Source organism: Thermonema sp. (assembly GCF_026003375.1).
GTDB classification, from domain to species: domain Bacteria; phylum Bacteroidota; class Bacteroidia; order Cytophagales; family Thermonemataceae; genus Thermonema; species Thermonema rossianum.
The window spans coordinates 17,501-75,171 of record NZ_BPHD01000003.1 but is presented as its reverse complement, the minus strand read 5'-3'; the positions used below and the strand labels follow the sequence as shown (position 1 = coordinate 75,171).

At 48.8% G+C, this 57,671-nt stretch carries 48 protein-coding genes and 1 pseudogene (2 of these 49 running past the window's edge); 24 read left to right on the top strand and 25 right to left on the bottom strand.

Annotated elements, in window-relative coordinates; genetic code table 11:
* Positions 1-55, top strand: partial view of a hypothetical protein gene (locus QVE43_RS09875; RefSeq protein WP_288006683.1) — the 3' portion only. The gene continues 767 nt to the left of window position 1, outside the view; only the last 55 of its 822 coding nucleotides appear in the window; its start codon lies off the left edge, out of view; it ends in the stop codon at positions 53-55.
* 4 nt (positions 56-59) lie between these two features.
* Here the strand turns inward: QVE43_RS09875 and QVE43_RS09870 are convergent, their stop codons facing one another.
* Together QVE43_RS09870 and QVE43_RS09865 are read right to left on the bottom strand one after the other, a co-directional pair.
* The gene (locus QVE43_RS09870; RefSeq protein WP_288006680.1) at positions 60-1,022 is read right to left on the bottom strand and encodes a hypothetical protein; all 963 of its coding nucleotides are present in this window, start codon (positions 1,020-1,022) and stop codon (positions 60-62) included.
* On the bottom strand, positions 1,015-1,539 hold the full coding sequence (locus tag QVE43_RS09865) for a heavy-metal-associated domain-containing protein (RefSeq protein WP_288006678.1): 525 nt from the start codon (positions 1,537-1,539) through the stop codon (positions 1,015-1,017). Before QVE43_RS09865 ends, QVE43_RS09870 begins: the two co-directional genes overlap by 8 nt.
* A 51-nt stretch (positions 1,540-1,590) precedes the next feature.
* Between QVE43_RS09865 and QVE43_RS09860 the strand changes: the two genes are divergently transcribed.
* Positions 1,591-2,427 (top strand): hypothetical protein, encoded by an 837-nt coding sequence (locus tag QVE43_RS09860; RefSeq protein WP_288006675.1) that lies wholly within the window; start codon positions 1,591-1,593, stop codon positions 2,425-2,427.
* A 57-nt stretch (positions 2,428-2,484) separates the two neighbouring features.
* Here QVE43_RS09860 and QVE43_RS09855 read toward each other — a convergent pair whose 3' ends face one another.
* Genes QVE43_RS09855 through tpiA form a run of 3 tightly spaced genes read right to left on the bottom strand, consistent with a single transcriptional unit; the run spans position 2,485 to position 9,492 of the window.
* A complete protein-coding gene (locus QVE43_RS09855; RefSeq protein WP_288006672.1) occupies positions 2,485-7,860 on the bottom strand; it encodes a hypothetical protein in 5,376 nt (1,791 codons plus the stop codon).
* A 17-nt stretch (positions 7,861-7,877) separates the two neighbouring features.
* A complete protein-coding gene (prmA, locus tag QVE43_RS09850; RefSeq protein WP_288006670.1) occupies positions 7,878-8,711 on the bottom strand; it encodes a 50S ribosomal protein L11 methyltransferase in 834 nt (277 codons plus the stop codon).
* 10 nt (positions 8,712-8,721) lie between these two features.
* On the bottom strand, positions 8,722-9,492 hold the full coding sequence (tpiA, locus tag QVE43_RS09845) for a triose-phosphate isomerase (RefSeq protein WP_288006668.1): 771 nt from the start codon (positions 9,490-9,492) through the stop codon (positions 8,722-8,724).
* 115 nt (positions 9,493-9,607) lie between these two features.
* Here tpiA and QVE43_RS09840 point away from each other — a divergent pair, with 115 nt between their 5' ends.
* The gene (locus QVE43_RS09840; RefSeq protein ID WP_288006665.1) at positions 9,608-12,145 is read left to right on the top strand and encodes a PAS domain-containing protein; all 2,538 of its coding nucleotides are present in this window, start codon (positions 9,608-9,610) and stop codon (positions 12,143-12,145) included.
* Between the two features lie 86 nt (positions 12,146-12,231).
* Positions 12,232-12,903 carry a low molecular weight phosphatase family protein gene (locus QVE43_RS09835; protein ID WP_288006662.1) on the top strand — a complete coding sequence of 224 codons (672 nt, stop codon included), beginning with the start codon at positions 12,232-12,234 and terminating at the stop codon, positions 12,901-12,903.
* Between the two features lie 3 nt (positions 12,904-12,906).
* Here the strand turns inward: QVE43_RS09835 and QVE43_RS09830 are convergent, their stop codons facing one another.
* From QVE43_RS09830 to QVE43_RS09810, 5 genes are all read right to left on the bottom strand, one after another.
* A complete protein-coding gene (locus QVE43_RS09830; RefSeq protein ID WP_288006659.1) occupies positions 12,907-14,025 on the bottom strand; it encodes a VWA domain-containing protein in 1,119 nt (372 codons plus the stop codon).
* 56 nt (positions 14,026-14,081) lie between these two features.
* Positions 14,082-15,731, bottom strand: a complete 1,650-nt coding sequence (gene lnt, locus QVE43_RS09825; RefSeq protein ID WP_288006657.1) for an apolipoprotein N-acyltransferase — start codon at positions 15,729-15,731, stop codon at positions 14,082-14,084.
* Between the two features lie 74 nt (positions 15,732-15,805).
* Positions 15,806-17,857 carry a pitrilysin family protein gene (locus QVE43_RS09820; RefSeq protein ID WP_288006654.1) on the bottom strand — a complete coding sequence of 684 codons (2,052 nt, stop codon included), beginning with the start codon at positions 17,855-17,857 and terminating at the stop codon, positions 15,806-15,808.
* Between the two features lie 8 nt (positions 17,858-17,865).
* Complete coding sequence (locus QVE43_RS09815) at positions 17,866-19,200, bottom strand: pitrilysin family protein (protein WP_288006652.1); 1,335 nt, start codon at positions 19,198-19,200, stop codon at positions 17,866-17,868.
* A 140-nt stretch (positions 19,201-19,340) separates the two neighbouring features.
* Positions 19,341-20,318 (bottom strand): ribonucleoside-diphosphate reductase small subunit, encoded by a 978-nt coding sequence (locus QVE43_RS09810; RefSeq protein WP_288006650.1) that lies wholly within the window; start codon positions 20,316-20,318, stop codon positions 19,341-19,343.
* Between the two features lie 117 nt (positions 20,319-20,435).
* Here QVE43_RS09810 and QVE43_RS09805 point away from each other — a divergent pair, with 117 nt between their 5' ends.
* Together QVE43_RS09805 and kynU are read left to right on the top strand one after the other, a co-directional pair.
* Positions 20,436-21,575 carry a hypothetical protein gene (locus tag QVE43_RS09805; protein ID WP_288006647.1) on the top strand — a complete coding sequence of 380 codons (1,140 nt, stop codon included), beginning with the start codon at positions 20,436-20,438 and terminating at the stop codon, positions 21,573-21,575.
* A gap of 31 nt (positions 21,576-21,606) precedes the next feature.
* The gene (gene kynU, locus QVE43_RS09800) at positions 21,607-22,881 is read left to right on the top strand and encodes a kynureninase (RefSeq protein WP_288006645.1); all 1,275 of its coding nucleotides are present in this window, start codon (positions 21,607-21,609) and stop codon (positions 22,879-22,881) included.
* Here kynU and QVE43_RS09795 read toward each other — a convergent pair.
* Positions 22,878-23,147, bottom strand: a complete 270-nt coding sequence (locus tag QVE43_RS09795) for a hypothetical protein (protein WP_288006643.1) — start codon at positions 23,145-23,147, stop codon at positions 22,878-22,880. The two genes, kynU and QVE43_RS09795, sit on opposite strands and share 4 nt — an antisense overlap.
* Before the next feature lie 283 nt (positions 23,148-23,430).
* Positions 23,431-23,739 (bottom strand): GIY-YIG nuclease family protein, encoded by a 309-nt coding sequence (locus tag QVE43_RS09790; RefSeq protein WP_038031065.1) that lies wholly within the window; start codon positions 23,737-23,739, stop codon positions 23,431-23,433.
* Between the two features lie 424 nt (positions 23,740-24,163).
* Here QVE43_RS09790 and QVE43_RS09785 point away from each other — a divergent pair, with 424 nt between their 5' ends.
* The 4 genes from QVE43_RS09785 to QVE43_RS09770 all read left to right on the top strand — a co-directional run bounded on the left by QVE43_RS09785 (position 24,164) and on the right by QVE43_RS09770 (position 29,107).
* Positions 24,164-25,561: a LutB/LldF family L-lactate oxidation iron-sulfur protein gene (locus QVE43_RS09785; protein ID WP_288006638.1), complete on the top strand. Its 1,398-nt coding sequence runs from the start codon at positions 24,164-24,166 to the stop codon at positions 25,559-25,561.
* Complete coding sequence (locus QVE43_RS09780) at positions 25,558-27,591, top strand: BatA domain-containing protein (RefSeq protein ID WP_288006635.1); 2,034 nt, start codon at positions 25,558-25,560, stop codon at positions 27,589-27,591. The genes QVE43_RS09785 and QVE43_RS09780 overlap by 4 nt, the downstream gene beginning before the upstream one ends.
* Entirely contained in the window at positions 27,582-28,832 is a 1,251-nt protein-coding gene (locus tag QVE43_RS09775; protein ID WP_288006632.1) for a peroxiredoxin, read from the top strand. Before QVE43_RS09780 ends, QVE43_RS09775 begins: the two co-directional genes overlap by 10 nt.
* A gap of 95 nt (positions 28,833-28,927) precedes the next feature.
* Positions 28,928-29,107, top strand: coding sequence for a hypothetical protein (locus tag QVE43_RS09770; protein ID WP_288006629.1), 180 nt, complete (start codon positions 28,928-28,930; stop codon positions 29,105-29,107).
* 70 nt (positions 29,108-29,177) lie between these two features.
* Here QVE43_RS09770 and frr read toward each other — a convergent pair whose 3' ends face one another.
* Positions 29,178-29,741 carry a ribosome recycling factor gene (gene frr / locus QVE43_RS09765; RefSeq protein ID WP_038031077.1) on the bottom strand — a complete coding sequence of 188 codons (564 nt, stop codon included), beginning with the start codon at positions 29,739-29,741 and terminating at the stop codon, positions 29,178-29,180.
* A gap of 33 nt (positions 29,742-29,774) precedes the next feature.
* On the bottom strand, positions 29,775-30,491 hold the full coding sequence (gene pyrH / locus QVE43_RS09760; protein WP_038031079.1) for a UMP kinase: 717 nt from the start codon (positions 30,489-30,491) through the stop codon (positions 29,775-29,777).
* Positions 30,492-30,642: 151 nt separating this feature from the next.
* Here pyrH and QVE43_RS09755 point away from each other — a divergent pair, with 151 nt between their 5' ends.
* The 3 genes from QVE43_RS09755 (at position 30,643) to QVE43_RS12555 (ending at position 32,667) form a co-directional block, all read left to right on the top strand.
* Positions 30,643-31,626, top strand: a complete 984-nt coding sequence (locus tag QVE43_RS09755; RefSeq protein ID WP_288006627.1) for a type IX secretion system membrane protein PorP/SprF — start codon at positions 30,643-30,645, stop codon at positions 31,624-31,626.
* Positions 31,627-31,693: 67 nt separating this feature from the next.
* Positions 31,694-32,335 (top strand): hydroxymethylbilane synthase, encoded by a 642-nt coding sequence (gene hemC, locus QVE43_RS09750; RefSeq protein ID WP_308445317.1) that lies wholly within the window; start codon positions 31,694-31,696, stop codon positions 32,333-32,335.
* Positions 32,336-32,415: 80 nt separating this feature from the next.
* Complete coding sequence (locus QVE43_RS12555; RefSeq protein WP_308445316.1) at positions 32,416-32,667, top strand: hypothetical protein; 252 nt, start codon at positions 32,416-32,418, stop codon at positions 32,665-32,667.
* A 63-nt stretch (positions 32,668-32,730) separates the two neighbouring features.
* Here QVE43_RS12555 and QVE43_RS09745 read toward each other — a convergent pair whose 3' ends face one another.
* Complete coding sequence (locus tag QVE43_RS09745) at positions 32,731-35,124, bottom strand: outer membrane beta-barrel protein (protein ID WP_288006624.1); 2,394 nt, start codon at positions 35,122-35,124, stop codon at positions 32,731-32,733.
* A gap of 100 nt (positions 35,125-35,224) precedes the next feature.
* Positions 35,225-35,386, bottom strand: coding sequence for a hypothetical protein (locus tag QVE43_RS09740; protein WP_288006621.1), 162 nt, complete (start codon positions 35,384-35,386; stop codon positions 35,225-35,227).
* 227 nt (positions 35,387-35,613) lie between these two features.
* Here QVE43_RS09740 and QVE43_RS09735 point away from each other — a divergent pair, with 227 nt between their 5' ends.
* A complete protein-coding gene (locus QVE43_RS09735; RefSeq protein ID WP_288006618.1) occupies positions 35,614-35,757 on the top strand; it encodes a hypothetical protein in 144 nt (47 codons plus the stop codon).
* A gap of 124 nt (positions 35,758-35,881) precedes the next feature.
* On the opposite strand, the gene QVE43_RS09730 is transcribed toward QVE43_RS09735, so the two are convergent.
* A complete protein-coding gene (locus QVE43_RS09730) occupies positions 35,882-38,251 on the bottom strand; it encodes an outer membrane beta-barrel protein (protein ID WP_288007644.1) in 2,370 nt (789 codons plus the stop codon).
* A 299-nt stretch (positions 38,252-38,550) separates the two neighbouring features.
* Complete coding sequence (locus tag QVE43_RS09725) at positions 38,551-39,009, bottom strand: peroxiredoxin (RefSeq protein WP_288006615.1); 459 nt, start codon at positions 39,007-39,009, stop codon at positions 38,551-38,553.
* Positions 39,010-39,151: 142 nt separating this feature from the next.
* Between QVE43_RS09725 and QVE43_RS09720 the strand changes: the two are divergent.
* Positions 39,152-39,966 (top strand): annotated as a pseudogene (locus QVE43_RS09720) (enoyl-ACP reductase).
* Between the two features lie 435 nt (positions 39,967-40,401).
* Positions 40,402-41,214, top strand: coding sequence for a hypothetical protein (locus QVE43_RS09715; protein WP_288006612.1), 813 nt, complete (start codon positions 40,402-40,404; stop codon positions 41,212-41,214).
* On the opposite strand, the gene QVE43_RS09710 is transcribed toward QVE43_RS09715, so the two are convergent.
* Together QVE43_RS09710 and QVE43_RS09705 are read right to left on the bottom strand one after the other, a co-directional pair.
* A complete protein-coding gene (locus tag QVE43_RS09710) occupies positions 41,177-43,345 on the bottom strand; it encodes a cation-translocating P-type ATPase (RefSeq protein WP_288006610.1) in 2,169 nt (722 codons plus the stop codon). The genes QVE43_RS09715 and QVE43_RS09710 overlap by 38 nt on opposite strands.
* 5 nt (positions 43,346-43,350) lie before the next feature.
* Positions 43,351-43,566, bottom strand: coding sequence for a heavy-metal-associated domain-containing protein (locus QVE43_RS09705; RefSeq protein WP_288006595.1), 216 nt, complete (start codon positions 43,564-43,566; stop codon positions 43,351-43,353).
* A 91-nt stretch (positions 43,567-43,657) separates the two neighbouring features.
* Between QVE43_RS09705 and QVE43_RS09700 the strand changes: the two genes are divergently transcribed.
* A complete protein-coding gene (locus QVE43_RS09700; RefSeq protein WP_288006607.1) occupies positions 43,658-44,719 on the top strand; it encodes a glycosyltransferase in 1,062 nt (353 codons plus the stop codon).
* Here QVE43_RS09700 and QVE43_RS09695 read toward each other — a convergent pair.
* The gene (locus tag QVE43_RS09695; RefSeq protein WP_288006604.1) at positions 44,662-45,108 is read right to left on the bottom strand and encodes a peroxiredoxin; all 447 of its coding nucleotides are present in this window, start codon (positions 45,106-45,108) and stop codon (positions 44,662-44,664) included. The two genes, QVE43_RS09700 and QVE43_RS09695, sit on opposite strands and share 58 nt — an antisense overlap.
* A 141-nt stretch (positions 45,109-45,249) precedes the next feature.
* Here QVE43_RS09695 and QVE43_RS09690 point away from each other — a divergent pair, with 141 nt between their 5' ends.
* Complete coding sequence (locus QVE43_RS09690; RefSeq protein WP_288006602.1) at positions 45,250-46,062, top strand: enoyl-ACP reductase; 813 nt, start codon at positions 45,250-45,252, stop codon at positions 46,060-46,062.
* 435 nt (positions 46,063-46,497) lie between these two features.
* Positions 46,498-47,310, top strand: coding sequence for a hypothetical protein (locus QVE43_RS09685; RefSeq protein WP_288006600.1), 813 nt, complete (start codon positions 46,498-46,500; stop codon positions 47,308-47,310).
* Here QVE43_RS09685 and QVE43_RS09680 read toward each other — a convergent pair.
* Positions 47,273-49,441 carry a cation-translocating P-type ATPase gene (locus tag QVE43_RS09680; RefSeq protein ID WP_288006597.1) on the bottom strand — a complete coding sequence of 723 codons (2,169 nt, stop codon included), beginning with the start codon at positions 49,439-49,441 and terminating at the stop codon, positions 47,273-47,275. The genes QVE43_RS09685 and QVE43_RS09680 overlap by 38 nt on opposite strands.
* A gap of 5 nt (positions 49,442-49,446) precedes the next feature.
* Positions 49,447-49,662, bottom strand: a complete 216-nt coding sequence (locus QVE43_RS09675) for a heavy-metal-associated domain-containing protein (protein ID WP_288006595.1) — start codon at positions 49,660-49,662, stop codon at positions 49,447-49,449.
* 91 nt (positions 49,663-49,753) lie between these two features.
* Between QVE43_RS09675 and QVE43_RS09670 the strand changes: the two genes are divergently transcribed.
* From QVE43_RS09670 to QVE43_RS09655, 4 genes are all read left to right on the top strand, one after another.
* Complete coding sequence (locus QVE43_RS09670) at positions 49,754-50,767, top strand: glycosyltransferase (RefSeq protein ID WP_288006593.1); 1,014 nt, start codon at positions 49,754-49,756, stop codon at positions 50,765-50,767.
* Between the two features lie 82 nt (positions 50,768-50,849).
* Positions 50,850-51,281, top strand: a complete 432-nt coding sequence (locus QVE43_RS09665; RefSeq protein ID WP_288006590.1) for a very short patch repair endonuclease — start codon at positions 50,850-50,852, stop codon at positions 51,279-51,281.
* Positions 51,253-52,506, top strand: coding sequence for a DNA cytosine methyltransferase (locus QVE43_RS09660; RefSeq protein WP_288006587.1), 1,254 nt, complete (start codon positions 51,253-51,255; stop codon positions 52,504-52,506). The genes QVE43_RS09665 and QVE43_RS09660 overlap by 29 nt, the downstream gene beginning before the upstream one ends.
* Entirely contained in the window at positions 52,499-53,119 is a 621-nt protein-coding gene (locus tag QVE43_RS09655; RefSeq protein WP_288006584.1) for a hypothetical protein, read from the top strand. The genes QVE43_RS09660 and QVE43_RS09655 overlap by 8 nt, the downstream gene beginning before the upstream one ends.
* A gap of 656 nt (positions 53,120-53,775) precedes the next feature.
* Here QVE43_RS09655 and QVE43_RS09650 read toward each other — a convergent pair.
* Complete coding sequence (locus QVE43_RS09650) at positions 53,776-56,649, bottom strand: ankyrin repeat domain-containing protein (RefSeq protein ID WP_288006579.1); 2,874 nt, start codon at positions 56,647-56,649, stop codon at positions 53,776-53,778.
* A gap of 390 nt (positions 56,650-57,039) precedes the next feature.
* Positions 57,040-57,360: a hypothetical protein gene (locus tag QVE43_RS09645; protein ID WP_288006577.1), complete on the bottom strand. Its 321-nt coding sequence runs from the start codon at positions 57,358-57,360 to the stop codon at positions 57,040-57,042.
* A 96-nt stretch (positions 57,361-57,456) separates the two neighbouring features.
* On the opposite strand from QVE43_RS09645, the gene QVE43_RS09640 reads away from it, so the two are divergent.
* A protein-coding gene (locus QVE43_RS09640) for a GH3 auxin-responsive promoter family protein (protein WP_038031117.1) crosses the window boundary here: on the top strand, positions 57,457-57,671 show its 5' end (the start). The gene runs 1,291 nt beyond the window's last position; 215 of the gene's 1,506 nt are visible here — the first part of the coding sequence; its start codon is at positions 57,457-57,459; its stop codon lies beyond the right edge, outside the window.

The following is a 57,671-nucleotide window of genomic DNA, read 5'->3' as shown; positions in this document are numbered from 1 at the left end:
AATTGCATATGCTTTCTTCCTTGAAGTCAAACGACGGGCAGCGCAAGCCGTCTGATGGGTCAAGGGAAGAAATAATGCTGTAGCTGAATCTGTACTACCGGATAGTTATGAATATAGGAGCGTCTGAACAAAGGCGCTCCTATTGCTATTTCCACGCGGGTATTAGAGCGAATGATCTTTTGCATACCAACATAGAGCTCCCAGTAGTGCTGCCCGGTATGCAGCTCACTGCTTGCCGGTACCGGCTCCCCATCTTGAATAATTTTTACATCGGGGTACTGCTTACCCATCATTTCCACATACAGGTTGGTATTGGTTTGGTTGTAGTCTCTGTACACCCTCGGATACAAAAGATAACCCAATGAAAGGTTATACTTCCATGCAGTTCCATATTCCATGCGTGTAGGCAGGTTACCGCTCTGCCCTTCATAAGGCTGTGGCACAATCACGCCCAAGGTGTAGGAAAGCGCCCAGCGTTTATGCAGTTTGGTAATCACCAGACCGGTGCCCCAACCGCCCGTATCATCATATAAGTTGGCTTCTGCCTCTTCGTGTGGATTGTTGGCAGTAGAATATTCAGCATAAACAGCTGCACGGAAGTGGTCGTTGCGCTCGTCTTGTTTTAAAAAAAGATACTTGGTGTAGAAGTGGGTGCCCACATAACGGTAAGGATATGGTATCACTTGCTGCGGGTTATTAGAGAAAAATACGGTTTGAGTGCCTATGTGGTAATGGTTCACCAAATCGGGCGGCAGGTCACGGCTATGATGATTGGAAAAAGCCGGTTGCACCCAAATCATCCATCGCCCCGAGAGCCCGTAAGCCAAACGCAAGGCATGCATCAGCCGGAAGCGGTCGGTGCTGTTGGGCTGCTCGTTGGGGTAGTGCATATGAATGAGACGCACAGCCAAAGCCCCTTTCGGAATGTTGCTTGCCGGCTCATTGAGTATATACAGCTCTTGCGCCCGCCCCCCCAAAGAGAACAAGCAGAGGATTCCCCACCAGCAAATATATTTACTCATCTGCCGGCTCATCATAAGGCGTTTTACTTACATACCAAATATTGGAGAGGCACTCCGCACAAGCCTGTGCAGGCAAAGAATGGCGGCGAACCCATTGTTTATAAGCCCGTTTTGACAGGATCGTTCTTCCTGCCACGTACACCCTGAGAAGAGGCGTGTCGTTTTCTTCTCCCGGCAACCACAGCAAACACCCACCCGCCAGGCGCGTGCACGAAGCAATGGCAACAGGCGATACAAAAAGCAAAGCCACCGAACGCACCGAAAAGCCGGCTTCTTCCACGGCACGTTTCAGTAAAGGCAACTGAAGTTTTTCGTTTGTTTCCACGTAGGCTATGGTTGCCTGCAAATCGACACGCACAGCCTCAACACCCGGCTGCTTGCGCAATGCTATTTCCACGCTACGCATGCACTGCGAGCAGGTGAGTCCGTCGATACCCAACTCTACCACATACTCCTGGGCGTAAACGCTTATGGACAGTAGCCATAAGCCCAACAAACAAATTTGATTTTTTAGCATAGAATCCTTTGCTTTGTCTGTAAAGTACAAAGCCTTTAACCGTTCACCCTTATGATACAACGAGCATCTATTTTCTTTGTTTTCCTGCTAAGTTATACATCTTTTACATATGCGCAAGTCAACGAATCCTTGGCCTTTGAGCAGGCCAAACTGCGTATGCTATGCGAAGCCATTCGTTTCAACTATCAGTATCAGGGGCAAGCTGCTTATGTAAAGACGCTGGACTGCAGAAGCCTGAAAGCCTTGGGGAAAAGCATTCCTTCGCGTTTCAAAAGCTCTACCCGCCTGTATAAAACCTATGCCGCGCGCACTTATAGCCAGTTGCCTGACCTCGAAAGCCGTCTTGAAAAGTTACAAAAAGACCTGATAGCAGAACTCGAAGGCATAGGGCAAGTGGCGCATGGTAACAATAACAAAAAGCTGCAAGAATGGAATAGTGCTCTACTCCGGCTGAATCGCGAATTTGAAAACATACGCACAAGCGCCATACGCCAATATTTATCACCGGAGAGCGAAATAGATATGTCTTCCCAAAAAGAAGAAACTTCCGGTGAAGTAACTTCTCTTCAACAGATAGAGGTTCCTGCCCCTGTTGAAAGCTATTCACCTCTGCAGAAAGAAGAGGTCCCCCATGGGCATCATGGTTTATGGATTATCGCTATCCTTTCTGCATTCGTTGCATTGGCAGCTGCCGGCACCGCCTATGTGATTCATGTACGTAGCAAGTCAGAAATCGCCGCGCTTCGCGAAATGCTTTACGAGCGTTATAACTTGCTGGATCGACGGTTTGACCTTTTTTACAAGCAGCTGTCAGGCCAAGAGCAACAAAAGTCTCCGGAAGCCCCTTCCCGCGATGAGCATGACACTCCCCCGCCCACAGATAGCTGAATTATTGAATAATCATAAAACGAAGAAGCCGCCTTTAAAGGCGGCTTCTTCGTTCTCTTAAAAACCTTCTTGTTCCTCTTCCTCTTCTTGTGGTGTTTCTTCCTGCGGTACAGGCTTGGGTGCCCCCAAATACTTCGCCTTAAAGTCTTCCACGAACAGGCGGGCACTTCCCGGCTCCAGCAACTCAAAGCCATAATCTCCCTCCCGCTTGGGTTGTTTGCCCCGGGCAAATTGATTATTAAACTCATCGACAGACGATACAGCCCTCAGCACATGGTTTTGCATGGTAAAATAAAACCATATTTCATCATTGACCTCCAAATAACAATGCCATACTTCGCCGGCTTCTGTTTTCTGTATTTCCATGTACCCGGTATAAGCAGCATTGATATCCTGCGCATAAGCATTGGACACGCCAATGGGCCCTACACTGTAAAATGCCCGTTCTTCGGGTGACCAACGCAAATCAACCCGCGAAAGCACCAAAGCAGCCGATGACAGTTGTTTGTCGGCAGTTACCAAGGGGATGGACATCTGCTCCTCGCTTGCCTTTAACTGCGCTTCTATATATGCTTGGGTTGGCTTATCGCCTATAATCTCTACCAGTTTCCATTTGAGCTCTACGGGGTCCGGCTCTGCCACCCTTGCGTTTTCTGGCTTGTTGAGTGCCATCAAGTTACCCATGATTGAAAAGGCAGAGCGTGGCGCGGGAATGTCCAACAAAAAGAAGGCATTGAATTTATATTCATCGCTTTTTAAGTCTACTTCCGCGGTAGCCGCCTGCTTCACATAAGGCATAAAAGTTTCGCCCAGCAATCGAATATTGCCATCCAAAATGATTTTGGCAGTTTCGTCGTCAAAGACCAAACGGTTGCCTTTCAGCTGCTCGCCGGCTACTTTGCGCGGCGGGGCTATCTTAAATTCGTTCAAAGCAGCCGTATAAACCAATTCGCCGGAAGCCAAAAAGAGTTCTTCATCTGTAAACTTGCGTTTATTTTCCAAGAAGGTAGCATATAGTACCCCATCTACCGGGTCATAGAACAAACCGGAAGTCAACACATCGGCTCCCACGCTCAACTTTTCGGGTACTTGAATGACCACTTCGCCCGAATCGCTCTTGAACGGTATCCATGCGTCCAGGTCTTTACGGCTTTGCAGATCCAGCCTGATGAAACCGTCGAATTGTAAGCCCGGCTTAGGTGCCACCATGGTCACATTCCCTTTAAACTGAATGCGTGGCGCCATGAAGAATTGTTCTATTTCTTTGACTTCCCCGGTAGAACGTGTATAAACTACCTCTTCCCACTTGGAGCGCCGCTTGGTAGTATCGCCAACTATATCGCGTACCAGCTCAAAATCATTGAAGTGCAAAACAAAGGTATCACCGGCAATATTCACATAGCGATAATCTGCCCGCCCTTCAAAGGCAAGCCGATGCTCTATCTTTATCTTTCCGTTAACAAAATGATGGTATTGGCGCAAGGTATCCACAATCACTTGTGCATTTTGCAACTCTTGCACATCAGCGCCACGTAAAACTGTGATTTCGCCTTTATCGGGAATCACCTTTGCATCGGCGGTAATAATATAAGGCACGCCGGTCAGGTCCAGGCGTGGCTCCTCTATGTTTCGTATATCGTAAACGCCCCCGGTTGCATGAAAGCGTAAATCTTTATTTGCTTCTGCTACATCCATGTCTGCATACTTGGTCGAATAAAAGACCGAGTTGCTGTCGCCCTGCATGCGTATTTCTTGTTTGTTGAGGTCCCAAACGGCCTCGGCTATCGAAGTCCGGAATTGAGCATAAGGAAAGCCTATAAACGGAAAGGCCGGGTTGGCTTGCATAATGTCAGGAACCGGCGATATTTTGCAAACTCCTCCGGCCAAGTCGAAGTCCACATTCACACCATTGCCTTGCAAAATGGGCGGATGCGTATAGAAGAAAACATCATCGATGGCAAAAGGATCGGTTTGATGAGAGTTCACCCTAAACTCCGACTCTTTTGCCCACAGGTGCTTAGACTCAATGCGTATTTGAGGGGAAAGTACCCAAAAATCCTTGCGTGCTAAAATACCATCTGCCCAGAAGGCATTGGGCGTAATGGCAATTTTACCGTCTTTGAATGCAGCGGGGTTGTTTTCTTCAAAGATGGTAACCGGTGCATTGGGGCGGGTAAACAACAGCATACTGTCCACCGCCACCGTGTCTTCTATTCCTGTGATATTGGTTACCCAGCGTAAGCGCAGCTTGTCGCCATAAGCACGAGGGTAGTCCGTTCCCTCAAATATGGCTTGACGTGTATCGAAGCTGGCTTCATAAGCGGTAAGTGAGTCGGAAGTAATGATAAACTGTGGCGAACGCACCGTTGTAGTCAGATGCTTAATTTCATTGTTTCCCAACGCCACCAACTTGGTTTTGTACATTACCAGAGAATCTGTTTTAAGAGTTCCTGCTGTATGGTAGAGCTTATAGGGTCCGGACGGATAGTGCACAAAACCCAAAGAATACTTGGAGTCGAAGCCGTCATAATCGGGGTCAAAAATAGGCTGCAGCTCTTCTTCCAAGGGCTTGAAGAAGTTGGAATAAAACGTACCCTTAAACTGTGGCAACTTGGCGGTCAGGCTGTCTATGAAAATACCGGGTATTTTAAAATGCACTTTCTGACGATGATACCCCCCCCGTTGACGATACAGCTGGTCGAAGTAGATGGTCCCACCTTCTTTAATGCTTAGCTTGGGGTAAGCTTCATAAGTCTCATCGGAAACGCCCGGAATGGGTCCAAATTTCAAGCCTGACTTATTGTTGGCATAGTTGATTTGCAGTTCACCGGCACCCCAACGAATCTCTTCCCCCAGCCATATTTTCACATTGGGGTTTTCCACGTCGGGTATGGAGAAAAGCATGGTGTCTATTTCGCCCATTGTCAAGCGAAATTCTTCATAGGGTAAGACGAAATTTTTACCGATAAAGCGGAAGTTACCCACTGTCACTTCGCCTTCCTCAAGCATGATGACCCGGTTGCCAAAAATTTTAATCTCTTTATACTTCGGAATCACCGATACATTCAGTTTTTTACTCAGGTCGAAGCGCTCAATACCCCGGATGGTAATGCCCCCCCCTTCCGCATCGATGGTTGCATTGGGCATGGGCGGCCCGGGAAACCGTTTGCTCAATACGTAGAAGCCTTCCACCTCGTCCAAGTAAAAGTTTGCTTCATTGTAGTCGTAGCGGCGCAACTCATAAAACAACTTGTACACATAGTCACGCTTAAAGTTTGGAATGTTCATGGTATCTTCCACAACAATGGCCGTGTCGGGAATGCCTGCCAGTGAGTCGGGGCGGCTCTGCAAGCGCCATTTAGTGAAATATACATCTAAGCCCTCCAGCTTGGCCAAGTACATTTTTTCTTTAGGGAATTTAAAACGAATGGTATCATATGCCATGGAGTCGCGGCGTGCATCGCGTGGCGAAAGCGAGGTTATCAGCATGTCGTCGAAGTCATGGTAAATATATTTACGCATCCCTTCGGGCAGCTCTCGCGCATATTCTTCGAGCGAACGTACCGGTTTGCCGGCGGTTGTGTCTTTGCGCACCAGGTGATAAATACGCTTCATCACTTGCTTATATTGCTCCGAAGCGTAATTGTGCGTGGTGCGGTTTAATATTTTCACCGTACCGGTTACTTCATTGTATATTACAAAGCCCTTACGCTCCATCTGACGCACCATGCCCACAATGGTTTTGTAATCCTTGTGGGTAATTTCCAAAAGCGCATCCAGGTAGATTTCGCCCTCGCCCAATTCGTTGTAGTATCCGTATCGCTCCAAGGCAGCCTGCAAAACACGCACGGGATGAAAAGGCTGCAATCCTTGCAGACCGACAAAGTTTTCCTCATCGAAGTAGCTGAACGATTCGAAGGTGGCCGGTATCCGGTCTTTAGCTCCTACAACATAAAAATCCATGCTGTTGGATTCTATGTCATAAGTAGCCACATCGGCAGAGATATAGATTTTGTGGTAATTATCGATAAAGGGCATATCCACATTGCTCTTCTCTCTAATAAACTTGATGATATGCCGCTTGCCGCCATCTTCTGTTGCTTCAATATCATAGTTCATTGCTACATTGAGATGAAAGAGCGAGTCGCCGGCAGCCATATAGAAAGAGAAAGAAGCGGCGGGAGATGACAACTTATTTTTAACCAGCAGAAACTCACGTGCCTGTATTTGCAGGTATTTTCTTCCGTTATGTGTTACCTGCAAACGGGCGGTATTTTTATTCCGGGCAAAACCAAACAAATACTTACCTCGCAACCCCACGCCCCCTTCATAAACAAAATACTTACCCAAGCCTTCAAGGCGTATGTTTTCATCGTAAGAAGTAAACAAAGGATAACGGGCTTGGTCTTCTTTGGCGCGCTGCTGACTCACAAACTCGAAGCGCCCTTTTAGAGGCTTGGGCAACATGCCTTCATAATAAAGCGTGGTGTTTTCTGCCCGGAAACGCACCTCTTTGACCGGATGCGCCCAGTAACCGAACTCCAAGCGCACCGGCAAGCGTTGAGTAGCCCGCACCGAGTCGGCCAGGGTTCTTGCCGACAGGTTGTTCCAGTCAAAAATCCCCCCTTTGGCTATCAAAGCATCTTTTTCAAAGCTAAACACCCCTTGTACAGCAGTGAAAGCCACCGAGTCATAGGGGGTCATATAAACTACATCTACTTTGGGAAATACAATCAAGGCACCGGCAGGAATGGCTTGCGCCGCATCTTCAGGTGCGGTCTGAGGCTCTTCTTGCTGCCGGGTATCCTCTTCCCATGTCCCATTGTCTATGTTTTCTTCACCGTTCAGGGCAAAATCATCTTCCGGGGCAGCCGGCGGCGCCTCAGGCACCAGCTTATCTATCCATGGATAATTGGCCGGTGCTTTCTTCTCCACCCATACAAAATCGTAAGTAGGTGCAAAAGCATAGAGCCGGTTAAAATTGGATGAATACAACAAAGAATCGGCCACTACGCTATGCAGCCGCTCCAAATAGAGGCTCATGGCTTTGGAAGGGTATTCCTGAAATGCCCGCTTGGTTGTCTGCAGGAGGTTTTGCAGGCGGTTGTTGTCCCACCCCTGCTCTTTAGCGAGCGTAATCACTTCCAACCACTGCTTCCACTCGACCGCCGGCCGCAGACGCTTCTCCAAAATCACTTGCGAAACAGCGATGATATCGGCCTGCTGCGCGGGCGAATAAGCACCGACCCGCCATTGCTCTGCAAAGCGAGTGGCAACAGCCGTTGCCTGAGTATTGCCGGTCGCAAGCATGCTTTTTTCTACCTGTGCAATAAACTCATCGGCTTGGGTAGAGAGCTGTTGCGCCCACACCGCAACCGTAGAGAGAAAGACGAGCATGCAGCACCGGGCTACCTTCCAAAGCATACGACTCATATTTATATCTTTTTTGTTTAGGCTTCCTGTTTTTTTATGAAGTGGGCACTGACCCATTCATTTTTTTGCTTCATTGCGACAAAGACCAAGCCATTTGCTTCGGCTGCCTGTCGAATGAGCGGCATATCATCTGCCAGAAAACCACTCAACAGCAAATCACCCCCCATCACCAAATGACGTGCATAATCCGGCATTTCGTCCAAAAGCACATTGCGGTTGATATTGGCCAGTATCAAGTCATAGGGCGATGCCTCCAACTTCACACTTCTGACAGTACCCTGTTGTACGAAAATTCTCTCGCACCGGTTAAGATACACATTTTCAAGGGCATTTTCTACTGCCCAATCATCAATATCGTAGGCATCTATGCGTTGCGCCCCTCTTTTTTCTGCCATAATGGACAAGATGGCCGTGCCACAACCGGCATCCAAAACCTTTTTTCCCTCCTGTGGCAGCTCCAGTTGCCACGCAAGCATCAGGCCGGTGGTAGGGTGATGCCCCGTACCGAAAGCCATCTTGGGCGTAATGACAATTTCATATTCTGCTTGCGGGACCGCTTCGTGAAAGCTGGCACGAATAAAACAGCGCCCTTCCACCCATACGGGCTCATAGCTGCGCTCCCACACTTCGTTCCAATTGACATTGGGCAGCTCCGCAATGGTATATTCCACCCCTTCGAAAGGCTGCAGCGCTTCCTGTAAACGCTCCGGTGACCAATTTTTCAAGGGAATGTAAGCCTTTAGCTGCTGCTCCTCTTCTACAAATCCCTCGTAGTCAATAAAAGAAAGCGCCGCCACCAGCTGCTCGTGCCATTCGGCGGGCGCTTTCAAATTCACTTCTATATATTCCATACCTTGCCTTTTATTGACGCGCTTTTACGATATCTACAAAACTACGGGCGTTGAGTGAAGCACCTCCAATCAGTCCGCCGTCTATATCAGCTTGTGCAAACAATTCAGCGGCATTTTCCGGCTTGCAGCTCCCACCATATAAGATGCTCACTTCATGTGCCAAAGCATCGCCATAACGCCCGGCAATGAGCCGGCGGATATGCGCATGCACCTCTTGTGCCTGCTCCGGCGTAGCGGTTTTGCCCGTTCCTATTGCCCACACCGGCTCATAAGCAATCACAATGCGTTTCCATGGCTCCGCATCTAAGGCGAAGAGGCTCTCCCGCAATTGGGTTTCTACATACTCAAGATAAGTGCCCGCTTCGCGAATAGCCAAAGGCTCGCCACAGCAAAAAATAAGCTGCATGCCGTGTTCCAATACCCGGTGTGCCTTTTTTGCCAACAGGTCATGTCCTTCGGCATGGTACTCGCGGCGCTCGCTGTGCCCTACTATCACATAGTCCACGCCCACAGATTGCAACATGGCTGCCGACACTTCGCCGGTATATGCCCCCTTTTCATGCGCCGAGCAGTCTTGTGCTCCCAAGTAGATATGTTTTTCACGCAGTGAACCAATAAGTTTGTGCACCGGGTATAAGTGGGTGAAAGGCGGAATCAGTACGACATGTACCTCGCCGTTGGTTTCGTCTTCTACCATGTGAATCACTTCCGATGCCAAAGCTTGCCCTTCGGCAAGTGTGGTATTCATTTTCCAGTTTCCGGCTACTATTTTTTTTCTCATGATTTGTGTATTTTCATTTGAAGTTATTTGCTGCATCTTCAAGAGAACAGGTGCATAATACTCAATTCACAAAAATGCTTATTTTTGAGTAAATACAAACAAGTAGCCCTTACACATGGAAAAAATACTACGTAACATATTAAAATGGCTGGGCGGTCTGTTCAGAGTAAACTCCATCCGGGGACGTGTCATTTTGGGTGGTGTTACTGCCGTGCTCGTTTTGTTATTGTTCAGCGCGCTGCTTATTTGGCGCCTCAATGTGATTCTTGACAAGAGCAACGCCCTGAGTCGCCTTTATCATCCAACCAACCAATACGCTTTGCAATTAGGACAAGGAGTAGATGGTTTGATGAGTCGCTTGCAAGCGCTGGTCTATCCTTCCTCCATCAGCATCCCCAACCAAGAGAATCAAGAACTGCGCAATTACCTGGAAAAGCAGGTACAGGCTTCCTTTGCCCGGTTGCAAACTTTGATAGAAAAGCAAAACTCGCCGGAACTGGATGCCATCCTCGAAACACTGAGCAACCAAATAGAGCACTTCAATCAACTGGCAGAAGATGCCATCGAACTCAACCAAGAGCAAAACCGGCAGTATTTGTACAATAGCCAAGCCCTCAATGCGCTGCAAAGCGAGCAACGCTCCGAAGACATACGCATACAGTCGGTGCGTGCAACTACTGTCTTTAACCCCAAGCTGGCTTTTTTGGTCAACGGCTCACTGCGTGACGTACAAAGCTCTATCAATATTTCTTTGGAAAAGCTTATACGCGCCAATAGCCGCGCCATCAAAGAACTAGATGAAGGATTACAGAAAGAAAGCACCCAATTCAACTGGGTAGAAGTGCTGGCAGTATTGGCCACCCTTCTTTTGGTGCTGCTGGTAATGACGACCGTCATCCGTCTCATTGACCGTGACCTGGTGCGCATTCAGGCTCAAGCCAAGCAACTGAGTGTGGGGAATATTCCCAAAGCCACTTATACCCGCAGCCAAGAGCTCAACCCCATTGCCACACACCTCAATACCTTGGCCAGACGCCTCAAGCAACTCAAGGAATATGCCTTGCAGGTAGCAAAAGGAAAATACGACGAATACGAAGAGCTGTTTCCGAAAGAAAGCGAGCTGGGCGAAGCGCTTTACCAAATGCAACAAGGCTTGCAGTCCATATCCAAGCAGGAAGCACTCCGTGCCTGGCGCAACGAGGGTATCGCCTTGTTTTCGAATATCCTGCGTGAAACCAACGACCTGGAAAAGCTGGGCAATCAGCTCATCAAAAACCTGGTGCAACGCCTGCAAGCCAACCAAGGCGGCTTATTTATTGCCACGGGCGAAGAAGTGGGCAAAGAAGATAAGCTGGTGCTTATTGGTTGCTATGCCTATGACAAGCAAAAATACCTAACCAAAGAGGTTAAAATAGGCGAAGGTCTGCTGGGGCGTGTATGGAAAGAAGCCAAGTCGATTTACATTACCAACATTCCGCCCAAATACCTTGAAATACGCTCCGGTTTGGGTGGTGCAAGCCCCAAGTATTTATTCATTGCTCCCATGAAGGTAGGCAATAAAGTAGAAGGGGTCATAGAGATAGCTTCTTTTCATGAAATTCCGCAAGAATATCGCGACTTTGTGGAAGAGTTAGGCGAAAGTATAGCAACCACCTTTGCCAACATCAAAGCAGCCCAACGTACTCAGAAGCTTTTGCAGGAGCTGCGCGAAGCCAACGAACTCATGCGCGAACGTGACGAAGAAATGCGCCAAAACTTGGAAGAGCTGCAAGCCACACAAGAAGAGATGGAGCGCGCCCAACGCGAAATTGCAGCCAAAGAAGGCAACCTCAAAGCTTTGTTGAACAACACCTCCGACGCTATCATGGCTTTGGATACGCACTATCGCATTACGTTTATCAACAATGTGATGAAGCGCCTTTATGAATCTTTTGGCATCTATTTGGACGAAGGGCGTATTTTGGAAGACCCGCTTCCCGGGCTTAGCTGGAAAGAAACCCAACGCGAGGTGAAGCGCGCCTTGCAAGGGGAGCGCGTAACGCTCTTTACCGAACAAACCATGCGTGGGGAGTTGTATTACTACGAAATACACCTTAATCCCATTTATAACGAGCGACAGCGCATTTATGGCATCTCTGTTTTCATTACGGATATCACCCAACAGCGAAAAGCCGAATTGGCGTTGCGCACCAAAGAAGCCAACCTCAACTCTTTGATTAACAACACCGAAGACTCGATTGTAGCCGTAGATAAAGATTTCAAAATATTGGTATTTAACGAAGAGTTCAAACGCCGGCGCCAAGGTATTCCCGTGAAAGAAGGCGATGACTTCCTTCCTTTCATCCCCGCCGACCGGCGCGAAGAGTGGCGTTTATGGCTGGAGCGCGCCTTCCGTGGCGAACGCTTCCAAAAAATCATCAAGCGCGAAACCGAAAAACGTGTCATCTACCGGGAATATTCCTTCAACCCCATTTTAAACGAAGAGGGCGAAGTGATAGGGGCGTCTGTCTTTTCGAAAGATATCACCGAATCCAAGATGGCAGAAGCAGAGAACCAGCGCATCATACAGCAGCTGTTTGAGCAGCGCGCCCAGCTAAAATCACGTATCGAAGAGCTTGAAAAGCAACTGGCAGAACTGCAAAGTTCATCATAAACCATTCCCTTTTCATAAATTTACAAAAAGATAATGCCGGTTTTTTTTATCATTATTGCCGGCATTGTTTTTTTGTCAAAAAAAAGATGATGCAGCTCTTGATTCTCTCTTTACTCCACTTGATTATGAACACTTTATACCCTGCCCTCGAGCAATATCTTCAAAAAAGAAGCAGCGAATTCAATCAAATCAGCCACGAACGCAAAGAGCAGTTGCGCACTTTTGCAGAGCATATCCGGCAACTGCATCATAAACAGGGCGAAGTGCCCATCACTTTTATTTGCACCCACAATTCGCGACGTAGTCACTTCGCCCAAGTATGGATGACCGTTGCTGCTTATAATGCAGGGCTTGACTACATACGGTGCTACTCCGGTGGTACCGAGGCGACCGCCTGCAACCCACGCACCATTGCAGCCCTGCAGCGTGCCGGTTTTCAGGTAAGTACACGCCGGGACGGCGACAATCCGCATTACCAAATCCGCTTTGCCTCTGATGCCCCTGCCGTCATAGCCTATTCCAAAGTATATGACGCTGCCGAAAACCCACAAGAAAGGTTTATTGCCGTAATGACCTGCTCGCAAGCCGATGAAGCATGCCCGGCAGTGCGCGGGGCTGCCGCACGTGTGGCGCTTCCTTACGAAGACCCCAAAAAAGCCGACGGAACACCACAAGAAGCAAGCACCTATGATGCGCGTTGTGCACAGATAGCCCGTGAAATGCTTTATGTGGTTTCTTTACTCGCACCGGCGAAATAAAAATTACCGGCGCCCTCCGCGCATATAGCGGCGGCGGTTGCGTTGGTAGTCTTCAAACAAATAGTCGCCCAGCCCCTGCAATGAGCTGTAATAGGCACGCCCCCCATTCACTTGGGTGAATTTGCGCACAAACTCCTGCAAGTAAGGGTCGGTGGCTATCATGAAAGTGGTGATGGGAATGCCCAAACGACGACACTGCTTGGCTAAGTTCAAAGTCTTATTCAATATTTTCCGGTCTAAACCAAAGCTATTTTTATAGTAACGGATGCCCTCTTTAATACAAGTGGGCTTGCCGTCCGTTATCATAAATATTTGCTTATTGGGGGTTTTTCTGCGTCGAAGCAGGTCCATGGCCAACTCCAAACCGGCCACCGTATTGGTATGAAAAGGACCTACCTGCAAGTAAGGCAGGTCTTTAATGGAGATTTGCCATGCATCGTTGCCAAAGGCAATGATATCCAAAGTGTCTTTTGGGTACTTCCGCATAATCAGCTCTGCCAATGCCATGGCTACTTTTTTGGCAGGTGTAATGCGATCTTCGCCATAAAGAATCATGGAGTGCGAAACATCAATCATCAATACGGTAGAGGTCTGCACCTGCTGCTCCTGTTCTCTGACTTCCAAATCTTCCTGTGTCAATAGGAAGTCATCTATGCCATGGTGCACATATGCATTACGCAACGACTCGGTCATAGCCAGCTGCTGCAAATCATCACCAAACTCATAGGGTCGCAATTCCGGCAACATTTCCCCCGAGTTGCTGCCGTCATGGGCTGTCCGGTGGTTGCCGGCTTTGCCTCTTTTCAACTTGCCAAAAATTTCTTCGAGCGCCTGCTGCCGGATGGTGCGCTCGCTTTTTGGGGTGATGATGAGCTTTTCTTGCCGTTGTTCTTCTTTAATGTATCCCTTTTTCTTGAGGTCTTCAATAAAATCACCTATGCCATAGCGGTCATCGGTGAGCCCATATTTTCGGTCAAGGTTATTCAGCCAAGCCAGTGCTTCCGCCACATCGCCGCCGGTAATGTTGATCAATTCCAGGAAAATTTTCAGCAGCTGCTCAAAACCGGCTTTAGAGGTTTGTTTTGACTTTTTTGAATAGTGAGAGAATAAAAAGTGGCTCATGGTCAGTACTTTATTTTAAGAACAGGGAGGCAAGCCTTTTGGTTTGCTTGCAAAAACTACTTTTTTATCAAGCCTGACAAACGCCAATGCCGCACCCACAGCGATAGCCACAAAGCAGCCAAAACAAACAAAGCCAAACGCCCTAAGTAATCACCGTAGCGACTGTAAAAAGTCAGCTCGTTATTCAATATCAAGGTATCGCGGATGGAGACAGGCACCCAATAAGGGGTGGACTGAAGCACCTCACCCTTCGTATTGATAAAGGCAGAAATACCTGTGTTGGCGCAGCGTGCCACTGCCCGCCTGTGTTCTATTGCCCGCAGACAGGCATAGCGCATATGCTGTTTGTAACCGGGGGTGTCGCCCCACCAACCGTCGTTAGTAATGATACACAGCAGGTTGCCCCCCTTCTGTACATATTCGCCCACGTATTCGCCAAACACCGACTCGAAGCATATGATAGGTGCATAGCGCGCATTGCCATCTGTGAATACTGTGCGCTCTGCTTGCTTGCCATAACCGCCGGAAGTGCCCCCCAAATCTATCACTAAATTGGAAAGCCACTGAAAAGCAGCCGGATAGGGCATGGCTTCTACCATGGGCACCAGCTTGGACTTATGATAAAAAGCCAGTGTATCTTGTTTTAAAAACATGGCTGTATTAAACACATCGTAGTACCCCAACCCCTCTTGATAACGTGCTGAGGCAGGTGGTAGCTCATTTTTGTAAAAGCGAGCCGTGGTCAGTCCTGTAATCAATGCGGCTTGGGGGTAGGCGCTCATAAAGTTTTTGATTTGACGAATGACCGCATAGTTATGAATGTTTTCCTCCCACAGGGCATCGTCGATGGCGGTCTCAGGCCACAAAATCAGGCGGGTATTGGGGGTTATCTGCTGTTTCGACAACTCCATGAAACGCCGGATTTGTTCAGCAAAGGGAATAAAGTTGGGGCTGTCGGGAAACTTCTCTTGATAAGGATCAATGTTGGGCTGCATCACCACTACCTCTACCGTTTCGCCTTTTGTTTCATGGCGTGCTGCCAGCCAGTAAGAAACACCTATGGGCAACAAGATGAGCAAGGCGGTATAGAAAGCATAGACACGGCGGTTGTGTGCAAGCCGGCTTGTGAAAATACGCATAGCTACCAGGTTGGTCAACAGTACCCACAAAGTGCCCCCCAAAACGCCTGTAAATTCATACCACTGCACCCAAGCCGGCACTAAGGCAAAGGCATTGCCCAGCTGCAGCCAAGACCAACTGAGCTCCCAGTTCAAATGCAGGTATTCGAAAGTGAGCCATGCCAGCACAAAAGTGAGCTGCATGCGTGCCGGGTCTGCTTTGCGTGCTATAGACATGGCCACCACTACCGGCAAACACATCAGCAGTGCATTGGCCAGCCATGCCCCCACCGCACCGCCGGCACTGGCGTTCCATATCCACCAGGTGGTTGCTATATTCCAAAGAGCAAAAGCAAGATAGGTGGCTGCCAGTAACCGCTTGCCGCCAAGCAGCTTCATGCGATAAGCATGCAACAGGCGCAGAAGCGGCACGAACGCAAAAAAGATGCTTATATGCAAATAAGGAACATACCATGCAACAGAAAACAGAAGAGCCGCCAAAGCTGCATAGCCATAAACATAGAGCGCGGGCAGTACGGTAGCTTCATGTTGTTTCATCGACGACCGGGAAGTTACAGTTGAATCCATAGATTTTTACTTTGCCTTAAAAATATAAAAGCCGCTGATATGTAGCGGCTTTTATCACTCTTTTCTTATTCCCTTTAAGGAATAGACTCTATCGTCACATCCGGGTTGATTTGATAGCTGATAGTAGCTTCTGTGGTTTGTCCCATTAAAGAAAGCTCTGCTTTCACAGGCAACTGAAAACCTTCCACTTCGGCATATTCCAAATACTTCGCAGTAGTACCGTCAGCATCTATCGTCTGCAGCAGCAGTCCGCTTTCTTTGTCATAGTAACGCTTTTCTTTGACACCTTCCGGCGATTCGTAGGTGATTTCCAAAACCACCTTTCCATCCATTGTCTTAGCATCGGTCAGGGTAGCTTTGTAGCCCAGCTTCTGGTAATCACGCTCTAAAAGCACATAAGTGCCGGCTTTGGCACGCTTATATACCTCATCTTCGGGGTTATCTATTACTCGTTCGCCTTGCGGGGTCTTGTTTAGTACTTTTTTACCATCGAAACGAATAAGCTGCAAGCCAAAAGGTGTTTTCACTTTTGTTTCAAAGCCTTGTGCGGTGCGTACGGTTACAGTCTCTATTTGCAAGCCTTGAATGGTAAAGCTCACACTTTGCTGCAGGCTGCGTATATCGCTAATATTACGGGTACCGGCAATGGCACGTAAGTATTGATTGATAACGGTAGCTGCACTCACGCCCTCCAAAGAGGCAAGGTCAACCCCTTTATATTCATTCCCGAAGGCGTCGTAACGTTTCACGGGCCCAAAGCGTGCCAACTTGCTTTGCAACACATCTATATCGCCCACGCCAATGATATAAGCATTGGAAGGCAGGAAGTATTGTCTTGCTACGAACTGTACTTCCTGGGCTTTGATTGCTTCCAAGCGCGGAATGTAGGTAGTATAGTATTCTGCCGGCAAGTTATAGATGGCTGTGTTGATGGCAAACTGCGCAATGGTCTCGGGGCGCTCCAATGAGCGCGCAAAGCTGCCTATTAAGATATTTTTTGCACGCCGCAACTCATCTTCAGGCACCACTTCATTACGCATGCGCTCCATTTCCTTAATCATTTCTACCATGGCGCTATCGGTAACGGCATTGCGCACATCGGCAGAAGCTATAAAATAGCCGGCCCAGCGGTCGGGTATCAAACGGGAATAAGCGCCGTAAGTATAGCCTTTGTCTTCACGCAAGTTACGGAAAAGACGCGCATTGGCATTACCGCCCAAAATTTGGTTTGCCAAGCGTGCCACCAAGTAATTCTTGTCTGCCAAGTTGTATTTGATAGGATAAGTCAGACGCAGAACACTTTGCACGGCACCCGCTTTTTCTGCAATAGCCACTTGCGTGGCTTTGGGCGGTTGAGGCACCGGCAAGTACTCGGTAGGCACATTGCCTTTTTCCCATGCACCAAAATATTTCTCTACCAGACTTTTGGCTTCATCCAAGGTAATGTAACCCACAAATGCCATGTAAGCGACATTGGGGCGGTAATAGGTCTGATAGAACTTCACAAAATCGTCCCGGGTAATGTTCTTTACAGTTTGGGGCGTTGCCACCTCGCCATAAGGATGCTTGTCGCCAAACGACAAGCGACGCCGCAGGTTATCGGCAATGGCTTCCGGTGAATCTTGCACAGCCTTTAAGTTAGACAAGGTGCGCTCTCTAATTTTCTCCAGCTCTTCTTCCGGGAAAGTAGGCTTCAACAGTATTTCGGCGGTCAGATCCAAAATGGTAGGCAGGTGTTTTTTCAAAGTAAACACCGAAAAGTAGTCACTCCCGAAAGAGATATTGGCGCCATAAAAGTCAATCTGTTCATCTATTGTGGCTTTATCTTTCTTTTCGGTACCCGCCATTATCAGCTCGCCAAACATATCCAGGAAGCCGGCCTTGTCGCCTTGCTTTACAGGCGGATAGTCGAAGGCAGTGTAAACGGTTACTTTGGGCAAGGTTTTGTCTTCAATAACAAATACCTTCAAGCCATTGGGCAAAGTAAACGACTGGTAGGGCTTGAGCTGAAGGGGCGGAAAGCCCTCTGCTTTCGGGGGGGTAGTAGGGTATTTCCGGCCTTGAGCCCAGGCAGCTGTGCCAAAGAGGCTCAACAGTATCAATGAGAGTAATATTTTCTTGTTCATGGCGCTACTTATTTAGATTGTTCTTCTGACTTAGGCAACCAATAAAGGGTTACACGGTTTTCTTTCACCAAATACTTATTGGCTACCCGCTTGATGTCGTTCGGGGTTACTTTTAAATACTGCTGTATTTCGGTATTGATGAGATTGGCATCGCCAAAAAAGGTGTGATAATTGGCAAGGCTTTCGGCTATGCCTTCCATAGTGCTGTTCCGGGTATAGTATTCTGTTTCCAGCTGGTTACGCAACTTTTGAAACTCCTGGAAGGAAATGCCTTCCCGCTTGATTTTCTCATATTCTTCTTCCAAAGCTGCTTCCAGCTCTTCGGGGCTGACCCCTGCATTGGCAATTCCGTAAATGATGGATACCGAGGGGCTGTCTTCCAAACCAAAGGGGAAGGCGCCTACTGCCAATGCTTTTCTCTTTTCATTCTTCACATAACGGCTCAGACGAGAGCTCTCGCCTTGCGAAAGCAACTGCATCAGCATGTTGACTGCATAGTAGTCGGGCTCTTTGATGGAAGGGGTGCGGAAAGCGTGCACTACTGCCGGCAGTTGTACGTTGTCATACACCACGTCGCGCACTTCGCCCCCCAATGGCGGTTCTTCCACATTGGGGCGGGGCACTTTTTTGCCCTTCGGTATGTCACCAAAATAGATTTCTATGGTTTTCTTGGTTGCTTCTACATCGAAATTACCGGCAATTGCCAAAGTAGCATTGTTGGGTACATAGAAGGTCTTGTAGAAGTTTTTAAAATCTTCTTCGCTGGCGGCTTCCAAATGCTCCATATAGCCTATCACAGGCCAGCGGTAAGGATGTTTTTTGTACACCCGCTTCATGGTTTCTTCTACCAGACGCCCGTAGGGCTGATTGTCCACACGCAAGCGGCGCTCCTCTTTCACCACTTCGCGCTGCGTTTCAATGCCCTTCATATCTACTTTAGCATGACGCAAGCGCTCGGCTTCTATCCAGAGCGCAAGGTTTAATTGATTGGCAGGCAATACTTCATAGTAGTAGGTGCGGTCATACCAAGTATTGGCGTTGTAGGTAGCCCCTGCCTCGGTAAGCAGCTTGTCCAGCTCGCCGCGCTCTATGTACTTGGAACCTTCAAACATCAGGTGTTCGAAGAAGTGGGCAAAGCCGGTCCGCTCCGGGTCTTCATTTTTCGAGCCCACATGATACATCATGCCGACTGCCACCACCGGCACGTCGGTGCGTGGATACAGTATGACATGCAGCCCATTGGGTAAGTCATACTCCTGAAAGTCTATCTTCATCTGCCCTGCACAAGGAAGCCAGGCGCTCCCTGCCAGCAGAAACAACCATAATGCAACTATTCTTCTCATGGGATTGATATTTTTATGCAATTCAAATCTAATTTCTTTCGTATTAAATTCCAAAACTTAACAATTATTTAAGATTACTACAAAAAAAGGCACGGTCTTTTTACGACCACGCCTTTTTGCCAAATTAGTTGGAAGCATATTTAAAAGTCTTCATTTAAGGTAAACTTTTGATCATCTTTCTTGGACGACACCCCTGCTTTGCGGTATTCCGATACTCTTTTTTCAAAGAAGTTGGTTTTTCCTTGCAATGAAATCATATCCATGAAAGGGAAAGGATTGCTGGCATTGTAATGCTTTTCCTGTCCCAACGCCACCAATAAACGGTCGGCCACAAACTCTATGTATTGAGCCATCAGGCGGGAATTCATACCGATAAGGTCAACCGGCAGCGCATCGGTGATAAACTCTTTTTCAATAGCCACGGCATCGGTGATGATTTCGAGCACACGTTCCGGGCTTAATTTATTTTGAATGTATTGATTGTAAAGCAAGCAAGCGAAATCGCAGTGCAAGCCCTCGTCACGTGAAATCAGCTCATTGGAAAACGACAGCCCGGGCATCAAACCACGCTCTTTAAGCCAGAAGATGGCGCAAAAACTACCGGAAAAGAAAATACCTTCAACAGCCGCAAAGGCTATCAAACGCTCCACAAAATTGGGGCTTTCAATCCAACGCAGTGCCCATTCGGCTTTTTTCTTCACGCAAGGCACGGTCTCTATGGCATTGAAAAGGTGCTCGCGTTCGGCACTGTCTTTAATATAGGTGTCAATAAGCAGAGAATAGGTTTCGGAATGAATGTTTTCCATCATTACCTGAAAACCATAGAAACAACGTGCTTCGGGCAGTGTGACTTCGCGCATGAAGTTGAGCACCAAGTTTTCATTCACGATGCCATCGCTGGCAGCAAAGAATGCCAACACATGCGAAATAAAGTGGCGCTCTCCTTCATTCAAATTTTCCCAATCGCGCAAGTCTTGCGACAAGTCTATTTCCTCGGCAGTCCAGAAACTGGCTTCTGCCTTTTTATACATCTCCCATATTTCATGGTGCTTGATGGGGAAAAGTACAAAGCGGTTTTTTTCTTCTAAAAGCAACGGCTCGTTGTGTGTGTGGCTCATATGCAAATATCTTTTGTTTGGTTATGAAACTGTTCCTTTTGTAGATACTTATTTTCAGGCGTTTTTGTTTAATTTGTCATCACAAGACATAACAAATATACACAATCCGTGCTTTCTATGATATTGCGCAAAACCAAAAAAGACGCTTCCGGCAAGCCTTCCCTCTATGAATTCACGCTCCACGAAAAGCGCCCTTCATGGTGGTGGGCTGAATGGCTGGCACTTGGCTTGTCTTTATTCGCATTTTGGCGTTTCCGTAGTCCTTTCGTCAAACTGCTAAGTGTGGGCAGTGTCGCTTGGTTCAGCACACAAGCATGGATGCAGCTCAAACGGCTGCAGCTGCAGCTTACGGCCGAAGGGCTTAGCGTGCGCGAAGGCATCATAGGAAAAAAATACTTTTTCGACTGGGCAGATATCAAGCAAGCACAAATTTTAAAAGACAACAAAACATTGCCGTTTGGCTATCCCAGTTTATCCCAAAAGGTCATTCAGGAAGCCGATAGCATCCTGCTGTGCCATAGCAAAGAAAAAACAGCCCTCAAGATTTCGGCTTCCCACTTTGGTGCCGGCCAATTTGGGGACTTTCTGCAGCGCCTTTATCGCGCCTTGCAGTGGCACAGCACCAACCGCGTGGAAAAAATAGACTACCTTATCGGCAAAATACAAGAGCATAAGCAGCAAGACTTGCAAATTATGCGCGAACTGGAAGACGCCCTTTTTGAAGCATACCGGACAGCCTATCAACCCATCTACCTTCAAGAGGGCAAGCAAGCTTCACAGCCTCTGTGGATATACCGCCGCGGCCAACACCCCATTGCCTTTTATGCAGACCACCCACAAGCCAACGTAAGTGAAGAAACGCGCCAAGTGGCAGAAGAGCTCATCAAGGTAAGCCGCGAAAATATGGAAATCGTCAAAACACGCTTGGCTTACTATGACAGCGTCATTCAGGTGCTTACAGAAAAACGCAAAGAGGTAGAACAACAGCAAAAACTTAAAGAAGTGGCGGGCAAATTAAAAGCCATTCAGGTGCGCAACCTCAAAAAGCAAGAAACCCTGCAAAGCAGCGAAGAAGACAGCCTGATGGTCGAAAACCTCATGTTGTTGGATGAACTTACTTCCAAGGTTTATCAAATTGAAAACCTGGAAGATTCATTCTTGCTTTCGCAGTATATCGAGCAGCTCAAGCCCGAAGCGCTGGCACACAACCAAGTATTGCGCGAGCTAAACGAAAAACTACAGGACGGACACAACTAAAAACACCTTGCACTTAAATCATAAATCGAATATGAGTTATAGCATATCCTCAATCACCATGGAAGACAGTTTGGAATTTGCACGGCAAATGGACAGCCGGGACCCCTTGCGCCGGTTCAGGGAAGAGTTTCATATTCCACGCCGCGAAGGACAAGAAATCATCTACTTGTGTGGCAATTCGTTGGGGCTGCAGCCCAAGCGGACGGCCCGTGTCATAGAGCAAGAGATGGAACGCTGGCGCACCCTGGCCGTCGACGGGCACTTTGAAGGCGAAACCCGCTGGTTCGACTACCATAAGGCGCTGCAGCCCATGCTTGCCCCCATAGTGGGCGCCCACCCCGATGAAGTCACCATCATGAACAACCTTACGTCCAACCTGCATTTCATGATGGTGTCGTTTTACCGCCCTCAAGGCAAGCGCTTCAAGGTGCTGATGGAGGCGGGCGCCTTCCCCTCGGATCAGTATGCCGTAGAAACACAGGTGCGTTTCCATGGCTACAAGCCCGAAGAAGCCATTGTGGAAGTAGCCCCTCGCGAAGGCGAAACTTTCCTGCGCACCGAAGACATAGAGGCAGCCATACGCCGCGAAGGCGATAGCTTGGCATTGGTGCTCTTCGGCGGCATCAATTACTACACCGGGCAAGTGTTCGATATGGAACGAATTACGGCTGCCGCCCATGAAGCAGGCGCAATGGCAGGCTTCGACCTGGCCCATGCCGTAGGCAACGTGCCTCTCTGCTTACATGACTGGAATGTGGATTTCGCCGTATGGTGCTCTTACAAATATTTGAACTCCAGCCCCGGTGGCGTAGGTGGTGCCTTTGTGCATCGCAAGCATCATCATGCCGATTTGCCCCGCTTTGGCGGCTGGTGGGGACACAACGAAGAAGAGCGCTTCTTGATGAAAAAAGGATTCAAACCCATCACCACTGCCGAGGGATGGCAGGTAGCCAATGAGCCCATTTTACTGATGGCTGCCCATAAGGCTGCTTTGGAAATATTCCAAGAAGCGGGCTTTGAGCACCTGCGCGAAAAAAGCAAAAAACTGACCGATTATCTGCTGTTTTTCATAGACAACTACTGCAGCGACAACCTCACGGTACTTACCCCCCGTTCCTACGAAGCCCGGGGCTGTCAAGTGTCGATCTACGTGCACCGCGACGGGAAAAAAGTATTCGATGCGCTGCAGGCCGCCCATATAGTAGGTGACTGGCGTGAACCCAACGTGATACGCTTAGCCCCCGTACCTCTTTATAACACCTTTGAGGAAGTATATCGCGTAGGGCAAGTGCTCAAACAATTTTAGTAGAACATAGCCCCCAAAGCCGGGGGCTTTTTCACTTCTTTTTTTCCCCTCATTATTTCACGCCCTCCTTCCATCATTTCATTTTTCCCACTGTCATCTCGATTATCATCTCCTATCATTTCGAGCGCAGCGAGAAATCTTTTTTGCTTCTTGCGGCTTGGTTCGACGAGATCTCTCACTCGCTTTGCGAGTTCGAGATGACAAAAAGCAGAAGTAAACTTAACTTGACGAGATGTCTCACTTCGTTCGACACGACAAAAAGACATTTACATCTTCTTTTCATCTTTTAATCCTTCGTTGTTACTTTTTATGCCTTACCTATCATTTCTAAATACCTCTTGTGATTTTGAAATACTCCCTTTACCGCTTCAAGCTTTCCTCTTGCTATTTCGTTCTTCCTTCCTGTCATTTCGAGCGCAAGCGAGAAATCTTTTTTGCTTCTTGCGGCTTGGCTTGATGAGATCTCTCACTCGCTTTGCTCGTTCGAGATGACAAAAGATGCTAATACATCACAAAGCATTGCCAATAGATAGGAATCAGCCTTGTTTATCAAATCTCATCATTTAAAAATCGCCATTCCGGATTAAAAGAGTTAATAAGAGCTTCCTTTTTTGCCCTTCGCCATTTTTTAATCTCTTTTTCACGGGCAATGGCGTGTTCTACGTACTCAAACCTTTCCCAGTAAACCAAAAAGTAAGCATTATATTTCCCGGTAAAATGACTTTTGGTAGTGTAAGCATCCAGCTTATGCTCATAAAGGCGCCTGCGTAAATCGTTCGTAATACCTACATATAAAACTTTCTTGCTTTTGTTCGTGGTAATGTAAACAAAGTAATTGTGGCAACCTAAAGGTTTCATATAAACATGAAAGAAAAAGGCGTTTTTAAGGTCGCTACAAAGAGCAGATACGTGTTGTTCCTATTCCAAGATAATGACTATCATTCTTTTTAAAAAGAAAACGGGTTATTTTGGCATTTTATTTATGCTTGTATCACTCTACTCTTTTGAAGTTCCCTTCTTGTCATTTCGAGCGCAGCGAGAAATCTTTTTTGCTTCTTGCGGCTTGGCTTGATGAGATCTCTCACTTGCTTTGCTCGTTCGAGATGACAAAAAGCAGAAGTAAACTTGGCTTGACGAGATGTCTCACTTCGTTCGACACGACAAAGGCAGAAGCAAACTTGGATTGACGGGATATCTCGCTACACTTCGTTTCGCTCGACAGAACGAGACACAAAGAGCTGTTTTATTTTTTAACTTTGTTTTGAAAGTTACTATCACAACTATGAGCAAAACACTCAGCCGCTTCCAAAAAGAAGCCGAAGCCAAGGTATTCGACGAAAAGCACCGCCGGACCATACGCTTCAACATGGGCAAGTATGAGCAAGCCGTGCAAAAGGGCTTGCAGCAATATAAAGACCATGAGCTGGCGCGCAGCCGGGCTGCTTACATCAAGCAAGAAGCCATTGCCCACCTCGACGACCTGCTGGTGCAGTTTGAACAAAACATCACCAAGCGTGGTGCCAAAGTGCTCTGGGCAGATACCTCAAAAACCGCTCTGCAATATATCGCAGAGATATTCGAGAAGCACCAAGCCAAAGAAGTGGTCAAGTCCAAATCGATGGCTACCGAAGAAATCGGGCTTAATGAGTTTTTGGAAGAACGCCAAGTGCATGTATATGAAACTGACTTGGGCGAATTCATCGTGCAGCTGGCAGGTCAAAAGCCCTACCACATCGTGACGCCTGCCATGCACATGTCCAAAGAGGATATCAGCCGCCTGTTTTCCGAAAAATTGCACATAGAACCCACCGACGATGCCCAAGCACTGACCCATGCCGCCCGGCGCATGCTGCGCGAAAAGTATGTGTCGGCAGAGGTGGGCATTACCGGTGCCAATTTTATCATTGCCGACATAGGAGGCATTGCCATCACCGAAAACGAAGGCAATGCCCGCCTGTCGGTTACTTTTCCCAAAGTGCATATTGCCATTGTGGGCTTGGAAAAAGTGCTGCCCCGCCTCGAAGACCTGAGCCTCTTCTGGCCTCTTCTGGCTACCAGCGGCACCGGGCAACACCTGACTGTATATAACAGCGTCATTACCGGACCCCGCCAAAGCAAGGAAAGCGACGGACCCGAAGAAATGTATGTGATTCTGTTGGACAACGGGCGCACCGAACTGCTGGCAGACCCCGCCAAGCGGCAAGCGTTGCACTGTATTCGTTGCGGTGCCTGCCTCAATGCCTGCCCCGTTTACAAAAACATAGGCGGACACACCTACGGCAGCACCTACAGCGGTCCCATAGGCTCGGTGATTACCCCCTACTTCAAAGGCATGAAAGACTACAAGCACCTAAGCTATGCCAGCTCTTTGTGCGGTGCCTGCAGCAGCGTGTGCCCGGTAAAAATAGAAATTCATGACTTGCTTTTGCTCAACCGGAAGAGCGCCGTGGAAAAGAAACTGGTGCCCTTTGCCGAACGCATGGCTTTCAAGTTGTGGAAAAAAGCCATGCTTAACCGCCGGCTCATAGATATGTGGGGCGCCGGCATTAAAAATACCGTATTGCGTCGCGTATTTAAAGACAGCTGGGGGCGCTACCACACCCCCATACAGGTGGCACCACGCTCGTTTAAACAACTGTGGCAAGAACGTATTGCCAATGCTAAAAAGACAAAGGTATGACCTTTTTGAATCCATCTTTTTTGTGGGCTTTCGCCCTGCTGCTTGTACCCCTTGCCCTGCATTTGTTCAACCTGCATCGTCCGCGCAAGGTCTATTTCACCAATGTGCGCTACCTGCAGCAGCTCGAAACCCAAACCAAAGCCATGCGCAAACTGCGCGAATGGCTTGTGTTGTTGTGCCGTATGTTTTTTTTGGCAGCCCTTGTGATGGCATTTGCCCGCCCCGTATTGCCCGGCGAATACGCCGAAAGTGGACATGGACAAGCACTTCACAGTTTCTATATCGACAATTCTTACAGCATGCAACGCCCCGGCGTGGGCAGCGACCTCAACCTGCTTACACAAGCGAAGGAACAAGTAACGGCACTCAGCCATAGCCTGAATACCGGAGGGCGTTTTCAACTGTTGAGTAACGCTTTCGACAGCCGTGAAGCCCAAATCTATGAAGCCGATGAGCTGAGCGAAGCACTGGCCGCCATGCGTTTCAGCCTTTACCGCCCTGCGCTTGGTGACGTACTGCGCCGGCAGGAAAAGCTGGCTCGCAAGCGTTTACCTCATGCGCGTGCCCATTTGTTTTTGTTCAGCGACTTTCAAAAAAACAGCGCTGCCTCTCTTTTCAAATATACTTTTCAAAAAGACATACACTACCATTTAGTGCCTTTGCAGGCTGCACCTGTTGCCAATGTCAGCATCGACAGCGTGTGGCTGGGCGCTCCTTTTATTCAGAACAACAGCATCAACACCCTTTACTTCAAACTACGCAACCACAGCAGCCGCGAAGTGCGACAACTGCCCGTGCAGCTTTTTCTACAAGACCGCGCCATAGCCGGCAAAAGCGTGGATTTGGCTGCCGGTGAAAGCCGTACGTTTTCCGTCGAGTTCAGTTCCAACGAAAGTGGCTGGCTGCGCGGCAGGTTGCATATCGAAGACACGCCCATCACCTTCGATAACGACTACTATTTCAGCTACAATGCCCGGCGCCGCCTGCAGGTCTTGTATCTGCATGCCGGCAACGAGCCCAATCCTTATTTGATGGCAGCCTACAATGCCGAGCCACAAATACAGCTGCAACACAGGACATTCAACACACTGAATGAAGATGAGCTGCGCGAGGTTGATTTGCTCATCGTGGAAACCCATGCGAACATGGGCGGAACCCCCATAGAGCGCATCCGCCGCTTTGTGGAAGAGGGGGGCAGCCTGGCGCTCATTCCTGCCCAAGGCGCACCGCCGGCTTTCTTGTCATCATGGGGCATTCAGCTGACACAGGCGGCCACACTCCCCCCTGACAGCAGCTTGCAACTGCGCGCCGAAAGCCTGAATCATCCTTTTTTTGAAGGCGTTTTCAGTAAGAAAACCAACAGCACCGTTATGCCTCTTGCACGCCCTCTATGGATATGCAAGGGGGGCGATGCGATTTTGAAAATGCAAAACGGCGAAGCTTTTCTCAGCATGTACCGCCTGCAAAGCGGCAAAGTGTACGTGTTTGCCGCCCCTCTGCAAAGTCAATACACCAGTCTGGTAAAACATGCACTCTTTGTGCCTGTATTGTACCGTATGGCACAAACAGCTCCCCAAAGAGCATTGCTCTATGCCTACCGCAGCAACGAACGCAGCCTGTTGTTGCCTGTGGGCGTGCAGCCGGCAGCCGACCGCCCCCTTAGTTTACGACGCGAACAAGAAGAATGGCTGTTGACCCCGCAATTGCTGGGCAAGCGCTTGCGTATTGACCTGCCCACAGAGAGCCTGCAAGCCGGCTTTTATGCCCTCACCTATGCTGCCGACACCCTGGCATTGGTAGCCTTCAACGTGCCTGCCGAAGAGTCAGACATGGAAACAGTCTCGGCGGACAGCCTCGCAGCACTCGCCGATTCGCTCCCCAATGTGCATGTATATGCCGGCAATGAACAACAAGCCTTGGTGCAGCAATACCGTGCGCAGTTTATTGCCACACCTTTGTGGAAATACTTTATTGTAGCAGCCCTTTTATTTTTGCTTTGTGAAACCTTAATCATCAGACTATGGAAATGACTATAAAAAACATCTTGATGGCGCTACTCGCCGCCACTTTGCTTCTTGCCTGCGACAGCTCACAAGAAAACAGCCCGGAACAAAACCTTGCCGGCACCTGGCGTTTCGTGTTGCACTCCGACGGTGGTGCCATGCCCTTCAACATGGAAGTATTTGAAGAGAACGGGCAGCTCAAGGCTTTCATCCGTAACGGTGAAGAGAAGTTGTTGCTTGACAGCATACAAACCAAAGGCGACTCGGTCATTATGCCGCTGCATATCTTCGATGCAGCCCTTTTGGGCAAACGCCACGGAAGCGACACGCTCGAAGGTCAGTTCGTGAAGTTTTACGCCCCGGATAAAGCGGTGCCTTTCACTGCTGTACGCGGGCAAAACTACCGTTTTTTCCCCGACTCCATGAGCGTGGCTCCTGCTTTTGATTTTTCGGGAAAATGGGAAGTTACCTTTACGGAACCGGATGGCAGCACTTATCCCGCGGTTGGTATCTTCCAACAAAGTGGCAATGCAGTTACGGGCACTTTTCTCACCGAGACCGGCGACTATCGCTATCTGGAAGGCAACGCTGCCGGCAAGGCGCTCTATCTGTCTGCCTTCGACGGCAACCATGCATTCTTGTTTGTAGCTACCAGCGAAGAGGGCACACAGCTGAAAGGCGACTTCTGGTCGGGCAAGGACTACCACGAAACATGGACCGCCATACGCAACGACAGCGCCGCGCTGCGCAACCCCTATGAACTTACCTACCTCAAAGAAGGCTATGACAAAATAGATTTCACTTTGCCCGACTTGGACAGCAACCTGGTGTCGCTTTCCGATCCGCGCTATCAAGGCAAAGTAGTGATTCTGCAACTGTTTGGCTCTTGGTGCCCCAACTGTATGGATGAAACCGCTTTCTTGGCAGACTGGTACCGCAAAAACAAAGACAAGGACATAGCCATTATCGCGCTGGCATTTGAGCGAAAGCCGGATTTTCAATATGCCAAACGGATGGTAGAGCGTGTAAAAAAACGCTTCGGCGCCGACTATGATTTTCTGATTGCAGGCACCAACGACAAAGGCGAAGCCGCACGCGTGCTGCCCATGCTTAACCATGTGATGTCGTTTCCTACTACCATCTTCATAGACAAGCAGGGCAAGGTAAGAAAAATACACACCGGATTTTACGGACCCGGCACCGGCGAATATTACGAGCGCTGGCGCGAAGAATTTAATGCTACGATTTCAGAACTTTTAAATGAATAATTTCGTAAAAAAAGCATCCGGCAAGCGGTTACTTTTGAGCTGCTATTACGTCTTAATACATAAACAACCCTAAATCACTTTAAAACTATACACTTATGGAAAGAAGTAATAAGTCTGCTCAAAATGACCGTAATATTGAAGAATTGCAAGAAAGCATTATAGAGTTGGTACGTGCATGTAGAAACAAAGAGCTTCTGGAGCAGCTGCTCGAGCAGCTGCTGCCACAACTGGATGTTGCTGCTTCGTCGCAGCCCAGCCGGCGGTGGCATGATTAACCCTCAACAAGCTTAAGCACAAAAGGGACGGCTGCAAACCGTCCCTTTGCTTTTTTCAAGGCAGTGCGCCCTACACCTTCATGATTTCCTGCTCTTTCTTCTCGAACAGCTCATCCAGTTTAGCTACATATTTGTCGGTGAGCTTTTGCACTTCCTCCTCACCACGCTTGATAGAGTCTTCGGGGATGCCTTCTTCTTTCAGTTTCTTGATGCTGTTGTTGGCTTCTTTGCGTATGTTACGCACACTGATTTTCCCTTCTTCTATCTCTTGCTTTACCTGCTTTACCAGCTGCTTGCGACGTTCCTCGGTAAGGGGCGGAAATGCCAAAATGATGCTTTCGCCGTTGTTCTGAGGATTTACCCCCAAATCGCTGGCTTGAATCGCTTTTTCTATATCATTGATAAGCCCTTTTTCAAAAGGACGTATGCTGAGGGTGCGCCCGTCCAAACTGTTGACGTTTGCCACTTGCGTTAAAGGCACCTGTGCACCGTAATATTCCACGGTAATGCCTTCCAAGAATTCGGGCGTTACACGCCCCGCTCTGATTTTGCTTACTATGTCTTGGGTGTGGTCCAGCGCTTTCTTCATGCGCTCTTCTGCATCTTGCAGATACATTAAAATCTCTTCTTCCATAGGATTGTCGTTTTTTTAAACTAAAAACATTGATTATGAATCGGATGAAATGAGCGTGCCTATGTCTTCGCCTTGCACCAAACGGTAAAGATTGCCCGGCTTGTTCATATCAAACACAATGATGGGCAAGTTGTTTTCTTTACACAGGGTAAAGGCAGTCAAATCCATTACACTCAAACCGCGGGCATATACTTCTTCGAAAGTGATGGAAGTAAAACGCACAGCGGTCAGGTCTTTTTTCGGGTCGGCAGAATAAACGCCATCTACCTTGGTGCCTTTCAGTACCACATCGGCTTCTATTTCAATGGCACGCAAGCTGGCTGCCGAATCGGTGGTAAAATAAGGGTTGCCCGTTCCGGCGGCAAAGATAACCACGCGTCCTTTTTCAAGATGGCGAATGGCACGACGGCGAATAAAAGGCTCGCAGACCTGCTCCATACGAATGCCCGACATCAGACGCGTATAAACGCCCTGCTTTTCAATGGCGCTTTGCAGTGCCATGCCATTGATGACGGTTGCCAGCATGCCCATGTAGTCGCCCTGCACTCTGTCTATGCCCGAACGCTCCGCTTCGCTTCCTCTGTAAATGTTGCCTCCGCCTATGACAATAGCCACCTGCACCCCACTTTCTACCACACGTTTAATTTCTTTGGCGTATTGCTCCAAGCGCTCCGGATTGATAATATACTGCGGGTCGTCGCCGCTTAAGGCTTCGCCGCTAAGCTTCAGCAGAATGCGTTTATATTTCATTGAGAATCAATTTAGGATAGGACACTGCCGGCAAATATACATCAAGCCCAAGTATTTAGCAATAAAGGTTCGGTGGATTGCCCCGGCTTTTTCAAAAAATGTAACTTGTGGTGCCGGCACTTCGTGAAGGAAGAATAGCAATATCAGACCTATGCCCAAACGATTATTGATTTTGTTTTTGTGTTGGATAGCCGCTGCCCCTTGCCGGGCACAGTACACGGCTTTTTCTTATCCGTGGCAGGCAAGCCTGTGGCACAACCCCGCAGCCGCAGCCGGCACGCATGCCCACCATGCACAGATGAGCTACCGCCACCGTGCCCCGCGCCTTGAAGGCGGCATTGCCGGCATGTATGTGCAGTATGCGCACACCTGGCAACAGGCACGCACTGCCTTGGGCAGCTGGGCAATGCTCGAACAGGCCGGTAGCGGGCGCTTCCGCCAACAAGCCGTGGCACTGTCGCTTACTCACTTTGTGCCCTTGCACAAAAGTGTCATTTGGCGGCTGTCGCTTGAAGGCAGTTATTTACAGCAAACGCATGGTTTCGGGCAATACACCTTCGGCGACCAACTATCGATATGGGGCAATACGGGGCAGGCTTCTGCCGAAAGCTTTCCCGATGAGCGTTTGCACGCATGGAACCTGCACGCCGCCACCTTGTTGCACACGCCTTCGTTCTGGATAGGTGCTTCGGCGCGCTATCTAAACCAAGCCTTGTTGCGGGGCAGTGGCGCTGCCTACCGGCTGCCTGTTTACTGGCAGGCACAAGCAGGGGCACGCCTCGACCTGCCCGCCTACCGCCGCACAGCGGCACTGTTGCCTTGGGCAAGCTATCGCCGCTATGCTGCCTATCAAAGCCTGGACGTGGGCATTTGGGGCATACTCTCGCCTTTGCAAGCAGGAATTAGTGTGGAATCGCTGCCCATAGACGGCGGCAACGACAGCCGCTTGTTTCTTCATGCCGGTATCGACTATGAAGGGTACCGTTTCATTTATAGCTTCGGCAGCCCTGTGGGCGCGCAAGCGCTTGCCGGGCACGTGCACGAAGTAGGGTTTAGTGTCCGGTTTGGTGAAAGTGCCCGCCGCAGTTACTCCCGCAGCCCGCTGCCCCGCTTGCCCTATGAACCCTCACCCTGATGCTTGTCATTTCGCTTTTTGCGGGGGCTTTCGTAGCTTTGGCAGAAAGAAAGCAAACGTCATACTCATGGGGGACACCATACGCATAGGCACGCGCCGCAGCCAATTGGCGCTGTGGCAAGCCGAACACGTAGCGCAGCTGCTGCGTCAAAAAGGGGTGCAAGCCGAATTGGTTGCCATCGAAACCAAAGGGGATAAGATTCTGGACCGCTCTCTGTCGAAGATAGGCAGCAAAGGCGTGTTTACCGAAGAGCTGGAAGCCATGCTGCGCAGCGGCGACATACACCTTGCCGTACACAGTGCCAAAGATGTGCCCTCTACCCTTCCCGACGATTTGGAACTGATTGCCTTCAGTGAACGGGAAACCGCTTATGATGTGCTCGTCAGCCGGCAGAAAAACCTTTCTTTACAAACTCCTTTGCGTGTAGGCACCTCTTCCACACGCCGCCGGGCGCTCATCCGCCGCTTTTTTCCTCATTGGGAAGTAGTAGATATACGCGGCAACTTGCAAACCCGCCTCCGCAAGATGGATGAAGGCGTGTGTGATGCCCTCTTGTTGGCTTATGCCGGTGTGCATCGCATGGGCTATGATACGCTCATTGTGCACCGCTTCGACCTTGAAACATTCACCCCGCCCGTGGGGCAAGGGGCACTGGCAATAGAAGCCCACAAAGAGCTGGCGCCTGCACTGCGCCAAGGGCAGTCATAGAAGCCGTAAACCACCCCCCCACGGCACACTGCCTGCATGCCGAACGTGCTTTCCTTGCCCGCTTGCAAGGCGGCTGCAGTGTGCCTGTCTTCGGGCATGCATTTCACGAAGGCGGGCAAGTCACACTGCTGGGCGGCATGGCAAGCCTCGACGGGCAAACAACTGATTCAAGACAGCATCAGCGGTGGCACGAAGCCCCCGAAGACAGCAGGTACCCGGCTGGCAGAACGCCTCTTGAAAGCCGGTGCCGGCGATATACTCAAAGAAATCAAAGCGCAGTTGTAAGACAGTTTTTTGATACACTTACAAGGCTTTCTCTCTTTTACTCATAGACGACAAAAGCAGGTACCCCCCAACAGGACACCTGCTTTCTCCGGCAAGAATGCCTTGAAGTCCTACTTGCCCATACGCTGCTCTATGTCTCCCTTATCCAAACGACCGTCTTGCGAGTCGGCAATGCGGCTGCCAAAGGTATAGCGCACCCGCAGTTGCACATAACGGACATCTTGATACATGCTTTGTTCAGATATTCTTGAATACATAGTCGATTCCAAGCGGTATATATAGTTCCTTCCGAGGTCGTTCGAAGTCAGGCTGAGCGTCCAATCGCCAAAGCGGTAGTTAACGCCCACATAGGAATAAAAGAGCGATGATATCTGGGTATTCATTTCATTAATCGGTCCTTCGAGGCCGGCTCCCACATCCACACTCAACACCTTGCCCTCTTTTTGAACAGGCACCAAAGTAAGTGTACCCGATGTGCCCCAAGTAAAGTTGAGGGCATCCGAAATGACGCTCTTGTAAGCACTGTAGGGTAAATATTGGAAAAAAGCCCCCCCCGCATAAAGATTAAGTTGCCCCCGCTCTTGCCAAAAACTTGCGGTATAGTCGCCGAAAATACCACCTTTATGAAAATCGGCAGCATTGAGGCGTTTGTCAACGTTGTTGCCTTCCCCGTCTTCCAAAAGCATCTGTGCACTTTTCCGCCCCTCGTATCGCCAAAAAAGCCCTAAAACAATTTTTTGCCGGATGACATGTGACAAAGTATTGCGTATACTATAAGAAGGTTGCAGAAAGGGATTGTTCTCTACGTAATAGTTAGGCGCCGAATAGAAACGATAGGGGTTCAACTCCCAAAAGGCAGGGCGCTGAATGCTGCCCCGGCTCTGCAGTTGCCATATATGATTTTCGTTTTGAACAAACAAAATGCTCAAATCCGGCAGCGGGTTAAAGTAGGTATTTTCAAACTTACGCACGCCATTCAAAAAGCCCTCATTGAAGGTGTTCTCCACACGCAAACCTACTTTCGACTGCCAGCGCTCCGACCACTGCTTCTGCCACGACACATAGGGTGTAAAGTAATACTCACGGTAATCATACACGAAGGTATTCTCTTCCTCCGGCACATAAGCTGACTGCTGCCACTGCCACCAGCGTGTGTCGTTTCCGTTCACCGCATAAGCCCCGTAAACACCCGCCATCAATACACTTTTTTCTGATAAGGCACGCTCATAATCCACTTTGTTGTACAGGCTGCGTATGCTTTGAGCCACATACTGACGCCGGCGTTCGTCATCGTTGCCCAAATAATCCTCATAATTCATGATGCCTTCGTTTTCGCTGTTGTAGTAGCTGAAAGCGGTATTCAGCGTGAGCTTCCCTTTGCCCAGAGGTTGCTCGTAGAACAGCCCCAAAGTCCCCTCGCCTTCACGCTCCAGTTTGGAATTGTCTTGCTTGCCCATGGCTACGGTCTGCACGCCATTGCCTGTATATACTTCTTGCCGGAAATTGTTCAACTCCCGGGAAGGTGCGCCTTGGTTAGTTCTATAACTTCCCGACGCCTGCACCTCCCACACCTGACCCGAAGGCTTGGCATGAGAAGCTATCCAAGTAAGCGAAGTACTAAGCCCCCATCTGTTTATCCAGCGTTCATCATTGTAAGAAGCGGCACTTCCATCCTGCTCCCGGATATTGTTCTTGTAAATATGGTATTCTACATCATTGTCGGCATGAAGCATCAAGGTAGAGTTCCATTTCCCTTGTTTTGCCCAGGTAATGTCGCCGCCTTGCGAATTGAAGGTCCTCTGCATTGTCCATGCATTCAAATAATAGCGCGAATACAAACTGCCCTTGCGCAAATATATCTTCACGATAGCCACATCGCCTTGCTCATCATACTCGGCGCCCGGGTTCAACACCAGCTCCACCCGCTCTATCTCCTCGGCAGGCAGGCTCTCCAGCAGTGCCTTTATCTGCTCTTCCGATAAGAACGAACGCCGACCGTTCAGATAATACACCGTCCGTCCTTTGCCCACTACCTCCGGCAAAGCGTTTGGCTTCCTGCGCAGCATCGGCAAGCGTGCCAACGCCTGTTGGGTCGTCAGCCCCTTCAAGGCTTCGGTATTTGCCCAACTCATTGTCATGCCGTCGGCTGTGGGCGTTATCAATGGCTTGGATGCCGTGACTTCCACCCCTTCCAACTGTATGCCCGGCTTCATGCGAATCGCCAGATTGGTGTCTTGGCTAATCTCTAACTGCCGGTAATAATCTTCATAACCCACATAGCTAATCAACAAATGATAGACACCCGATTGTGGCACCTGCAGCTGAAAGCATCCCCGCTCATCGGCTGCCGTCGATAAGTTCACTGATGCCGAGTCGGTCAGCTGCACGGTAGCATAAGGCAAGCCGCCCTCTTCGTCTTGCACACAGCCGCTCAACTGCTTCTGCGCCCAAAGGTTCCGTAGTGGCAGAACCGCAAACACAAGAAGTAAAAGTGCTTTTTTCATGTTTTTTTGTTTTGCGTTTAAAGATTCAGTGAATGATGATGAATGGTTTTTTACTCAAGATGCTTTTGGGTTAAGATAGATGCCCGGTCTTGTCCTTTTTTTAGCTTCCTAATGCCAACTGGTTGCTGATAAGATGATAGTAAAGCCCTTGCCGGTGCAGAAGCTCCTCATGGCTGCCTGTCTCTACCATCCGTCCATTTTCCAGCACTATGATGCGGTCGGCATTGCGCACCGTGCTTAAACGCCGGGCAGCTCCATCCAACTTTTGGGTGCAGCGGCAAAGTCGCACTGCAATTCTAAAAAAAAAGAAAAAATACAAACCAATAGCACAATACATATTTTTTAACAAAGCAGAGCAAGGTTATTGACCAACAAGTAGTTAGCATAAAAACAAAACAAAATCAATGTTACAACATTAATTTTATTACAAATTAAAGATAGAGTTATATTCACTTAAATGGTGGGCGTTTTTTATACACAAAAGACGGCGTGGCAAGCCTCGACGGCAAGCAACTGGTTCAAGACAGCATCATGGTGCACGAAGCCCCCGAAACAGCAGGTACCCGGCTGGCAGAACGCCTCTTGAAAGCCGGTGCCGGCGATATACTCAAAGAAATCAAAGCGCAGTTGTAAGGCTATACTCCGGCTTTTGTTTTTTGATACGTTTACAATGTTTCCACTCTTTTGCTCATAAACGAAGAAAGCAGGTACTCCGCAATAGGATACCTGCTTTCATTACCCACTATGCGTGGGGGTCTTACTTACCCATACGCTGCTCTATATCGCCCCTATCCAAACGACTGTCTTGCGAGTTGGCAATGCGGCTGCCAAAAGTGTAGCGCACCCGCAGTTGCACATAACGGGCATCTTGATACATAGTTTGCTCGGTTATTCTTGAATACATATTCGTTTCCAAGCGGTATATATAGTTCCTTCCGAGGTCGTCGGAAGTCAGGCTCAGCGTCCAATCCCCAAAGCGGTAGTTAACGTCCACATAGAAATAAAAGAGCGGTGATATCTGTATGTTCATTTGGTTAAACGGTCCTCTCAGACCGGCTCCCATATCCACACTCAACACCTTGCCCTCTTTTTGAACAGGCACCAAAGTAAGCGTGCCCGATGTGTTCCAGGTAAAATTGAGGGCATCCGAAATGATGCTCTTGTAGGCACTGTAGGGTAAATATTGAAAAAATGCACCTGCTGCACTGAGCTTAAGTTGCCCCCGCCCTTGCCAAAAGCTTTCGGTATAGTCACCGAAAATAGCCCACATATGATAATCTGCGGCATTCAGGCGCTTAAAGGCATTGTTGCCCTGCTCGTCTTCCAGTAGCATCTGTGCACTTTTCCGCCCCTCGTATTTCCACAAAAGCCCTAAAACAATTTTTTGCCGGATGACATGTGACAAAGTATTGCTTATACTATAAGAAGGCTGCAGAAAGGGATTGTTTTCTATGTAATAGTTAGGCGCTGAGTAGAAACGATAGGGATTCAACTCCCAGAAGGCAGGGCGCTGAACACTGCCCCGGCTCTGCAGTTGCCATATATGATTTTCGTTTTGCACAAACAAGACGCTCACATCCGGCAGCGGGTTGAAGTACGTATTTTCGAACTTGCGCACGCCATCCAAAAAACCTTCATTGAAGGTGCTCTCCACGCGCAAGCCCACTTTCGACTGCCAGCGCTCCGACCACTGCTTCTGCCACCCGATGTAAGGCGTTACGTAATACTCCCGGTAGTCGTAAACAAAGGTGTTTTCCGGCTCAGGCACATAGCCCGATTGCGCCCACTGCCACCAACGCGTATCATTTCCGTTCACCGCATAAGCCCCGTAAACACCTGCCATCAATACACTTTTTTCCGACAAGGGGCGTTGGTAATCCACTTTATTGTATATGCTGCGTATGGTTTGAACCACATACTGACGCCGGCGTTCGTCATCGTTGCCCAAATAATCCTCATAATTCATGATGCCTTCGTTTTCGCTTTTGTAGTAGCTGAAAGCGGTATTCAGCGTAAGCTTTCCTTCGCCCACAGGCTGCTCGTAGAACACGCCCAAGGTTCCCGCTCCTTCACGCTCCAGTTTGGAATTGTCTTGCTTGCCCAGGGCTACGGTCTGCACGCCATTGCCTGTATATACTTCTTGCCGGAAATTGTTCAACTCCCGGGAAGGTGCGCCCCGGTTGGTTCTATAATTTCCGGACACCTGCACCTCCCACACCTGCCCCGAGGGCTTGCTATGAGAAGCTATCCAAGCAAGCGAAGTGCCAAGTCCCCTTCTATTTATCCATCGTGTATCGTTATAAGAAGCAGCACTTCCATCCTGCTCCATGATATTGTCCTTGCCAATATGGTACTGTATATCATTGCCGGCATAAAACATCAAGGTAGAGTTCCATTTCCCTTGTTTTGCCCAAGTAATGTCGCCGCCTTGCGAATTGAAGGTTCTCTGCATTGTCCATGCATTCAAATAATAGCGGGAATATAAGCCCCCCTTGCGCAAATATATTTTTACAATAGCCACATCGCCTTGTTCATCATACTCGGCACCGGGATTCAACACCAGCTCCACCCGTTCAATCTCCTCGGCAGGCAGGCTCTCCAGCAATGCTTTTATTTGCTCCTCCGATAAAAACGAGCGGCGCCCGTTCAGGTAATACACCGTCCGTTCTTTGCCCACTACATCCGGCAAACCACCTGCCTTTCTGCGCAGCATGGGCAGGCGTGCCAATGCCTGTTGTGTGGTAAGCCCCTTCAAAGCTTCGGTATTCGCCCAACTCATTGCCATACCGTCGGCTGTGGGCGTTATCAAAGGCTTGGGTGCAGTGATCTCCACCCCTTCCAGCTGTATGCCCGGCTTCATGCGAATTTCCAGATTGGTGTCTTGGCTAATCTCTACCTGTCGGTAATAATCTTCATACCCCACGTAGGTAATCAACAGATGATAGACACCCGCTTGTGGCACCTGCAGCTGAAAGCATCCGCGCTCATCGGCTGCCGTCGATAAGTTCACTGATGCCGAGTCGGTCAGCTGCACGGTAGCATAAGGCAAGCCGCCCTCTTCGTCTTGCACACAGCCGCTCAACTGCTTCTGCGCCCAAAGGTTCCGTAGTGGCAGAACCGCAAACACCAAGAAGTAAAAGTGCTTTTTTCATGGTTTTTTTGTTTTGCGTTTAAAGATTCAGTGAATGGTGATGAATGTTTCTTTACTAAAGATGCTTTTTTAGTAAAGAGGGTTGCCTCGTCTTGTTTTTTTTAGCTTCCTAATGCCAACCTCTTTGTTTAATGCACCAACACTGCTTTTTATTACACGACTTACCATGACGGGCCATTCGCCGCTCAATGTGTATCGTCTTCCTTCGTACAAAGGAAAAAAGGCGCCTCGAAAGACGCCTTTTTAAGCAAAACACTAAACTAAAGAGTTTTTGTTTAAGCCTGCTGTTTTTTCAGCTCTTCGAGCATGGTTTCTATGTGTTGGCGGGCACCAAAAAACTCCTGATAAGCTGCCACTATTTTATGCGAAGCATCCAGCAGATAAGTAATGCGTTTAGGAATGCCCAATATGGGCACCAGGGCGTCGTATTTTTTGCAGACCTCGCCCGAAGCATCGCTCAGCAGCTCAAAAGGCAGGTTATATTGTTGCTTGAAACGCCGGTGTGTGTCTATGTCGTCCCGGCTGATGCCGATGACGGTCACATCCAAGCCGCGAAAGTCGGCAAAATGGTCGCGGAACTCACAGGCTTCTTTGGTGCAGACTTTCGAGAAGTCTTTAGGGTAAAAAAAGAGGATGCAGGGCTTGCCTGCCATGTCTTTGCTCAAGGTAAAAGTTTCACGCTCCGTAGAGGGCAGCGTGAAGTCGGGGGCTTGTGTACCTACTTTCAATGCCATGGTCTGTTTGTTTTTTGCGTTGTGTTTATTATTCTTGAACAAGAGAAAGTTGTACAATGGTTTGCCCAACACAAAAGGTCCTGCATTCGTACAATTTTCACTTAAAAAGCTTACATTTAAAGCCCAAAAACAAAGAGAAACTATGGCTTACAATTTATTGAAAGGAAAAAGAGGCATCATTACCGGTGCACTGGACGAAAACTCTATCGCTTGGAAAGTGGCCGTACGTGCCAAAGAAGAAGGGCGCTACCTTCACCCTTACCAACGCGCCCGTGGCTCTGCGCATGGGCAAAATCAAAGAGCTTGGCCGAGCAGTGCAATACAGAGGTGATTCCGGCCGATGCCACCTCCGTGGAAGACCTCGAGAACCTCTACAAGCGTTCTATGGAATTGCTGGGCGGCAAAATTGATTTCGTGCTGCACTCCATAGGCATGAGCCCCAACGTGCGCAAAGGGCGCGAATACGGCGACCTGAATTACGACTGGTTCATGAAAACGCTCGATATCTCGGCTATGTCGTTCCACAAGATGCTGCAGGTAGCCGAAAAGCTCGACGCACTCAACGAAGGTGCTTCGGTGGTGGCATTGTCTTACATTGCCGCACAACGCACCTTCCCCGATTATTCGGACATGGCACAAGCCAAAGCCATGCTCGAGTCGATTGCCCGCAGCTATGGCGAGCGCTACGGACGCCTCAAGAAAGTGCGTATCAATACCATTTCCCAGTCGCCTACCCGCACCACGGCAGGCACCGGCATTTCAGGTTTCGATGTGTTCTATGATTATGCAGAGATGATGTCGCCGCTGGGCAACGCCACTGCCGACGACTGCGCCGACATGTGTATTGTGATGTTCTCTGACCTCACCCGCAAAGTAACTATGCAGAACATCTTCCATGACGGCGGCTTCTCCTCTATGGGCATCTCACCGCAGGTGGTAGAAAAACTCAGCAAATAAAAGTAGCTGTCTTTGCATCACATGAAGCCTTGTCCGTTGTGGCAGGGCTTTTTGTTTTTAGCCATCGCCCGGGGCTTTTCGTAGAAGTTTGTCAACGGCGGGTAAAAAACAGACGTAAGGCAGCAACAAACCACTAAGGAAAGCGTCCTTGTCATGCCGAACAAAGAGAAACATCTCGTCAAGCCAATTTTGCTTCTGCTTTTGTCATCTCGAACGAGCAAAGCGAGGGAGAGAGCTCATCAAACCAAGCCGCAAGAAGCAAAAGAGATTTCTCGCTACGCTCGAAATGACAAAGAAGGATCCTCGAAATGACAAGCAGGGGTGTGCGAAAGACAAAGCGAATGTGTGCGAAGTAGAAGAGGAAAATGACCAAAGGGCAAAAAATGCAACAGAACAAGCCAATAACAGATTTGAAGCGGATAAAAACAGCAAAAAATGAAACGGCATCTGAAAAAATGGGAAATTTCGTTGCGCACGCTTCCATTGCTAGCAGCGCTGCTGGCAATCAAGTACGCACTGGGGGCTTACACCGGTTTTCAGGGGCTGCTGAGCCTGCAGGAGATAGGACTGGTTGTTACCGCCGGCGTTTTCCTATTGGGTTTTATGCTTTCGGGCACTTTGGCAGACTATAAAGAGAGCGAGCGCATACCGGGCGAGATGGCTTCGGTATTGGAAAATATGGAAGAATTGGCTGTGAATGCTGCACAGCAAACGGGCATCTCCGCAAGTGAGTGCCGGCATGCCTGCATGCAAGTGATAAACACCACGCTGCAGTGGTTCTATAAACAAAGCTCACAAGAGGCGCTCTATGAGCAGTTGCATCAATACGCGCTTTTGCTGCACCGCTTGAGCCGCGAGGGGGCTCCGCCGCCTATCATCGGACGTGCCTTTCTTGAATTGAACAGCCTGCGCAAGCTGATTACACGCGCGGGAGTGATTTCACGCACCGGCTTTCTCAGCAGCGGTTATGCCCTGCTGGAGCTGCTGCTCGTAGCTATATTACTGTTATTGCTATTGACCCGCTTCCCCTCGCAAGTCCTGATGTTTACCATCACATCTACCGTAGGGCTGGTGTATATCTACCTTTATTTTTTGATTCGCGACATCGACGACCCTTTTGAATATGAGGCAGGAAAAGCATCAGGCGCCACCGAAGTAGCGCTCTTCCCCCTGGAAGAATACCGGCGACGCCTGCAAAACAGGCTTTTTGTTAATCAAACTTCATCCAACGAAGGCGAAGCGAGTTGAATACCACTATCACATCGGAGCAAGCCATCGCCAAAGCGGCAACCATGGGACTCAGCCACCCCACAGCCGCTACCGGTATAGCCAATACATTGTAGAAGAAAGCCCAAAAAAGGTTTTGCTTCATGACACGCACCGTGTGGGCGCCCACTTCAAAGGCGGTCTGCAGGTGCCGCAAGTCACCATCCAGCAGAATGACTTGAGCGGCATTGATAGCTACCTGCGTGGCATTGCTAAGCGAAATGCCCACATGTGCACGGCTCAAGGCCGGCGCATCGTTGACGCCATCGCCTACCATGGCCACCCGCGCTTTGGCTGCCAGCGACTCTACTTTTTGCAGTTTTTGCTCCGGTGTTTGCTCTGCATACACTTCATCGATGCCTACTTGCTGTGCCAGCCGGCGACATTTATGCTCTTTGTCACCACTCACCAGCACCGTACGTATTCCCCGCTTGTGTAAGTACTGCATCAAAGCGGGCGCATAAGGCTTCACTTGGTCTTCGATGGCTACCGCAGCTATCAGCACATCGTTGCAAAGCAAAAACAAATCATAGGTTTGCTTATAGCGGGCTTGGTCTTCGTCGTTCAGTAAACGGAACGAACCCAAACGGTAGCGATTGCCCTTCTCATCTTCTGCTTCCATGCCTACCCCTTTCACCTCGCGCAAGCTATGCAAAGGGAAAGGCTCTATGCCCTCATGTTGCAAACGGCGCGTAAGCGCGCGCGCAATGGGATGCGAAGAGGGCTGCTCCATAGCCAGCAACAAACGACGCACGAAGCCGGGCTCCGCACCAAAAGTATCTATTTGTTTTACCTCAAAGTCGCCGGTAGTGAGCGTGCCCGTCTTATCGAAAAGCACATATTGTATGCGCTGCAAGCGCTCCAGCGTGTCGGCACCGCGCAACAAGATACCAGCTTTGGCGGCTCTGCCCAAAGCTACGGTAACGGCAGTGGGCACCGCCAAGCCCATGGCACAGGGGCACGAAATCACCAGTACGGCTATGGCACGCGTGATGCTGTCGCTAAGTGGCAGCGCTGCCACCCAATAGTTGGCAGCAAAGGTAAGCAAGGCAATCAGTATCACTGCCGGTACAAACACGGCACTGACGCGATCAGCCAAGCGTTGAATAGAGGGCTTGCGGGCTTGCGCCTGTCGCACCAAGTCTATAATCTGTGAAAGCACCGTTTGTCCGGCGGCCTGCTGCACCTGCATACGAAAAGCGCCATCGACCACTTCGGTGCCGGCCATCAAGTGGTCACCTGCTTGTTTTTCCACGGGCAGGCTTTCACCTGAAATCAAAGCCTCATTGACTGCCCCTGCGCCTTCAACTACCTCGCCGTCGGCAGGCACCACATCGCCCGGCGCCAGCAACACCACATCGCCGGCAGTCAGGCTGTCGGCAGGCACCTCTTCGACCACCTGCCGCCCCGACGGATGCACGACCAAACGCTTGGCGGTAGCTTTTTGCAGTTGCGTAAGCTCATCTACTGCCGAAGTAGTTTGTTTCACAGCCCTGTGCTCCATGTAGTTGCCAAGCAACACAATGCTGATGATGCTGGCTGCCGTTTCGAAAAACATGTAATCGTGCCCGCCGTTTATCCACAATCCATATATGCTATACACCAAAGCAGCGGTGGCACCTGTCAGAATAAGCACATCCATATTGGCTACGCCGCTTCTGACCGAATGCCACGCGCTGCGCCCAAAGCGGTGCACACCAATGGCAAATACCGGCAAGCTAAGCCCCAACTGCACATAAGGGTTATGAAGCCAGGCATAGGGCAAAACCATTGCCAACAGCAGAGGCAAAGTGAAAGCCCAGGCTATTATCAGTTGCCGCAACAAAGGGTCCATGCCCCCCGCCGATGCGTGTGCTTCGGCGGCCGGCTGCACTTCATAGCCCAACTTACGGATGCCTTCCATGAGCGACTCCAAAGCCACTCCCTCGGGCAAATAAAAAATCACATCGCCCGATGCAAAATCTACTTTGGGCTGCTCCACACCTTTACGGCTCAGGTAGCGCTCTACGCCTAAAGCACAATTGGTGCAGCTCATGCCGCTTACTTTCAAATGCACTTGTGTGGCTGCACCGGCCTGCTTCGATTGCTTTTTTTCTCGAACTGCTGTTTCCATAGGGCTTAGGCATTTTGCAGGGACATCGCATCAAAGCCCGCTTCTTCGACCAATGCCTTCACTTCTTCGGCAGAGAGTGCGTCGGTATTGACGGTCAATATCTTGTCGGGGTGGTTGGTGTCCACTTCCCAATGTTGAATTTTGGGGTCATTCAAAAAACCACTTACACTGCGCACGCAGTTATTGCAATGGATATTGGTTTTGAAACGGTAAGTTTTCATCTTGCTTTTTGTTTTTTTGATTAGTTTGCATTGCAGTTTAGAAACGTTCCAAATATAAACTTTTGTTCATTTATCTTTAAAAAAACTTGCCATGCCTCCGGAAGCACCTCTGTTCTCTATCATCATCCCGGTATATAACCGCCCCGAAGAAGTAGATGAGCTGTTAGACTCCTTGTGCGGGCAGTCTTTTCGTTCGTTCGAAGTGATTGTGGTAGAAGACGGCTCGGAAAGGGACTGCCGGCAGGTGGTGCAGTTGTATAAAGAGCGGCTGCCGGTTCAATATATCTACAAGCAAAACTCAGGACCTTCGGCAAGCCGCAACCGGGGTGCACAAGATGCCCGGGGCGATTATTTGCTTTTCCTGGATTCCGACTGCCTGACGCCCCCCCACTTCTTGAAAGCGATTTATGATTTTTTACAAAAAGAAAAAGCAGCCTGTTTTGGCGGACCGGACACCGCTCATCCCGGCTTCTCGCCCATACAGAAGGCTATCAATTATGCCATGACTTCGCGGCTTACGACAGGGGGCATCCGGGGCGGCAAGCATTTTAACCCCTACCGTTTTTTGCCGCGCAGTTTCAACATGGGGGTGCAAAAAAAGGTGTTTCAAGAAGTCAAAGGCTTTGCCGAAGATATGCGCTTTGGCGAAGACATAGACCTTAGTTTACGTATCAGAGCGCATGGTTACCCCACTGTGCTGATTCCCGAAGCGTGGGTTTACCATAAGCGCAGAACCAAGTTGTGGCAGTTTTTCAAGCAAATCTATAATTCGGGCATGGCGCGCGTGTATTTGAGCGAGCGCCACCCCGGCACTCTCAAGCTCATCCACCTGCTGCCCTCGTGTTTCGTCTTGTTTGTGGCAGCCTCTCTGCTGCTTGCTTTGGTTTCGCCCTTTGCTTTGCTGCCGCTGCTCTTTTGGGCTTTGCTGATATTCATGGATGCCTTGGTAAATTACCGCTATCCTTTGCGCGTTGCTTTGACGGCAGTAGCCGCTGCCTTCCTTCAGCTAACTGCCTACGGCATAGGCTTCCTGCATGCGTGGGTGCGCCGCAAGCTGCTGCGCCTTCCCCAAAAACATGCCTTTGTGAAGCGGTTTTATGAGTGCTCTTCGAGCATGGTTTCTATATGTTGGCGGGCGCCAAAAAACTCCTGATAAGCTGCCACTATTTTATGCGAAGCATCCAGCAGATAAGTAATGCGTTTAGGAATGCCCAATATGGGCACCAGGGCGTCGTATTTTTTGCAGACCTCGCCCGAAGCATCGCTCAGCAGCTCAAAAGGCAGGTTATATTGTTGCTTGAAACGCCGGTGTGTGTCTATGTCGTCCCGGCTGATGCCGATGACGGTCACATCCAAGCCGCGAAAGTCGGCAAAATGGTCGCGGAACTCACAGGCTTCTTTGGTGCAGACTTTCGAGAAGTCTTTAGGGTAAAAAAAGAGGATGCAGGGCTTGCCTGCCATGTCTTTGCTCAAGGTAAAAGTTTCACGCTCCGTAGAGGGCAGCGTGAAGTCGGGGGCTTGTGTACCTACTTTCAATGCCATGGTCTGTTTGTTTTTTGCGTTGTGTTTGTTATTCTTGAACAAAGAATGCCGGACGATGGTTTGCTCAACCCAAAAGGTCCTGCGTTCGTACAATTTTCACTTAAAAAGCTTACATTTAAAGCCCAAAAACAAAGAGAAACTATGGCTTACAATTTATTGAAAGGAAAAAGAGGCATCATTACCGGTGCTCTGGACGAAAACTCTATCGCTTGGAAAGTGGCCGTACGTGCCAAAGAAGAGGGCGCTACTTTCACGCTTACCAACGCGCCCGTTGCCTTGCGCATGGGTAAAATCAAAGAATTGGCAGAGCAATGCAATACTGAAGTGATTCCGGCCGATGCCACCTCTGTGGAAGACCTCGAGAACCTCTACAAGCGTTCTATGGAATTGCTGGGCGGCAAAATCGATTTCGTGCTGCACTCCATAGGCATGAGCCCCAACGTGCGCAAAGGGCGCGAATACGGCGACCTGAATTACGACTGGTTCATGAAAACGCTCGATATCTCGGCTATGTCGTTCCACAAGATGCTGCAGGTAGCCGAAAAGCTCGACGCACTCAACGAAGGGGCTTCGGTGGTGGCATTGTCTTACATTGCCGCACAACGCACCTTCCCCGATTATTCGGACATGGCACAAGCCAAAGCCATGCTCGAATCGATTGCACGCAGCTACGGCGAACGCTACGGGCGCCTCAAGAAAGTGCGTATCAATACCATTTCCCAGTCGCCTACCCGCACCACGGCAGGCACCGGCATTTCAGGTTTCGATGTGTTCTATGATTATGCAGAGATGATGTCGCCGCTGGGCAACGCCACTGCCGACGACTGCGCCGACATGTGTATTGTGATGTTCTCTGACCTCACCCGCAAAGTAACTATGCAGAACATCTTCCATGACGGCGGCTTCTCCTCTATGGGCATCTCACCGCAGGTGGTAGAAAAACTCAGCAAATAAAAGTAGCTGTCTTTGCATCACATGAAGCCTTGTCCGTTGTGGCAGGGCTTTTTGTTTTTAGCCATCGCCCGGGGCTTTTCGTAGAAGTTTGTCAACGGCGGGTAAAAAACAGACGTAAGGCAGCAACAAACCACTAAGGAAAGCGTCCTTGTCATGCCGAACAAAGAGAAACATCTCGTCAAGCCAATTTTGCTTCTGCTTTTGTCATCTCGAACGAGCAAAGCGAGGGAGAGAGCTCATCAAACCAAGCCGCAAGAAGCAAAAGAGATTTCTCGCTACGCTCGAAATGACAAAGAAGGATCCTCGAAATGACAAGCAGGGGTGTGCGAAAGACAAAGCGAATGTGTGCGAAGTAGAAGAGGAAAATGACCAAAGGGCAAAAAATGCAACAGAACAAGCCAATAACAGATTTGAAGCGGATAAAAACAGCAAAAAATGAAACGGCATCTGAAAAAATGGGAAATTTCGTTGCGCACGCTTCCATTGCTAGCAGCGCTGCTGGCAATCAAGTACGCACTGGGGGCTTACACCGGTTTTCAGGGGCTGCTGAGCCTGCAGGAGATAGGACTGGTTGTTACCGCCGGCGTTTTCCTATTGGGTTTTATGCTTTCGGGCACTTTGGCAGACTATAAAGAGAGCGAGCGCATACCGGGCGAGATGGCTTCGGTATTGGAAAATATGGAAGAATTGGCTGTGAATGCTGCACAGCAAACGGGCATCTCCGCAAGTGAGTGCCGGCATGCCTGCATGCAAGTGATAAACACCACGCTGCAGTGGTTCTATAAACAAAGCTCACAAGAGGCGCTCTATGAGCAGTTGCATCAATACGCGCTTTTGCTGCACCGCTTGAGCCGCGAGGGGGCTCCGCCGCCTATCATCGGACGTGCCTTTCTTGAATTGAACAGCCTGCGCAAGCTGATTACACGCGCGGGAGTGATTTCACGCACCGGCTTTCTCAGCAGCGGTTATGCCCTGCTGGAGCTGCTGCTCGTAGCTATATTACTGTTATTGCTATTGACCCGCTTCCCCTCGCAAGTCCTGATGTTTACCATCACATCTACCGTAGGGCTGGTGTATATCTACCTTTATTTTTTGATTCGCGACATCGACGACCCTTTTGAATATGAGGCAGGAAAAGCAGCAGGCGCCGCCGAAGTAGCGCTCTTCCCCCTGGAAGAATACCGGCGACGCCTGCAAAACAGGCTTTTTGTTAATCAAACTTCATCCAACGAAGGCGAAGCGAGTTGAATACCACTATCACATCGGAGCAAGCCATCGCCAAAGCGGCAACCATGGGACTCAGCCACCCCACAGCCGCTACCGGTATAGCCAATACATTGTAGAAGAAAGCCCAAAAAAGGTTTTGCTTCATGACACGCACCGTGTGGGCGCCCACTTCAAAGGCGGTCTGCAGGTGCCGCAAGTCACCATCCAGCAGAATGACTTGAGCGGCATTGATAGCTACCTGCGTGGCATTGCTAAGCGAAATGCCCACATGTGCCCGGCTTAATGCGGGGGCATCGTTGATGCCATCACCTACCATGGCCACCCGCGCTTTGGCTGCCAGCGACTCTACTTTTTGCAGTTTTTGCTCCGGTGTTTGCTCTGCATACACTTCATCGATGCCTACTTGCTGTGCCAGCCGGCGACATTTATGCTCTTTGTCACCACTCACCAGCACCGTACGTATTCCCCGCTTGTGTAAGTACTGCATCAAAGCGGGCGCATAAGGCTTCACTTGGTCTTCGATGGCTACCGCAGCTATCAGCACATCGTTGCAAAGCAAAAACAAATCATAGGTTTGCTTATAGCGGGCTTGGTCTTCGTCGTTCAGTAAACGGAACGAACCCAAACGGTAGCGATTGCCCTTCTCATCTTCTGCTTCCATGCCTACCCCTTTCACCTCGCGCAAGCTATGCAAAGGGAAAGGCTCTATGCCCTCATGTTGCAAACGGCGCGTAAGCGCGCGCGCAATGGGATGCGAAGAGGGCTGCTCCATAGCCAGCAACAAACGACGCACGAAGCCGGGCTCCGCACCAAAAGTATCTATTTGTTTTACCTCAAAGTCGCCGGTAGTGAGCGTGCCCGTCTTATCGAAAAGCACATATTGTATGCGCTGCAAGCGCTCCAGCGTGTCGGCACCGCGCAACAAGATACCAGCTTTGGCGGCTCTGCCCAAAGCTACGGTAACGGCAGTGGGCACCGCCAAGCCCATGGCACAGGGGCACGAAATCACCAGTACGGCTATGGCACGCGTGATGCTGTCGCTAAGTGGCAGCGCTGCCACCCAATAGTTGGCAGCAAAGGTAAGCAAGGCAATCAGTATCACTGCCGGTACAAACACGGCACTGACGCGATCAGCCAAGCGTTGAATAGAGGGCTTGCGGGCTTGCGCCTGTCGCACCAAGTCTATAATCTGTGAAAGCACCGTTTGTCCGGCGGCCTGCTGCACCTGCATACGAAAAGCGCCATCGACCACTTCGGTGCCGGCCATCAAGTGGTCACCTGCTTGTTTTTCCACGGGCAGGCTTTCACCTGAAATCAAAGCCTCATTGACTGCCCCTGCGCCTTCAACTACCTCGCCGTCGGCAGGCACCACATCGCCCGGCGCCAGCAACACCACATCGCCGGCAGTCAGGCTGTCGGCAGGCACCTCTTCGACCACCTGCCGCCCCGACGGATGCACGACCAAACGCTTGGCGGTAGCTTTTTGCAGTTGCGTAAGCTCATCTACTGCCGAAGTAGTTTGTTTCACAGCCCTGTGCTCCATGTAGTTGCCAAGCAACACAATGCTGATGATGCTGGCTGCCGTTTCGAAAAACATGTAATCGTGCCCGCCGTTTATCCACAATCCATATATGCTATACACCAAAGCAGCGGTGGCACCTGTCAGAATAAGCACATCCATATTGGCTACGCCGCTTCTGACCGAATGCCACGCGCTGCGCCCAAAGCGGTGCACACCAATGGCAAATACCGGCAAGCTAAGCCCCAACTGCACATAAGGGTTATGAAGCCAGGCATAGGGCAAAACCATTGCCAACAGCAGAGGCAAAGTGAAAGCCCAGGCTATTATCAGTTGCCGCAACAAAGGGTCCATGCCCCCCGCCGATGCGTGTGCTTCGGCGGCCGGCTGCACTTCATAGCCCAACTTACGGATGCCTTCCATGAGCGACTCCAAAGCCACTCCCTCGGGCAAATAAAAAATCACATCGCCCGATGCAAAATCTACTTTGGGCTGCTCCACACCTTTACGGCTCAGGTAGCGCTCTACGCCTAAAGCACAATTGGTGCAGCTCATGCCGCTTACTTTCAAATGCACTTGTGTGGCTGCACCGGCCTGCTTCGATTGCTTTTTTTCTCGAACTGCTGTTTCCATAGGGCTTAGGCATTTTGCAGGGACATCGCATCAAAGCCCGCTTCTTCGACCAATGCCTTCACTTCTTCGGCAGAGAGTGCGTCGGTATTGACGGTCAATATCTTGTCGGGGTGGTTGGTGTCCACTTCCCAATGTTGAATTTTGGGGTCATTCAAAAAACCACTTACACTGCGCACGCAGTTATTGCAATGGATATTGGTTTTGAAACGGTAAGTTTTCATCTTGCTTTTTGTTTTTTTGATTAGTTTGCATTGCAGTTTAGAAACGTTCCAAATATAAACTTTTGTTCATTTATCTTTAAAAAAACTTGCCATGCCTCCGGAAGCACCTCTGTTCTCTATCATCATCCCGGTATATAACCGCCCCGAAGAAGTAGATGAGCTGTTAGACTCCTTGTGCGGGCAGTCTTTTCGTTCGTTCGAAGTGATTGTGGTAGAAGACGGCTCGGAAAGGGACTGCCGGCAGGTGGTGCAGTTGTATAAAGAGCGGCTGCCGGTTCAATATATCTACAAGCAAAACTCAGGACCTTCGGCAAGCCGCAACCGGGGTGCACAAGATGCCCGGGGCGATTATTTGCTTTTCCTGGATTCCGACTGCCTGACGCCCCCCCACTTCTTGAAAGCGATTTATGATTTTTTACAAAAAGAAAAAGCAGCCTGTTTTGGCGGACCGGACACCGCTCATCCCGGCTTCTCGCCCATACAGAAGGCTATCAATTATGCCATGACTTCGCGGCTTACGACAGGGGGCATCCGGGGCGGCAAGCATTTTAACCCCTACCGTTTTTTGCCGCGCAGTTTCAACATGGGGGTGCAAAAAAAGGTGTTTCAAGAAGTCAAAGGCTTTGCCGAAGATATGCGCTTTGGCGAAGACATAGACCTTAGTTTACGTATCAGAGCGCATGGTTACCCCACTGTGCTGATTCCCGAAGCGTGGGTTTACCATAAGCGCAGAACCAAGTTGTGGCAGTTTTTCAAGCAAATCTATAATTCGGGCATGGCGCGCGTGTATTTGAGCGAGCGCCACCCCGGCACTCTCAAGCTCATCCACCTGCTGCCCTCGTGTTTCGTCTTGTTTGTGGCAGCCTCTCTGCTGCTTGCTTTGGTTTCGCCCTTTGCTTTGCTGCCGCTGCTCTTTTGGGCTTTGCTGATATTCATGGATGCCTTGGTAAATTACCGCTATCCTTTGCGCGTTGCTTTGACGGCAGTAGCCGCTGCCTTCCTTCAGCTAACTGCCTACGGCATAGGCTTCCTGCATGCGTGGGTGCGCCGCAAGCTGCTGCGCCTTCCCCAAAAACATGCCTTTGTGAAGCGGTTTTATGAGTAGGGAAACGATTAACATATTGATGTGTTGGTTTTATTTTTTAAATTTGTGTTACGTGGTTCCTACCCTAAACACAGAAGGACGTATGGGACAGCTGACCAAAGAGCAACGAAAAAAAAACATGCAGGCTGTCAAGTCTAAAGGCACCAAAGCAGAAGTAATGTTGGCAAAAGCTCTTTGGCATCGAGGATTACGGTATAGAAAAAATGACAAAAGTGTTTTCGGCACCCCTGACCTAACCTTTAAGAAGTATAAAATCGCCGTATTTGTGGACGGAGAATTCTGGCATGGAAAAGATTGGGAGAAACGCAAATATGACCATAAAACAAATGTTGAGTTTTGGCACAATAAAATCGAGCGGAATATTCAAAGAGACAAAGAGGTAAATAAGAAGCTCAAAGAAGAAGGATGGGTGGTTCTGCGCTTCTGGTGCAAAGAAGTGTTGAAAAATACGGAAAACTGTGTCGAACAAATAATCAAGAGAATCCATGAACGTAAACAGCAAAAAATACAATAAGGTATTATCTTACCCTGCCCCAATTCAGTTAAAGGACATGTCTTTACATGAGCAAGCTATTGTTACACATTATCTCCATAACAAGAACACACCGGAGGCTGCTCCGTTCATAGATGCGGTACAGAAAATTCTCTGCAAATATAAAATAGAAACACCTGTCGATACTGATACTTTGCAGGAAAACCCTTTACAGACTTCCCTTTTTATTGAGCATAATGTACCATTTCCAACTCCCCCTTCCCCTAGATTTACATTTATAGACCTATTTGCGGGGATTGGAGGGTTCCGCATAGCCATGCAAAACCTTGGTGGACGTTGTGTCTTTTCAAGCGAGTGGGATAAAGATGCTCAGAAAACTTATAAAGCAAACTTCGGAGATGTTCCTTTCGGCGACATTACTACCGAAGAAGTAAAGCAATTCATCCCCGATAATTTCGACATCCTATGTGCGGGCTTCCCATGCCAAGCATTCTCTATCGCAGGAAAAAGAGGGGGGTTCGAAGACACCAGAGGTACGCTGTTTTTTGACGTAGCCGAAATTATTCGACGCAAGCAACCTAAAGCCATATTGCTGGAAAATGTCAAGGGCCTTGTCAATCATGACAAAGGGAAAACTCTGGCTACCATTCTTAATGTACTCCGAAATGACTTGGGATATTTTGTACCTGACCCCAAGGTACTTAATGCTAAAGATTTTGGAGTGCCCCAAAACAGAGAGAGAGTATTTATTGTCGGTTTTCACCCCGACTTAAATATATCAGAGTTTGACTACCCAAAGCCATTGGGAATTAAAGTTTCTTTTAAAGATGTGAAAGAGACACCTCCTGTCCCTACTAAATATTACCTTTCGACACAATACTTGAGTACACTCAAAAAGCACAAAGAACGCCATGCTCGTAAAGGCAATGGTTTTGGCTATGAAATAATTTCGGATGACGGCATAGCCAATGCAGTAGTTTGCGGAGGTATGGGAAGAGAACGCAATTTGGTATATGACCCCGATATTACAGACTTTACTCCTCAAACCAACATAAAAGGAGAAGTTAACCGTGAGGGCATACGCAAAATGACCCCCCGAGAATGGGCTCGTCTACAAGGCTTTCCCGACGCTTTTCGCATTCCTGTGTCAGATAGCGCCGCATATAAACAGTTTGGTAACTCCGTTGCTATTCCGGTAGTACAGGCGGTAGGAAAAGAAATTCTTAAAGTACTCAAATATGCTTAAAGAGCTGGGAATAATTGTAGGAAGTGACACAAAAGCGGGAAATGCTTTTGAGTCACTGTTTCCGAACTTTATGGAAGTTGAATATTCTACTCCATCGGAGTACGTAAAAACATATTGGGAAAAATACCAAAAGCGTACCGGCAATAATAGCAACTTAAACGGAAAAGTTTTTGAATATATTTTAGCAACACTTTGCATTAGAGAGAACATTCTCCCTCTATATTTAAGTGCAAAAGTTGCTTTTGTTCCCAATGTGATTTATGACCTCATGTTCTACACAGCTGAGCGTGGCCCCATTTGTTGGAGTGTAAAAACAAGCTTACGAGAAAGATACAAGCAGGCTGATTTGGAATCAATCGCTCTTAAATACGTTCATAGAAAAGCGTTGAGCTATTTGATAACACTTGAAGAAAACGAAGCAAAAAGCGTAAAAAGAAAAATAAAAACCGGTGATGTTATCGGTTTAGACAATGTTATAGTGGCTACCGAACCCGAGTTTGACCAGTTAGTAGCAAACTTAAAGACGTTTCAATTTGAAGAACCTCCGACAGTAAAAGTAATAGAATCAAGCCAAGTGGTGACGATTGAAAAAGTAAGATCCATTCTTACATAAGAATAAACACCACAGAGCCACACATAAAACAGGCAGGACAAGTAGCAGGTTGAATCATAAAATTAAATCAAAAGGGGTACTTTCTGACATTTTAGCCCCTCCCCCCACACCATATTTCATGTACAAGCGTCCCTTCCCACATTCACCACCAGGGCTTCGATGTTATCAACCGGCTTTTGCACATAAAAAATCGGTCCGGCGAATGCATCCTAAACCTCCAAGACATAATATCAAGGCTACCTGTTTTAGTAGCGATGGTTTCCCCGTGAATATTTGAAGGAGAGCAAGAAAGCATGTCAACAAGCGCTGTTTCAACTACAACAGAAGCCTAATAAACTCTGGGCTATTCCCAAAACAGGGGAAGAGTGCCCCTTTTGAAAGCCTCATAGAGTACCCATCAGAAAAACTATAAAAGCAAAGCCGGTTATCTGAGCTCATTGATGTATAAAGGGACACTCGTCAATATATCTCTCGAACAGAAGCAAATGTATGATTGCTATGGTTTTTCTAAAAAGTACATACAAGGTATATTATTCCAGATAATCACAATGATTGGAAAGACCTCTTTTTAGAAATGAGAAATTCAAGTTTTTCAAAATTAGAGAGACCAGATTACGAAACCATTGAAACTACACTCATCATTTATAAAAATCACACTAATCCGTATATTTTTCGAGCAGTTTTATAGCATCATCATTACCATTTCGCCTTGCGTGAAGCAAAGCCGTCATGCCATTCTCATCTTCCGCATCCACATCGGCACCGTATTCTATGAGCAATTTGGCGACGGCTGTATGACCATGAGCTGCCGCCCACATCAAAGCCGTACGGCCGGAAACATCTTTCGCATCCACATCGGCACCGTATTCTATGAGCAATTTGGCGACGGCTGTATGACCATGAACTGCCGCCTCCATCAAAGCCGTACCGCCGAAATCATCTTTCGCATCCACATCGGCACCGTATTCTATGAGCAATTCGGCGACGGCTGTATGACCTCCCATCGCCGCCAACATCAAAGGAGTACGGCCGGAAACATCTAAGGCTTCCACATCGGCGCCGTTTTGAATTAATAATTCGGCTACATCTTTATGTCCATTCTCTGCCGCCTCCATCAAAGCCGTACGACCCTCCTCATATTTCGCATTCACATCGGCGCCATTTTGAATTAATAATTCGGCAACGTCTTTATGACCATAATTTACCGCCAACATCAAAGCCGTACGACCCTCCTCATATTTCGCATTCACATCGGCGCCATTTTCTATAAGCAATTCGACAATGTCTGTACGACCTTCCTTCACCGCCAACATCAAAGCCGTCCAGCCACCATCATCTTTCGCGTTCACATCGGCGCCATTTTGAATTAATAATTCGGCAACGTCTTTATGACCATAATTTACCGCCAACATCAAAGCCGTACTGCCATCATTATCTTCCGCATCCACATCGGCGCCATTTTCTATAAGCAATTTGGCGATACCTGCATGACCATTCCCCGCCGCCTCCATCAAAGCCGTATTGCCATATTTATCTTTCGTATTCACATAGGCGCCCTTTTGAAGAAGTAGTTTGGCGATGTCTTTATGTCCATAATATGCTGCATCCATCAAAGCCGTACTGCCATCATTATCTTCCGCATCCACATAGGCGCCCTTTTCTATAAGCAATTCGACAATGGCTGTACGACCTTCCTTCACCGCCAACATCAAAGCCGTATGCCCCTCCTCATCTTTCGCATCCACATAGGCGCCCTTTTCTATAAGCAATTCGACAATGGCTGTACGACCTTCCTTCACCGCCAACATCAAAGCCGTATGCCCCTCCTCATCTTTCGCATCCACATAGGCGCCCTTTTCTATAAGCAATTTGGCGATAGCTGCATGACCATTCCCCGCCGCCTCCATCAAAGCCGTACTGCCATATTTATCTTTCGCATTCACATCGGCGCCCTTTTGAATTAATAATTCGGCTATGTCTTTATGACCGCTCCCCGCTGCCCACATCAAAGCCGTACTGCCATCATTATCTTCCGCATCCACATAGGCGCCCTTTTCTATAAGCAATTTGGCGATACCTGCATGACCATTCCCCGCCGCCTCCATCAAAGCCGTATTGCCATATTTATCTTTCGCATTCACATCGGCGTCCTTTTGAAGAAGTAGTTTGGCGATGTCTTTATGTCCATAATATGCCGCCTCCATCAAAGCCGTACTGCCATCATTATCTTCCGCATCCACATAGGCGCCCTTTTCTATAAGCAATTCGACAATGGCTGTACGACCTTCCTTCACCGCCTCCATCAAAGCCGTACGACCCTCTTCATCTTTCGCATCCACATCAGCGCCCTTTTCTATAAGCAATTTGGCGATACCTGCATGACCATTCCCCGCCGCCTCCATCAAAGCCGTATTGCCATATTTATCTTTCGCATTCACATCGGCGCCCTTTTGAATTAGTAATTCGGCAATGTCTTTATGACCATAATTTGCCGCCGCCAACATCAAAGCCGTTTTGCCATACTTACCTTTCGCATTCACATCGGCGCCCTTTTCTATAAGCAATTCGACAATGGCTGTATGACCATGAGCTACCGCCAACATCAAAGCTGTACGACCAGTATTATCTTTCGCATTCACATCGGCGCCCTTTTCTATATATAATTTTACTTTATCAATATCATTTATCAATACATAGTAAAAGAAAAGTCCATTTAAATCATCGGCGTCCTTTTCTATTCCATTTAAATCATCGACGCCCTTTTCTATGAGCAATTCGAAGATGTCTGTACGACCTCTCTCTGGCGCCTCCATCAAAGCCGTACGGCCGAAATTATCTAACGCTTCTACATCGGCGCCCTTTTCTATGAGCAATTCGACAATGGCTGTATGACCATGAGCTACCGCCAACATCAAAGCCGTACGACCAGTATTATCTTTCGCATTCATATCGGCGCCCTTTTGAAGAAGTAGTTTGGCGATGTCTTTATGTCCATAATATGCCGCCTCCATCAAAGCCGTACTGCCGTAATCATTTATCCCATTCACATCGGCACCGTATTCTATGAGCAATTTGGCGACGGCTGTATGACCATGAGCTGCCGCCTCCATCAAAGCCGTACTGCCACTATTAGTTTTCGCATTCACATAGGCGCCCTTTTGAAGAAGTAGTTTGGCGATGTCTTTGTATCCTTCCCTCGCTGCGAACATCAAAGCCGTACTGCCATCATTTTTTTTCGCATTCACATCCGCCCCCTTCCGAAGGAGTAGCTCGGCGATGACTTTATGTCCATTCACTGCTGCCCACATCAAAGCCGTACGGCCGAAATTATCTAACGCTTCTACATCGGCACCGTATTCTATGAGCAATTTGGCGACGGCTGTATGACCATGAGCTGCCGCCTCCATCAAAGCCGTTTTGCCATACTCACCTTTCGCATTCACATCGGCGCCCTCTTTTATGAGTGCCCGGACTGCTTTTGTGTCTCCTTTTTCTACTGCTGCTAATAAATACCATGATATACTGTCCATAACTTTGTATTTTTTTATGCTTGATTGACCTTGTTCATTCAAAAATAGAGGTTCAAAAAGCATGGATAGTTTGCTATTCTAAATATAAAAACTCATATTACTAACAAAGCAATATGCGTAAAAAACATTTTTTGTTTCAATACAGCTACTTCTACTACTTCAATTCCGGCGGAATCCTGTATCTCTTCTACCGCTATACCGAGAGACTTTATCCAATTATAAACGCTGACACACCCCATACACAAAAATCGCCCGGCGAATGCACCCTAAACCTTCAAGATATCAACAAAGCTGCCCATTGTAGTACCGGCGGTCTCCCCGGGCTCCATCCTAAAGCAACAGTGACATTTTTAGCATAAATATCCTTGCTTGTTTGCGACTGTTCCGGATTTACATCCCGGACAATATTTCTTTAATAATACCAAGAAAAACAACCACAGAGGGCATAGAAAAACACGGAGAATAGGCAATAACTTCCCTCTGTGCCTCTCTGTGTGCTCTGTGGTAAAAAATATAATGAAGCGACATGGTTGGCACCCGGAAATCGCCCGGCAGACCGGAAGCCGCATCCACCCTGTTTTCACGAGCCGGCTTTACGCCTCCCCTTGCCCCCTCATGCCCGGGCATGCGTGTAAAGCTCACCCCATCCCACCAACGTTTAAATACTTGCTGCCGGTCGTTGGCGTTTAGTTTCTGCCCCCGCTTCGCCACAACAAAGGCCGCTTTTCTTATACTGCCCTTTTCGCTAACTTTAAAACCTGAGCGTAAACAAACATAAACAAAAGTAAGCAACACAATACACACACTATGGGAATACGTGCTACTTTGAGCAAGCCACTGGCATGGTGGACGGTGCAGCAACAAAAACGATGGATGCAGCGCCCTGTTGAAACGCAACTACACTGGATGCACAAGCTGGTGCAACAAGCCCGGCATACCGCTTTCGGCAAAGAACATGGCTTCGATGCCATTCACTCATACGAAGATTTCAAAAAGCAAGTGCCCATCCGCGATTATGAGGG

Excerpts from the sequence above, each read along its gene's own strand:
- QVE43_RS09870 (WP_288006680.1), bottom strand. The coding sequence starts at position 1,022 with ATGAGTAAATATATTTGCTGGTGGGGAATCCTCTGCTTGTTCTCTTTG.
- QVE43_RS09865 (WP_288006678.1), bottom strand. The coding sequence starts at position 1,539 with ATGCTAAAAAATCAAATTTGTTTGTTGGGCTTATGGCTACTGTCCATA.
- QVE43_RS09860 (WP_288006675.1), top strand. The coding sequence starts at position 1,591 with ATGATACAACGAGCATCTATTTTCTTTGTTTTCCTGCTAAGTTATACA.
- QVE43_RS09855 (WP_288006672.1), bottom strand. The coding sequence starts at position 7,860 with ATGAGTCGTATGCTTTGGAAGGTAGCCCGGTGCTGCATGCTCGTCTTT.
- prmA (WP_288006670.1), bottom strand. The coding sequence starts at position 8,711 with ATGGAATATATAGAAGTGAATTTGAAAGCGCCCGCCGAATGGCACGAG.
- tpiA (WP_288006668.1), bottom strand. The coding sequence starts at position 9,492 with ATGAGAAAAAAAATAGTAGCCGGAAACTGGAAAATGAATACCACACTT.
- QVE43_RS09840 (WP_288006665.1), top strand. The coding sequence starts at position 9,608 with ATGGAAAAAATACTACGTAACATATTAAAATGGCTGGGCGGTCTGTTC.
- QVE43_RS09835 (WP_288006662.1), top strand. The coding sequence starts at position 12,232 with ATGATGCAGCTCTTGATTCTCTCTTTACTCCACTTGATTATGAACACT.
- QVE43_RS09830 (WP_288006659.1), bottom strand. The coding sequence starts at position 14,025 with ATGAGCCACTTTTTATTCTCTCACTATTCAAAAAAGTCAAAACAAACC.
- lnt (WP_288006657.1), bottom strand. The coding sequence starts at position 15,731 with ATGGATTCAACTGTAACTTCCCGGTCGTCGATGAAACAACATGAAGCT.
- QVE43_RS09820 (WP_288006654.1), bottom strand. The coding sequence starts at position 17,857 with ATGAACAAGAAAATATTACTCTCATTGATACTGTTGAGCCTCTTTGGC.
- QVE43_RS09815 (WP_288006652.1), bottom strand. The coding sequence starts at position 19,200 with ATGAGAAGAATAGTTGCATTATGGTTGTTTCTGCTGGCAGGGAGCGCC.
- QVE43_RS09810 (WP_288006650.1), bottom strand. The coding sequence starts at position 20,318 with ATGAGCCACACACACAACGAGCCGTTGCTTTTAGAAGAAAAAAACCGC.
- QVE43_RS09805 (WP_288006647.1), top strand. The coding sequence starts at position 20,436 with ATGATATTGCGCAAAACCAAAAAAGACGCTTCCGGCAAGCCTTCCCTC.
- kynU (WP_288006645.1), top strand. The coding sequence starts at position 21,607 with ATGAGTTATAGCATATCCTCAATCACCATGGAAGACAGTTTGGAATTT.
- QVE43_RS09795 (WP_288006643.1), bottom strand. The coding sequence starts at position 23,147 with ATGTCTTTTTGTCGTGTCGAACGAAGTGAGACATCTCGTCAAGTTAAG.
- QVE43_RS09790 (WP_038031065.1), bottom strand. The coding sequence starts at position 23,739 with ATGAAACCTTTAGGTTGCCACAATTACTTTGTTTACATTACCACGAAC.
- QVE43_RS09785 (WP_288006638.1), top strand. The coding sequence starts at position 24,164 with ATGAGCAAAACACTCAGCCGCTTCCAAAAAGAAGCCGAAGCCAAGGTA.
- QVE43_RS09780 (WP_288006635.1), top strand. The coding sequence starts at position 25,558 with ATGACCTTTTTGAATCCATCTTTTTTGTGGGCTTTCGCCCTGCTGCTT.
- QVE43_RS09775 (WP_288006632.1), top strand. The coding sequence starts at position 27,582 with ATGGAAATGACTATAAAAAACATCTTGATGGCGCTACTCGCCGCCACT.
- QVE43_RS09770 (WP_288006629.1), top strand. The coding sequence starts at position 28,928 with ATGGAAAGAAGTAATAAGTCTGCTCAAAATGACCGTAATATTGAAGAA.
- frr (WP_038031077.1), bottom strand. The coding sequence starts at position 29,741 with ATGGAAGAAGAGATTTTAATGTATCTGCAAGATGCAGAAGAGCGCATG.
- pyrH (WP_038031079.1), bottom strand. The coding sequence starts at position 30,491 with ATGAAATATAAACGCATTCTGCTGAAGCTTAGCGGCGAAGCCTTAAGC.
- QVE43_RS09755 (WP_288006627.1), top strand. The coding sequence starts at position 30,643 with ATGCCCAAACGATTATTGATTTTGTTTTTGTGTTGGATAGCCGCTGCC.
- hemC (WP_308445317.1), top strand. The coding sequence starts at position 31,694 with ATGGGGGACACCATACGCATAGGCACGCGCCGCAGCCAATTGGCGCTG.
- QVE43_RS09745 (WP_288006624.1), bottom strand. The coding sequence starts at position 35,124 with ATGAAAAAAGCACTTTTACTTCTTGTGTTTGCGGTTCTGCCACTACGG.
- QVE43_RS09725 (WP_288006615.1), bottom strand. The coding sequence starts at position 39,009 with ATGGCATTGAAAGTAGGTACACAAGCCCCCGACTTCACGCTGCCCTCT.
- QVE43_RS09715 (WP_288006612.1), top strand. The coding sequence starts at position 40,402 with ATGAAACGGCATCTGAAAAAATGGGAAATTTCGTTGCGCACGCTTCCA.
- QVE43_RS09710 (WP_288006610.1), bottom strand. The coding sequence starts at position 43,345 with ATGGAAACAGCAGTTCGAGAAAAAAAGCAATCGAAGCAGGCCGGTGCA.
- QVE43_RS09705 (WP_288006595.1), bottom strand. The coding sequence starts at position 43,566 with ATGAAAACTTACCGTTTCAAAACCAATATCCATTGCAATAACTGCGTG.
- QVE43_RS09700 (WP_288006607.1), top strand. The coding sequence starts at position 43,658 with ATGCCTCCGGAAGCACCTCTGTTCTCTATCATCATCCCGGTATATAAC.
- QVE43_RS09695 (WP_288006604.1), bottom strand. The coding sequence starts at position 45,108 with ATGGCATTGAAAGTAGGTACACAAGCCCCCGACTTCACGCTGCCCTCT.
- QVE43_RS09690 (WP_288006602.1), top strand. The coding sequence starts at position 45,250 with ATGGCTTACAATTTATTGAAAGGAAAAAGAGGCATCATTACCGGTGCT.
- QVE43_RS09685 (WP_288006600.1), top strand. The coding sequence starts at position 46,498 with ATGAAACGGCATCTGAAAAAATGGGAAATTTCGTTGCGCACGCTTCCA.
- QVE43_RS09680 (WP_288006597.1), bottom strand. The coding sequence starts at position 49,441 with ATGGAAACAGCAGTTCGAGAAAAAAAGCAATCGAAGCAGGCCGGTGCA.
- QVE43_RS09675 (WP_288006595.1), bottom strand. The coding sequence starts at position 49,662 with ATGAAAACTTACCGTTTCAAAACCAATATCCATTGCAATAACTGCGTG.
- QVE43_RS09670 (WP_288006593.1), top strand. The coding sequence starts at position 49,754 with ATGCCTCCGGAAGCACCTCTGTTCTCTATCATCATCCCGGTATATAAC.
- QVE43_RS09665 (WP_288006590.1), top strand. The coding sequence starts at position 50,850 with ATGGGACAGCTGACCAAAGAGCAACGAAAAAAAAACATGCAGGCTGTC.
- QVE43_RS09660 (WP_288006587.1), top strand. The coding sequence starts at position 51,253 with ATGAACGTAAACAGCAAAAAATACAATAAGGTATTATCTTACCCTGCC.
- QVE43_RS09655 (WP_288006584.1), top strand. The coding sequence starts at position 52,499 with ATGCTTAAAGAGCTGGGAATAATTGTAGGAAGTGACACAAAAGCGGGA.
- QVE43_RS09650 (WP_288006579.1), bottom strand. The coding sequence starts at position 56,649 with ATGGACAGTATATCATGGTATTTATTAGCAGCAGTAGAAAAAGGAGAC.